The sequence below is a fragment of the Gordonia sp. CPCC 205515 genome, from assembly GCF_048537925.1.
Lineage (GTDB): Bacteria > Actinomycetota > Actinomycetes > Mycobacteriales > Mycobacteriaceae > Gordonia.
Window position 1 is genome coordinate 57672 of sequence record NZ_JBCLVJ010000015.1, and the last position, 57671, is coordinate 115342.

At 67.9% G+C, this 57671-nt stretch carries 52 protein-coding genes and 1 tRNA gene (2 of these 53 cut by a window edge); 25 read left to right on the forward strand and 28 right to left on the reverse strand.

The window, feature by feature from the left end:
* Nucleotides 1–3401, reverse strand: partial view of a fatty acid synthase subunit beta domain-containing protein gene (locus tag AAFP30_RS21875; protein ID WP_419232123.1) — the beginning only. It extends 5836 nt beyond the left edge of the window; only the first 3401 of its 9237 coding nucleotides appear in the window; its start codon is at nt 3399–3401; its stop codon lies off the left edge, out of view.
* 509 nt (nt 3402–3910) lie between these two features.
* Here AAFP30_RS21875 and AAFP30_RS21880 point away from each other — a divergent pair.
* Nucleotides 3911–4348, forward strand: coding sequence for an HIT family protein (locus AAFP30_RS21880; protein WP_419232124.1), 438 nt, complete (start codon nt 3911–3913; stop codon nt 4346–4348).
* Nucleotides 4345–5115: an SIR2 family NAD-dependent protein deacylase gene (locus AAFP30_RS21885; RefSeq protein ID WP_419232125.1), complete on the forward strand. Its 771-nt coding sequence runs from the start codon at nt 4345–4347 to the stop codon at nt 5113–5115. Before AAFP30_RS21880 ends, AAFP30_RS21885 begins: the two co-directional genes overlap by 4 nt.
* A 36-nt stretch (nt 5116–5151) precedes the next feature.
* Here AAFP30_RS21885 and AAFP30_RS21890 read toward each other — a convergent pair whose 3' ends face one another.
* The 3 genes from AAFP30_RS21890 to AAFP30_RS21900 form a co-directional block, all read right to left on the reverse strand.
* Nucleotides 5152–9330, reverse strand: a complete 4179-nt coding sequence (locus tag AAFP30_RS21890; protein ID WP_419232126.1) for an AAA domain-containing protein — start codon at nt 9328–9330, stop codon at nt 5152–5154.
* Nucleotides 9331–9372: 42 nt separating this feature from the next.
* Complete coding sequence (locus AAFP30_RS21895) at nt 9373–9705, reverse strand: rhodanese-like domain-containing protein (RefSeq protein ID WP_419232127.1); 333 nt, start codon at nt 9703–9705, stop codon at nt 9373–9375.
* 222 nt (nt 9706–9927) lie between these two features.
* Complete coding sequence (locus tag AAFP30_RS21900; protein WP_419232128.1) at nt 9928–11715, reverse strand: DEAD/DEAH box helicase; 1788 nt, start codon at nt 11713–11715, stop codon at nt 9928–9930.
* A 231-nt stretch (nt 11716–11946) separates the two neighbouring features.
* On the opposite strand from AAFP30_RS21900, the gene AAFP30_RS21905 reads away from it, so the two are divergent.
* The 5 genes from AAFP30_RS21905 to AAFP30_RS21925 all read left to right on the forward strand — a co-directional run bounded on the left by AAFP30_RS21905 (nt 11947) and on the right by AAFP30_RS21925 (nt 16415).
* A complete protein-coding gene (locus AAFP30_RS21905) occupies nt 11947–13731 on the forward strand; it encodes an AMP-dependent synthetase/ligase (RefSeq protein ID WP_419232129.1) in 1785 nt (594 codons plus the stop codon).
* Nucleotides 13732–13808: 77 nt separating this feature from the next.
* Nucleotides 13809–14954, forward strand: coding sequence for a trans-sulfuration enzyme family protein (locus AAFP30_RS21910; RefSeq protein WP_419232180.1), 1146 nt, complete (start codon nt 13809–13811; stop codon nt 14952–14954).
* 134 nt (nt 14955–15088) lie between these two features.
* Nucleotides 15089–15589, forward strand: coding sequence for a MarR family winged helix-turn-helix transcriptional regulator (locus AAFP30_RS21915; protein ID WP_419232130.1), 501 nt, complete (start codon nt 15089–15091; stop codon nt 15587–15589).
* Nucleotides 15586–16008 (forward strand): organic hydroperoxide resistance protein, encoded by a 423-nt coding sequence (locus AAFP30_RS21920; protein ID WP_419232131.1) that lies wholly within the window; start codon nt 15586–15588, stop codon nt 16006–16008. The genes AAFP30_RS21915 and AAFP30_RS21920 overlap by 4 nt, the downstream gene beginning before the upstream one ends.
* Nucleotides 16009–16028: 20 nt before the next feature.
* The gene (locus AAFP30_RS21925; protein WP_419232132.1) at nt 16029–16415 is read left to right on the forward strand and encodes a hypothetical protein; all 387 of its coding nucleotides are present in this window, start codon (nt 16029–16031) and stop codon (nt 16413–16415) included.
* Nucleotides 16416–16470: 55 nt separating this feature from the next.
* Here the strand turns inward: AAFP30_RS21925 and AAFP30_RS21930 are convergent, their stop codons facing one another.
* The 3 genes from AAFP30_RS21930 to AAFP30_RS21940 form a co-directional block, all read right to left on the reverse strand.
* Nucleotides 16471–18039: a DUF222 domain-containing protein gene (locus AAFP30_RS21930; protein ID WP_419232133.1), complete on the reverse strand. Its 1569-nt coding sequence runs from the start codon at nt 18037–18039 to the stop codon at nt 16471–16473.
* A gap of 104 nt (nt 18040–18143) precedes the next feature.
* Nucleotides 18144–19658 carry a DUF7059 domain-containing protein gene (locus tag AAFP30_RS21935; RefSeq protein WP_419232134.1) on the reverse strand — a complete coding sequence of 505 codons (1515 nt, stop codon included), beginning with the start codon at nt 19656–19658 and terminating at the stop codon, nt 18144–18146.
* A complete protein-coding gene (locus tag AAFP30_RS21940; protein WP_419232135.1) occupies nt 19655–19858 on the reverse strand; it encodes a hypothetical protein in 204 nt (67 codons plus the stop codon). The genes AAFP30_RS21935 and AAFP30_RS21940 overlap by 4 nt, the downstream gene beginning before the upstream one ends.
* A gap of 123 nt (nt 19859–19981) precedes the next feature.
* Here AAFP30_RS21940 and AAFP30_RS21945 point away from each other — a divergent pair, with 123 nt between their 5' ends.
* From AAFP30_RS21945 to AAFP30_RS21955, 3 genes are all read left to right on the forward strand, one after another.
* Nucleotides 19982–20572 (forward strand): thymidine kinase, encoded by a 591-nt coding sequence (locus tag AAFP30_RS21945; protein WP_419232136.1) that lies wholly within the window; start codon nt 19982–19984, stop codon nt 20570–20572.
* Between the two features lie 9 nt (nt 20573–20581).
* Complete coding sequence (locus tag AAFP30_RS21950; protein ID WP_419232137.1) at nt 20582–21055, forward strand: HAD domain-containing protein; 474 nt, start codon at nt 20582–20584, stop codon at nt 21053–21055.
* A gap of 122 nt (nt 21056–21177) precedes the next feature.
* Nucleotides 21178–21396 carry a hypothetical protein gene (locus AAFP30_RS21955; RefSeq protein ID WP_419232138.1) on the forward strand — a complete coding sequence of 73 codons (219 nt, stop codon included), beginning with the start codon at nt 21178–21180 and terminating at the stop codon, nt 21394–21396.
* Nucleotides 21397–21419: 23 nt separating this feature from the next.
* Here AAFP30_RS21955 and AAFP30_RS21960 read toward each other — a convergent pair whose 3' ends face one another.
* Together AAFP30_RS21960 and AAFP30_RS21965 are read right to left on the reverse strand one after the other, a co-directional pair.
* Complete coding sequence (locus AAFP30_RS21960; RefSeq protein WP_419232139.1) at nt 21420–21752, reverse strand: histone-like nucleoid-structuring protein Lsr2; 333 nt, start codon at nt 21750–21752, stop codon at nt 21420–21422.
* Nucleotides 21753–22037: 285 nt separating this feature from the next.
* Nucleotides 22038–22122: transfer RNA gene (locus tag AAFP30_RS21965), tRNA-Leu, on the reverse strand.
* A 78-nt stretch (nt 22123–22200) separates the two neighbouring features.
* On the opposite strand from AAFP30_RS21965, the gene AAFP30_RS21970 reads away from it, so the two are divergent.
* The 3 genes from AAFP30_RS21970 to AAFP30_RS21980 all read left to right on the forward strand — a co-directional run bounded on the left by AAFP30_RS21970 (nt 22201) and on the right by AAFP30_RS21980 (nt 24191).
* Entirely contained in the window at nt 22201–22644 is a 444-nt protein-coding gene (locus AAFP30_RS21970; RefSeq protein ID WP_419232140.1) for a transcriptional regulator, read from the forward strand.
* On the forward strand, nt 22641–22985 hold the full coding sequence (locus AAFP30_RS21975; protein ID WP_419232141.1) for a DUF3817 domain-containing protein: 345 nt from the start codon (nt 22641–22643) through the stop codon (nt 22983–22985). The genes AAFP30_RS21970 and AAFP30_RS21975 overlap by 4 nt, the downstream gene beginning before the upstream one ends.
* Before the next feature lie 81 nt (nt 22986–23066).
* Nucleotides 23067–24191, forward strand: a complete 1125-nt coding sequence (locus tag AAFP30_RS21980; RefSeq protein WP_419232142.1) for a glycosyltransferase — start codon at nt 23067–23069, stop codon at nt 24189–24191.
* A gap of 2 nt (nt 24192–24193) precedes the next feature.
* On the opposite strand, the gene AAFP30_RS21985 is transcribed toward AAFP30_RS21980, so the two are convergent.
* From AAFP30_RS21985 to clpS, 11 genes are all read right to left on the reverse strand, one after another.
* Nucleotides 24194–24811, reverse strand: a complete 618-nt coding sequence (locus tag AAFP30_RS21985; RefSeq protein WP_419232143.1) for a non-canonical purine NTP pyrophosphatase — start codon at nt 24809–24811, stop codon at nt 24194–24196.
* Complete coding sequence (gene rph, locus AAFP30_RS21990; protein ID WP_419232144.1) at nt 24811–25566, reverse strand: ribonuclease PH; 756 nt, start codon at nt 25564–25566, stop codon at nt 24811–24813. Before rph ends, AAFP30_RS21985 begins: the two co-directional genes overlap by 1 nt.
* A 35-nt stretch (nt 25567–25601) precedes the next feature.
* Entirely contained in the window at nt 25602–26369 is a 768-nt protein-coding gene (locus AAFP30_RS21995) for a cyclic nucleotide-degrading phosphodiesterase (protein ID WP_419232145.1), read from the reverse strand.
* A gap of 89 nt (nt 26370–26458) precedes the next feature.
* Complete coding sequence (gene murI, locus AAFP30_RS22000; protein WP_419232181.1) at nt 26459–27274, reverse strand: glutamate racemase; 816 nt, start codon at nt 27272–27274, stop codon at nt 26459–26461.
* Entirely contained in the window at nt 27271–27936 is a 666-nt protein-coding gene (locus tag AAFP30_RS22005; protein ID WP_419232146.1) for a rhomboid family intramembrane serine protease, read from the reverse strand. The genes murI and AAFP30_RS22005 overlap by 4 nt, the downstream gene beginning before the upstream one ends.
* 22 nt (nt 27937–27958) lie before the next feature.
* A complete protein-coding gene (locus AAFP30_RS22010) occupies nt 27959–28930 on the reverse strand; it encodes a PLP-dependent cysteine synthase family protein (RefSeq protein ID WP_419232147.1) in 972 nt (323 codons plus the stop codon).
* Between the two features lie 6 nt (nt 28931–28936).
* Nucleotides 28937–29209 (reverse strand): MoaD/ThiS family protein, encoded by a 273-nt coding sequence (locus AAFP30_RS22015; protein WP_419232148.1) that lies wholly within the window; start codon nt 29207–29209, stop codon nt 28937–28939.
* Nucleotides 29210–29214: 5 nt separating this feature from the next.
* Nucleotides 29215–29622, reverse strand: a complete 408-nt coding sequence (locus tag AAFP30_RS22020; protein ID WP_419232149.1) for a Mov34/MPN/PAD-1 family protein — start codon at nt 29620–29622, stop codon at nt 29215–29217.
* Nucleotides 29623–29673: 51 nt separating this feature from the next.
* Complete coding sequence (locus AAFP30_RS22025) at nt 29674–30771, reverse strand: P1 family peptidase (protein ID WP_419232150.1); 1098 nt, start codon at nt 30769–30771, stop codon at nt 29674–29676.
* A 15-nt stretch (nt 30772–30786) separates the two neighbouring features.
* A complete protein-coding gene (locus AAFP30_RS22030) occupies nt 30787–31362 on the reverse strand; it encodes a DUF2017 domain-containing protein (protein ID WP_419232151.1) in 576 nt (191 codons plus the stop codon).
* Nucleotides 31363–31399: 37 nt separating this feature from the next.
* Nucleotides 31400–31756, reverse strand: coding sequence for an ATP-dependent Clp protease adapter ClpS (clpS, locus tag AAFP30_RS22035; RefSeq protein ID WP_419232152.1), 357 nt, complete (start codon nt 31754–31756; stop codon nt 31400–31402).
* Nucleotides 31757–31776: 20 nt separating this feature from the next.
* Between clpS and AAFP30_RS22040 the strand changes: the two genes are divergently transcribed.
* From AAFP30_RS22040 to glgB, 5 genes are all read left to right on the forward strand, one after another.
* Entirely contained in the window at nt 31777–33081 is a 1305-nt protein-coding gene (locus AAFP30_RS22040) for a nicotinate phosphoribosyltransferase (protein WP_419232153.1), read from the forward strand.
* An 8-nt stretch (nt 33082–33089) separates the two neighbouring features.
* Entirely contained in the window at nt 33090–33701 is a 612-nt protein-coding gene (locus tag AAFP30_RS22045) for an isochorismatase family protein (RefSeq protein ID WP_419232154.1), read from the forward strand.
* Complete coding sequence (locus tag AAFP30_RS22050) at nt 33698–35776, forward strand: ATP-dependent DNA helicase (protein ID WP_419232155.1); 2079 nt, start codon at nt 33698–33700, stop codon at nt 35774–35776. Before AAFP30_RS22045 ends, AAFP30_RS22050 begins: the two co-directional genes overlap by 4 nt.
* Nucleotides 35777–35858: 82 nt before the next feature.
* The gene (locus tag AAFP30_RS22055; RefSeq protein WP_419232156.1) at nt 35859–37862 is read left to right on the forward strand and encodes a maltotransferase domain-containing protein; all 2004 of its coding nucleotides are present in this window, start codon (nt 35859–35861) and stop codon (nt 37860–37862) included.
* Between the two features lie 175 nt (nt 37863–38037).
* A complete protein-coding gene (gene glgB / locus AAFP30_RS22060) occupies nt 38038–40209 on the forward strand; it encodes a 1,4-alpha-glucan branching protein GlgB (protein ID WP_419232182.1) in 2172 nt (723 codons plus the stop codon).
* 9 nt (nt 40210–40218) lie between these two features.
* On the opposite strand, the gene AAFP30_RS22065 is transcribed toward glgB, so the two are convergent.
* From AAFP30_RS22065 to AAFP30_RS22085, 5 genes are read right to left on the reverse strand one after another with little or no spacing between them, the layout of a single operon-like run.
* Entirely contained in the window at nt 40219–41214 is a 996-nt protein-coding gene (locus AAFP30_RS22065; RefSeq protein ID WP_419232157.1) for a tetratricopeptide repeat protein, read from the reverse strand.
* Between the two features lie 25 nt (nt 41215–41239).
* Nucleotides 41240–42403 (reverse strand): MFS transporter, encoded by a 1164-nt coding sequence (locus tag AAFP30_RS22070; RefSeq protein WP_419232183.1) that lies wholly within the window; start codon nt 42401–42403, stop codon nt 41240–41242.
* A 16-nt stretch (nt 42404–42419) separates the two neighbouring features.
* The gene (locus AAFP30_RS22075; protein ID WP_419232158.1) at nt 42420–42725 is read right to left on the reverse strand and encodes a thiamine-binding protein; all 306 of its coding nucleotides are present in this window, start codon (nt 42723–42725) and stop codon (nt 42420–42422) included.
* Between the two features lie 30 nt (nt 42726–42755).
* Complete coding sequence (locus AAFP30_RS22080) at nt 42756–43115, reverse strand: DUF3817 domain-containing protein (RefSeq protein WP_419232159.1); 360 nt, start codon at nt 43113–43115, stop codon at nt 42756–42758.
* Between the two features lie 52 nt (nt 43116–43167).
* Complete coding sequence (locus AAFP30_RS22085; RefSeq protein WP_419232160.1) at nt 43168–44400, reverse strand: acetyl-CoA C-acetyltransferase; 1233 nt, start codon at nt 44398–44400, stop codon at nt 43168–43170.
* An 81-nt stretch (nt 44401–44481) separates the two neighbouring features.
* Between AAFP30_RS22085 and mce the strand changes: the two genes are divergently transcribed.
* Together mce and AAFP30_RS22095 are read left to right on the forward strand one after the other, a co-directional pair.
* Complete coding sequence (gene mce / locus AAFP30_RS22090) at nt 44482–44982, forward strand: methylmalonyl-CoA epimerase (protein ID WP_419232161.1); 501 nt, start codon at nt 44482–44484, stop codon at nt 44980–44982.
* Nucleotides 44983–45040: 58 nt separating this feature from the next.
* The gene (locus AAFP30_RS22095) at nt 45041–46012 is read left to right on the forward strand and encodes a hypothetical protein (protein WP_419232162.1); all 972 of its coding nucleotides are present in this window, start codon (nt 45041–45043) and stop codon (nt 46010–46012) included.
* A gap of 10 nt (nt 46013–46022) precedes the next feature.
* Here the strand turns inward: AAFP30_RS22095 and nucS are convergent, their stop codons facing one another.
* Nucleotides 46023–46706, reverse strand: a complete 684-nt coding sequence (gene nucS, locus AAFP30_RS22100) for an endonuclease NucS (RefSeq protein ID WP_419232163.1) — start codon at nt 46704–46706, stop codon at nt 46023–46025.
* Between the two features lie 17 nt (nt 46707–46723).
* Nucleotides 46724–48142, reverse strand: coding sequence for a glutaminase A (gene glsA, locus AAFP30_RS22105; protein WP_419232184.1), 1419 nt, complete (start codon nt 48140–48142; stop codon nt 46724–46726).
* Between the two features lie 174 nt (nt 48143–48316).
* On the opposite strand from glsA, the gene AAFP30_RS22110 reads away from it, so the two are divergent.
* A complete protein-coding gene (locus AAFP30_RS22110; RefSeq protein ID WP_419232164.1) occupies nt 48317–51448 on the forward strand; it encodes an NAD-glutamate dehydrogenase domain-containing protein in 3132 nt (1043 codons plus the stop codon).
* On the opposite strand, the gene AAFP30_RS22115 is transcribed toward AAFP30_RS22110, so the two are convergent.
* Nucleotides 51432–52946 carry a PucR family transcriptional regulator gene (locus AAFP30_RS22115; protein WP_419232165.1) on the reverse strand — a complete coding sequence of 505 codons (1515 nt, stop codon included), beginning with the start codon at nt 52944–52946 and terminating at the stop codon, nt 51432–51434. The genes AAFP30_RS22110 and AAFP30_RS22115 overlap by 17 nt on opposite strands.
* Nucleotides 52947–53084: 138 nt before the next feature.
* On the opposite strand from AAFP30_RS22115, the gene AAFP30_RS22120 reads away from it, so the two are divergent.
* From AAFP30_RS22120 to AAFP30_RS22135, 4 genes are all read left to right on the forward strand, one after another.
* Nucleotides 53085–53735, forward strand: coding sequence for a universal stress protein (locus tag AAFP30_RS22120; RefSeq protein ID WP_419232166.1), 651 nt, complete (start codon nt 53085–53087; stop codon nt 53733–53735).
* 136 nt (nt 53736–53871) lie between these two features.
* Entirely contained in the window at nt 53872–55218 is a 1347-nt protein-coding gene (gene gabT / locus AAFP30_RS22125; RefSeq protein ID WP_419232167.1) for a 4-aminobutyrate--2-oxoglutarate transaminase, read from the forward strand.
* 34 nt (nt 55219–55252) lie between these two features.
* Nucleotides 55253–56707, forward strand: a complete 1455-nt coding sequence (locus tag AAFP30_RS22130; RefSeq protein ID WP_419232168.1) for an NAD-dependent succinate-semialdehyde dehydrogenase — start codon at nt 55253–55255, stop codon at nt 56705–56707.
* Nucleotides 56708–56715: 8 nt separating this feature from the next.
* Nucleotides 56716–57671, forward strand: partial view of an APC family permease gene (locus AAFP30_RS22135; RefSeq protein ID WP_419232169.1) — the 5' portion only. 607 nt of this gene lie beyond the right edge of the window; the window shows 956 of its 1563 coding nt (coding positions 1–956); its start codon is at nt 56716–56718; its stop codon lies beyond the right edge, outside the window.

Below are 57671 nucleotides of genomic sequence, written 5' to 3' on the forward strand. Positions count from 1 at the left end.
GCCGTCGTGGGGATTTCGCCGACGATCTGAATCGCGTGATCGAGGTGGACCAGGTCGAGCAGACCTTCCACGACCGGGCTGCCGTCCTCGGTGCGGGCGGCACCGATGACACTGAAGACACTCGGCCAGGATGCGCCGACGAGGGTGTCGGGTACCGCGAAGCCGAACGGTTCGGTCGGCGTGGTGGGCTGCAGATGCGACGGCAGCGTGTAGCCGGTGACCGCGGCGTGATCGGCGACGCTGTCCGGGTCCCACGCCACCGTGGTGACCGAGACACCGTCGGTGACCTCGGCGAGGCTGCCGCCGGCCGCGACGGTGAGGATCTCCCGCATGGCGGTGCTGGCCTCGTCGAGACCGACGCGCGGGACGCCGCCGTCGACGAGGGTGGCGTCGGTATGCAGCGGGATGCGGACGGTGGCGCCGGAGATCGGCGTCACCAGGTCGAAGCGGTTGTCGGCGACCTTCTCCAGCACCGAGCCGGACGGCTCGTGCTCGGCCCGATTCTCCTCGACGAGCTGCCACTTGTCGCGATCACCCAGCAGCACAATGGGACTGCGGACGATACGGCCGACCCATTCGACGTCGTCGGCCTCGATGACCGAGACGAGCTCGCCGCTGCCGTCGATCAGATCGGTCTGCTTGCGGGTTGCCACGGCGACCGAGTCGGTGCCGGCGCCCTGCAGGTCGGTGACGACCTGCGCCTCGAAGCGATCGAGCAGTTCGCCGACCGGCTCGTCGACGCGGGTGATGCCGGCGACGGCCACGGTGCCCGGGATGATGCACACCGCGTCGGCGGGATAGCGCGCGTCGTGGGCCTGCCACAGCGAGTCACTGCGCCACCAGCGACGCACGTCCTTGTCGATGACCGGCACGAAGTTGACCGGCTTGCCCGGGGTGCGGCACAGCTCGAGGAAGAACGAGACGTCGGCGGGGTGCAGCACGTCGGTCTCGATCTCGGGGTAGACCGAGCCGATCGCGTCGATGGCCGCGTGCGGGTCCTCGATGCTGGCGAGGTCGGCGAACATCGTCGGGATCTCGCCCGAGTCGACCGGGCTCATACGGGCCTCGGTGCGCTGCAGCATGTCGACGAAGCGCTGCTTCCAGGTGATGTCGGCCCACGGGTACGCCTCACCGTCGGCGCTGCCGACCGCGAGGGTCGCATAGCGATCGAGCCAGGCGCGGTAGGTCATGTCGGCGACGTCGCCGAAGTACGGCTTGGCGGTGTCGGCCATCGCGGCGATGATCTCGTCGCGTCGTTCGGCGACCGCATCGCCGTCACCGGCGACCTCGTCGAGGATGCGGCCGCACCGCGAGGCGGTGTTGTCGATCTCGTGGATGTCGGCGCCGAGCTGGCTGCGCCCGGAGGCCATGCCGGCGGTGGCGTGACCCGCGCCGATCCATTCGTCGCACCCGACGGTGTCGACGAGCAGCTGCTTGACCGCGGGGGCGGTGGTGGCTTCCTTCGCGGCCATCGCGGCGGTGCCGACGAGGATGCCGTCGAGCGGCATCGCCGGGTAGCCGTACGCGGACGACCATGCGCCGGTGAGGTATTCGCTGGCACGCTCGGGCGTACCGATGCCACCACCGACCGCGATGACGACGTTCGGGCGGGCGCGGAGTTCGCCGTAGGTGGCGATCAGCAGGTCGTCGAGGTCCTCCCACGAGTGGTGGCCACCCGCGCGGCCGCCCTCGATCTGGACGATGACGGGATGGTGCGGGACCTCGGCGGCGATCCGGATCACGGCCCGGATCTGCTCGACGGTGCCCGGCTTGAACGCGACGTAACGCAGACCGGCTTCGACGAACTCGTCGACCAGTGCGACGGCGTCCTCGAGTTCGGGGATGCCGGCCGAGACGACGACGCCGTCGATCGGGGCGCCCTGCGCGCGGGCCTTCTGCACCAGGCGCTTACCGCCCAGCTGCAGCTTCCACAGGTACGGGTCGAGGAACAGCGAGTTGAACTGTGCCTGCCGGCCGTCATCAAGGAGGTCGGTGAGCTTGGCGACGTTGTCGGCGAAGATCGCCTCGGTGACCTGTCCGCCACCGGCGAGCTCGGCCCAGTGGCCGGCATTGGCGGCGGCGGCAACGATGGCCGGGTCGACGGTGGTCGGGGTCATGCCGGCGAGCAGCATGGGCGAACGGCCGGTCAGACGGGTGAACGGGGTGTCGACGACGGTGCGGCCGCCCGGCAGGGTGACCAGGCTCGGGGTGAACTCGGTCCACTTGCGGTCGACCTCGGGCACGCCGCCGGGGCTGAACAGGTTGCGCTGTCCGACGCGCAGTGCGGCCGGCACCAGGCCGACGCCCTGTCCGCGAACCAGCGAGGAGGTCAGACGGGTGGCGAGATCGCCGGGACCGAAGTCGAGGACCCACTTCGCGCCGGCCTCGACGACGCCGTCGACGGTGGCGACCCAGTCGACCGGATCGACGAGGATGTCGGTCGCGTGCTTGACGGCGACGTCACGGTCGATGCCGCATTCGGAGGCCCACTGCCCCACCAGTTCCACGCCCTCGACCATGCCGGGGTGATGGAAGGCGACGCTGACGTTGAGGTGATCGAACTTCGGCGCGAACGGTGCACCACCGGTGAGCTTGCGCTTGCGCTGATCGGCCTCGTCCGCGGCGATGCGCTCGCACAGGGCGACGAAGGCGGCCAGGTGGCGGGGAGCACCGGAGAGGGCGACCGAGCGGCGACCGTTGCGGATGGCGATGACCGGCGCGGTGACCTGCTCGGCCTCGCTCAGGCCGGCGCGGTACTCGGCGAGGATCTCCTCGATCCGTGCGGGGTTGGCGGTGATGGCGAGCATCGGGGTGCCCTCGGTGCTCGCCGCGAGACCGCGACGACGAGCGACCAGCGTGCCGGCGGCGCCGATGAGCTGCGCGATGGCCAGCAGCAGACCCTGACCGGCTTCGGCAGCGTCCTCGTCGATCCCGATGGCGTGGGTGGCGAGCGAGCCCTGCGAGTGACCGATGACTGCCGTCGGGGAGATCGCGGCGGTGTCGAGGCCCTGCTTCTTGAGTGCCTCGATCGCGGCGATCTGGGTGAGGAGCACGCCGGGACCCGAGCGGGTGAAGTCGGCGAGTTCGGTGTCGGACGGGACGGGTTCCCCGGCGTCGAGCTCACGGACCCAGCTCAGCGGATGGAACCCGTCGCCACCGGCGATGGTCAGCTGATCGGCGACCGGATCGATGGTGTGCTCGGCCGCGGCGACGACCTTCGCGATCCGATGCTCGAGATCGGCGTCGACCACCAATTCGGCCAGGGTGGGCAGCCACGGCGATCCCTGTCCGCCGAAGCTGATGGCGTAGGGCTCGCCGGCGGCGAGACGATCGATCAAGGTGGTGGTGGGGCGGTCCTTGCGGGCGCCCTGAGCTCCTGGACGGTATTGGTCGACGGTCACGGGGTCTCCTCTGATCTCGACGGGCCAAGCGGGGAGGTGGCCCATCGGGGTTGTGGGGCTTGCGGCACAGGCGCACGGAAGCGCCCGTTGGAGGTCTCTCGTACGGGGTTTTGCGTTGAGGGGTCGGCAGTGCGGCGTCAGGCTGGCACACTTGCTGAACACACCTGCCGCACAATGCTTTTGGCGACATGCGCACTCAACTTCGAGTACGGGCTCGGTGTGAACGTGCACCAATAATGGCATAGAGAAATGAGGTTTTCCTCATGTTTTGAACTGACTCGCGGGTATACCCGCCAGTAACCTTTGGAGTAGTACAAGTGTTCACTCAAACACCCCCACGACGAACCCTTAAACCCGCTGATGAGACGTCGTTTTCGGGCCCGAAAAATGGCCGAACGAGCGCTCGGGAAAACCGTTATGAAATTGTTATGTGATGCGGCACACTGTCGTGTCGGCGTCGGCATACCCGCTGCTCACGAACACCGGCGACCGTCCGTAGGGTGCAGGTCATGGACTCGTGCGTGTTCTGCGACATCGTCGAGCAAACGGCCCCATCGCGAACCCTGTATGCCGACGACGATGTGGTCGCCTTTCTCGACGTACGACCGATCACTCGCGGGCACACCCTGGTGGTACCGCGCACCCACTCGTCGGGGCTGGCCGATCTCCCGCCCGCCACCGGTGGTCTGCTCTTCGCCGCAGGTCAGCGACTTGCCGCAGCGATGAAGCGGAGTTCGCTGGCGGCCGACGGGGTCAACCTCGTCGTCAACGACGGCCGTGCCGCCTTCCAGACCGTCTTCCACACCCATCTGCACGTCGTACCGCGCCACGACGGCGACAAGTTGAGTTTCGCCAAGGGTCTCGTCGTGCGTCGCGACCCCAACCCCGACGAGACCGCAGCGATCCTCCGCTCGGCACTGGCCACCCCGACGAACGAGGAACGATGACCGCCGAAACGACCATCCCGGACGCTGCCGTGGCGGCGGTCCGCGACGCCGAGTGGGTGACGGTGTTCACCGGCGCCGGGATGTCCGCCGAGAGCGGCATCTCGACCTTCCGCGACGCCGACACCGGCCTCTGGGAGCGATTCGACCCGGCCGACCTGGCCACGCCGCAGGCCTGGGCGCGCGACCCGGCACTGGTGTGGGGCTGGTATCAGTGGCGGGCGCGGCTCGTCCGCGACGCCGAACCCAACGCCGGACATCACGCGCTGGCCGACCTCGCCTCCGACCGAACCGTCGGCGTGGTCACCCAGAACGTCGATGACCTGCACGAACGTGCGGGCAGTCACGTCGTGAGCCACCTGCACGGCAGTCTGTTCGCACCGCGGTGCAGCAATTGCGGAACGCCGTATCACGGGGTCGACGCCGACCCCGACCGCGCGGTCGAGGAACTCCGGGTGGAACCACCCGCCTGCCCGGTCTGCCTGTCCCCGGTCCGGCCGGGGGTGGTCTGGTTCGGTGAGGCCCTCCCCGAGCGGGAGTGGACCCGCGCGGAGAGCGCGGTCGCGGGCAGTGACCTGATGATCGTGGTCGGCACGAGCGGCATCGTCTACCCCGCCGCCGCGCTGCCCGAGCGCGCCGTCGGACGCGGCGTCCCGGTCATCGAGGTCAACCCCGAGCCGTCGGCGCTCAGCAGCACCGTGACCCATCGCATCGCCGCGCCCGCCGCCGTCGGCCTGCCCGCGCTGCTCCGCGCGGTCCGCGGTGCGTAGCCGTCGACTGGGCGCCGTGTCCAGCCCGGTGGGTGGCTACTCCCCCGCGCCCAGGTCGATCGGCTCCCAGTGTTCGCCCGTCCGGACCACCGCGCCCGCCACCGGCGGGGTGACCGATCCGGGTTTCACCCCGCGCCGTTCGAGCGCCTCCCAGAGGCCGTCGAGCGCGCGCTCGGAATCGAGTTCGAACTCGGATTCGCGCACCCGCCAGAACTGCCAGCCGCAGCGCCGTAATTCACGTTCGCGCTCCATGTCGGAGCGGGCCTGGGCGCCGGTGGTACGGAACGAGTCGCCGTCGCACTCCACCGCCAGTCGCGCATCCGAGCCGGTGACCACCAAATCGATGACACGGTTGTTGACGGTCACGGCGGGCACGACGTAGTAGCCACGTTCGACCAGCCGGTTGAACACCTGCTGCTCGAAGAGACTCGAAAATGGTTGCTGCCGAGTGGTGTTCGAAACGTCGGTGGGCATCGGCTGGATCGACGGCCCCTGGTTGGCCTCGAAGTAGCTGAGCAACGAGTACCGTAGATCGCTGGGCCGCAGGTCATCTCGGGAGATCGAACCGAAGAGCCACATCTGATCCATCGCGCGCGACGCCGCGACGTTGATCCGTCGTTGAGATTCGGCTCGGGTCAGCGGTGCGATGGACTCCGGGTCCGAGACGACCATCGACAGCAACATCACCTGTCGCTCGTCGCCCTGGAAGTCGGGCGGGGTGCCGACCCGGATGCGCCGCTCGCGCCAGTCGTCGTCGCCGACGACCTCTCGCAATCGTCGGGTGATCTCGTCGCACTGCTTGGCGCCGGACAGCGCGATGACGCCGAAATCCATTCCGTCATAAGCGGAATCGTTCAGACACGAGGAGATCGTGTCGACGATGGCCTCGGCCTCGGCGGTGTTCACCAGGCCCGCCCCCTGACCGGTAGCACTGCCGGAGACGGCGACCGTCCGCAGCGGTGGGAGTCGGTCGGCACCGAACTGCCGCACCGGGATCAACGGGGCTCCCGCATAGAACTGGCGGGAGGAGAACTCGATGATCTCCGGCATCGACCGGAAGTGTTCGCGCAGTCGGATCAGGTGGCCGAACCGGCTGCGCAGCAACGAGAACAGGCTCGACCGTGGCGTGAGGCCGTCGCGGAGATAGTGCGGTAGGTCCGGCAGGTGCGAGTCGAGCTTGGCGAAGGCGTCGTCGAGGGTGGTGCCCGACAGTCCGATTGGCGCGCACTGCTGATCGTCGCCGACGACGATGACCCGCGGCGCCAGCCACAGCAGGAAGGAACTGGTGATGTCGGCCTGGCTCGCCTCGTCGACGATGACCACGTCGAAGGCATGCCGAATCGGCGCGACGGTGTCGGCGACCTGGCTGATGGACATGATCCAGCACGGCACCGCCGCCTGCGCCTGCTCCATGGCCGAGCGCGCGGCGGCGCGGAATCGGCCGGCGTACTTGCCCGATCCCTTACCGAGGTTGATCATGTGATCGCGGTAGGACTGCAGCGCCTGCACCTGTGCGATGCTCATCCGCTCCAGGCAGGCTCGCCAGGCATGCAGCGCGGTGAGCCGCGTGGTGAATTGCGCGATGTCCGCGTCGTGCTCGTCGAGTTCTGCCTGCAAGCGCTGCTCCAGCCCGGGGTCGGACCGGTCGACCGCCCACGTGTACGCCCGGCGCCAGGACCAGGCGCCACCAACCTCTCGCAGCCGGACCGACCAGACAGGCTCCGAATGCGTCTCGCGCAGCATGGTGTACAGCTCGGGCGCCTTGCTTCGCAGCCGGAGGCTCAGCAGGTCGAGCGCGACCTGGTCGTCGCGTTCGGCACGCGCGGCATTCCACGCCCGCCGCGCAGCCTTGATGGCACCGGCGTCGGCGGTACCGAGCGCCGCCACCAGCGCATCGCCCTCCGACGAGGGTCCCTGCTCGACCTCCGAGGACAGGCGGTAGGCACACTCGGCGAGTTCATGTTCGGCAAGGACCGCGTCGTTGGTGGCGGCGATCGCACCCGCCTGCCGCGCGACCTCGGTCAATTCGGCGACGCTGCGTGGCCGCGGACCACCGGGACTGATCGCCTCGAGTTCGTGCACCAACCGGTCTCGCCCGGTGATCAGGTCCGAGATCCACGCCAGTTGGGCGTCGAGTTCCACGAGTCTGCTCAGCTGCGCCGACCGCGAACCCGAACTGTCCACCGGCACAGCAAGATCGGCCAGCACCCGACGAACCTGGGTGACGGCGTCGAGAACGGCGAGGTGATCGGCGACCAGCGCCAGCGACGCGCTGTCGGTCGGTGCTCGCCCGTCGACGGTCGCGCGGACCGTGGACTCCTCGACCGCACGCTGCTCGGCAGACCGCAGCAACCGCCCACGCCATCGCCCGCCACCTATCAGGTGGTCGGCGGCTCTCCGGAAGACGGCTTCGTCGCCAGGACCGGCACCCTCGACGTCGACCAGGTGCGCACCCAACGCCCGATCGCGCTCGGCGGCATCGCCGATGATCGACGGCAGCCCGGACACCCGCGACCAGAGATGTCCGGACTGTCCGTCGAGCAGCCGATCGGCGAGATCGACCATGACCGGCGGGAATCCGGCGACCTCGGAGGCCGCCCGACCGAGTTGCTCGCAGATCTCCCGGATACGGACGAGGCGTGCACTGTCGACGTCGTCGAGGATCGACAGCAGCGAGCCGCTGCCGACCATGGGTTCGTGCGGGCGGGCGGCGATGCGGGCGCAGACACGGTCGAGTTCCCCCGGATCGGGCAGGAACTCGGCGAGGTCGGGCAGACGTTGTCCCATCCGCGTCGTGGATCCGCCCGTGGTGCCGACCAATTCGCGCAGCCGCTCGAACTCGTCCGCGGACAGTGGCGGCGCCACGCCGTCGAGCGGTCCGGGCAGCCAGTCGTAGCCTGGCGCGTCGGTTGTGCACTGTCGTACCACTTCGGCCGCGGTACCCCGGTAGTCGCCGGCGACCCACTCATGCACCTCGGTCTCGGATTCACGTGCCGTCCAGAGTTCGCGCAGCACCCGCTCTCGCTTCCCCAGCGCCTGTTCACGTTTGGCGCTCAGATCGGCGATCTCCGCGGCGACGACCCGGGGCTGATAGGTCGCTTTTCGTTCCGCGATGGCCTCGACACCGGCCGCGGTGACATCGAAGTCGTCACGCCCCACGTCGGCGATGGAGACGGTCAGATCCCGCAATTCGGCGGGCAGCATGTCGCGCAGCACCCGCAACGCCTGGGCCTTCTCGCTGGTGACCAACACCCGCTGCCCCTTGGCCAGTAACGCGGCAACGACATTGGCGATGGTATGGGTCTTGCCGGTGCCGGGTGGTCCCTCGACCACGACGCCGCTGTCGACCCCGAGCTGGGTCAGCACGTCCCGTTGCTCGACGTTCGACGACAACGGATACAGCGCGTCGGCGACCAACTCGTCGGCCGGCAGCGCGCCGGCCCGGGCGAGTGCCGCCAGCCGTTCGGGTGCCTCGATCGGAGCCACCAGTTGCGCCAGCCCGACCGGCGGTTCCTCATCGGACGAACGCAGGTCGGCGAGGATCGCATCGTAGAACGCGAGCGCGGCCGCGACCCCGCGTCGCCGCAGGACCAGCGCCGGCCGCAACTCGGTCGAGACGCGCACCACCGAGTCGTCGACACTGACCTCGCGCAGCCAGCTGTCGAGCTGGCCGGCGACCGGGCTGCCGAGCGGACTCGGGAGTTCGGTGAGCTTGCGCCGCACCTTCACCGCGCCGGACAGGTCGATCCCGTCGACCGGCGCGAGGAGATGGATGTCGTGGACCATGGGCCGGGCGCCGGTGGCCAACAGCACGCGCACCGCACCGGTCTCGACGTCCCGTTCGGCGACGACCTGCTGGGTGATCAGATGGTCACGCACGAGCGGGGTGTCGACGTCGGCCTGGGTGACCGTGACCAACGCGTTGGCCAGGACGAGTTCCAGCGACTCCGGCTCGTCCTGCAGGTCATCGACCAGCGCGGACACCGCGTCGAATCCATCGGCGTCGGGTTCGGCCTCGAGAATCAGCTGACCGGGCGCGGCGCCGGTGCGCACCGGCAGGGCTGTCGACTTGCCCACCCACACGACACCCGGATGTTGTTCGACGTCGGTGACGATCTCGGACCGCGCGCGCACGATCTCACGGAGGTATCCGAGGAGTCGAAGGACGCGATCATCGGCGAGATCGTCACCTGATGTCGAGGACTCGTCGGCCATGCATGAAAACGCTACCAATGCCGGCAGCGATTTGCGTGCGCGCTACTGCTGCGTCGCGGTACGCATCGCGGAGTAACCACCATCGACGTAGTGGACGTTGGTGTACCCGAGATCGGCGATCTCCTCGGCGATGACCGATGCCTGCGATCGCACGGAGACCACGGCGATCTCGGTGTCGCGATCCCGGACCATCGGAAATGTCCCCGACGGGGTGGGCGTGAACCGCGAGCGGACCTCGGTCGGGTCGACGACGACTGCACCGGGCACACTGCCCTGATGCCGCATGACCTGCGGGCGCGCGTCGACGATCACCGCGTGATCGTGTGCGCAATGCTGCATGGCGTCGGTTGCTGTGATCGAATTCACCACTGACACTGGTGACTCACCTGATTTCCCTGTTGCGATGTATATGAAAAACCCTCTGCCGCACAATCTTTCCGCGCAGAACGAAGGGACGTTCGCAGAACGCTGGTTGCGTCCCGTGAGGTCTATCGGACCCCCGGGAACCAATGTTACGGATTCATATCACTGGGGCAAGCTCGTCACCTGCAGCCCCCTGAATTAACAGGAACACCACAGGGTCAGGAAGCTCTGGTCTCAGCCTCGGCCGCGGCCGGCAACCCGCGGGGTACCGCGTTTGCCCCAGCTGTCGCCGCGTTTGCCGCCGTCTCGGCCATGTCCGCCGCCGCGCTGGCCGTGGCCACCGCCGCCACGATTGGCTCCGCCTCGCTGCCGCGGTGCCCCTTGATCGCGTCGGATGTCGATCGCGTTCTTCCCGATCCGCGTGTGCCGCAGCGCGGAGAGCGTCTCGTTGTCGAGATTCTCGGGCAGTTCGACGAGCGAGAAGTCATCGCGGATGCTGATGTTGCCGAAGTCGCCGCGAGTGAGCCCACCCTCGTTGGCGATTGCACCGACGATGGCACCCGGCGAGACCTTGTGCTTGCGACCCACCGCGATCCGGTAGGTGGCGAACTGACCGCCGCTCGACCCGCGCGGGGCGCGTTCGCGACGCTCGCGCCGCTCTCCTTCCGGCGGATCCGGCGTCATCAGGAAACCGCCGTCACGGGTCTCGAGGGCGAGCGCCGCGGCGATGTCGGCCATGGCCACATCTTTGTCGCGCGCGTAATCCTCGATGAGCTTGCGGAACAGGTCGAGGTTGTCCGAACCGAGGTTCTCGGTGATGGAGTCGGCGAACTTCGCGACACGCTGCGCGTTGACGTCATCGACGCTGGGCAGCCCGATCTCGGTGAGCGTGGACCGGGTGGCCCGCTCGATCGACCGCAGCAGGTGCCGTTCGCGCGGTGACACGAACAGCAGGGCGTTGCCCGACCGTCCGGCCCGTCCGGTGCGACCGATGCGGTGCACGTACGACTCGGTGTCGTGCGGGATGTCGTAGTTGACGACGTGCGAGATCCGGTCGACATCGAGGCCGCGGGCGGCCACGTCGGTGGCCACCAGGATGTCGATCTGCCCGTTCTTGAGTTGATTGATGGTGCGCTCGCGCTGTGCCTGTGCCATGTCGCCGTTGATCGCGACCGCGGAGAATCCGCGGGCCCGAAGTTTCTCGGCAAGTTCTTCGGTGGCCGACTTGGTGCGGACGAACACGATCATCGCATCGAAGGTCTCGACCTCGAGGAATCGGGTCAGCGCATCGAGTTTGCGCTGATGCGACACCTGCAGATAGCGCTGGGTGATGTTCTGGGCGGTCGCGGTCTTGGCCTTGACCGTGATCTCCTGCGGATCATTGAGATACTTCTGCGCCAGTCGACGGATCGCGCTGGGCATGGTGGCGGAGAAGAGCGCGACCTGCTTGTTGTCGGGGGTCTCGGCCAGAATCCGTTCGACGTCTTCGGCGAAGCCCATGGTGAGCATCTCGTCGGCCTCGTCGAGCACCAGGAAGTCGAGCTCGGAGATGTTGAGGGTGCCCTTGTCGAGGTGGTCGATGACCCGGCCCGGTGTGCCGACGATGACCTGCGCGCCTCGCTTGAGACCGGCGAGCTGCACACCGTAACTCTGGCCGCCGTAGATCGGCAGCACACGCACCTGCGGCAGGTGGGAACTGTAACTGCCGAAGGCCTCGGCAACCTGGATCGCCAGTTCGCGGGTCGGCGCGAGGACCAGGGCCTGCGGCCGCCGCTCCGCCGGGTCGAGCCGCGAGAGGATCGGCAGCGCGAAAGCCGCCGTCTTGCCGGTACCGGTCTGCGCCAGGCCGACCACGTCACGCCCGGCCATCAACGGCGGAATGGTCGCCGCCTGGATTGGGGACGGCGACTCGTAGCCGATGTCGGCGATGGCCTGCCGAACATGCTCGTCGAGCCCCAGGTCGTCGAAGCTGCCGACAGTGTCTTCGGCCTCGTCGGGCCGCCCGTCGCTGGATGCGCTCATGCTCGATCAGTCTCGTTCATCATCGACAACTGTAATCGGCAGACGCCGTCTTCGAGGAATCTCGCGCGGGTTGCCCATACCCGCGCCGCGCGAACAGTGCGAAGTGTGAATCAGGCCACTCCCGTGCTGGTAGCCTCGATCCCACTCAGCGGACGTTGGTCGGTGTCGATACAGGCGCGGTGATGTCCGTTATGTCCGTTTGGCTGGCTAACGTTTTGAGGGAGCGCACCCGTGGAGCAGTACTCAACCCCGGCGAATTTCACCATCGAGGACAAGGCGACGACGGTCGATGCCATCCTGCGCTATCGATCGCAGCGGCCGACGATGCCGCTGTTCAAAAAGCGGTCGGGGGGCACGTGGGTCAATGTGACCGCCAAGCAGTTCGCCGACGAGGTCGATGCGGTGGCCAAGGGACTCATCGCCTCCGGGGTCGCACCCGGTGACCGTGTCGCGATCTTGTCGTCGACCCGCTACGAGTGGTCGGTGCTCGACTACGCGATCTGGCGGGCCGGGGGCACGACGGTGGCGATCTACGAGACCTCGGCGCCCGATCAGGTCGAATGGATCCTGACCGACTCCGGCACCTCGATGCTCGTCGTCGAACTCGCCGACCATCGCAAACAGCACCGGTCGGTGATCGACGCGGCACCCGACCTGCGCGAGACCCTCATCATCGAGGACGGCGCCATCGCGGCGCTGACCAAGCGCGGGGCGCAGGTCGACGACGCCGAACTCGAGTCGCGACACGCCAACGCGGTCTCCTCGGACCCGGCGACCCTGATCTACACCTCGGGCACCACCGGCCGCCCCAAGGGCGTCGTACTCACCCACGCGAACTTCCTGGCCGAGGCCGTGTCGGTGCGGGAAGCGGTCGGGACACTGCTCGAAGAGGGCAAGTCGACGCTGCTGTTCCTGCCGCTGGCACACGTGTTCGCCCGGGTCGTCGCGGTGTCGTGCGTGGAGACCGGCGTGATCCTTGGCCACACCAACGACGTCCCGAATCTCGTCGCCGACCTGGCCGTGTTCAAACCCGACTATGTGCTGTCGGTGCCGCGCGTGTTCGAGAAGGTCTACAACTCCGCCAAGCAGAAGGCCTACGACGGCGGTAAGGGCAAGATCTTCGATCGCGCTGCCGACACCGCCATCGCCTACAGCAAGGCCCAGGAGGCCGGCGGGCCCGGTCTCGTGCTGAAACTGCAGCATGCCCTGTTCGACCGGCTCGTCTACGGCAAGCTGCGCGACGCACTCGGCGGCAAGTGCGAGGGCGCACTCTCCGGCGGCGCACCGCTCGGTGCGCGTCTTGGTCACTTCTTCCGCGGCGTCGGCGTGCCCGTGTACGAGGGCTACGGCCTCTCCGAGACGACGGCGGCGGTCACGGTCAACAGCGAAGACCAGCAGCGGGTCGGCTCGGTCGGACGACCCGTCCCCGGCGTGTCGGTGGCCATCGCTGACGACGGCGAGGTGCTGCTCAAGGGACCCGTCGTCTTCAACGGGTACTGGCACAACGAGAAGGCCACCAACGAGGCGATCGTGGACGGCTGGTTCCACACCGGCGACGTCGGCAAACTCGAGGACGGATTCCTGTTCATCACCGGACGCAAGAAGGAGCTGATCGTCACCGCCGGCGGTAAGAACGTATCGCCGGCGCAACTCGAGGACACCATCCGCGCCCATCCGATGATCAGCCAGTGCCTCGTCGTCGGCGACAACAAGCCGTTCATCGCCGCACTGATCACCTTGGATCCCGAATCCGTCCCGGGGTGGCTGGAGCGCCACAACCTCCCGGCCGGCACCACACTCACCGACCTCGCGCAGAACAAGGACCTGCTCGCCGAACTCGACGCTGCGGTGAAGGACGCGAACTCCAAGGTGTCCAACGCGGAGGCGATCAAGAAGTTCTCGGTGCTCGACACCGACTTCACCATCGACTCCGGGGAACTGACGCCCACATTGAAGTTGAAGCGCAACGTGATTCACGACGGGCACAAGAAGGCGATCGCCGATCTCTATACCTGAGATGTCCTACTGTCGGTGAGGTGACCCCCACCCCCGATCGTCATCGACCGGAGTCGCTCGGCGACCACTCACTGTGCGTGCACGGCGGAAACGCGCCCGCGGACACGGGCGCGATCCGTACCCCCATCACGATGGCGAACTCGTATGAGTTGCCGGAGGACCCGTCGACGATCGATTGGTCGGGTACCGACCGGCTGTTCTACACCCGCAACACGGGCGCCAACCAGCTTGCGCTCCAAGAGAAGTTGGCGGCGCTCGAGCATGGTGAGGACGCCGTGGTGCTCGCGTCGGGGGTGGCGGCGCTGCACGCGGTGTTCTTCACCCACGTGCGCGCGGGCGACCACGTCGTCGTCTCCGACAGCACCTACGAGGCGACGTGGAAGCTGTGGTCGTCGCTGCTGCCGCGCAAGTACGGCATCGAGGCGACCTTCGTCGACGTCACCGACCTCGACGCGGTCCGGGCGGCGCTGCGGCCGACGACCCGACTGGTGATCACCGAGACGATCGCCAACCCCACGACCAAGGTGGCCGATATCAGCGCCCTTGCCGAGATCGCCCACGCAGGGGGCGCGCTGCTTCTCGTGGACTCGACCTTCACCCCGCCGCCCCTGTACCGGCCGCTCGTCGATGGAGCCGACCTGGTGGCCCATTCGCTGACCAAATACATCAACGGTCACGGCGACGCGATGGGCGGCGCGGTGATCGGCCGCCGCGAACTCATCGACCCGATCAAGGCCGAGGCCATGGTTGATGTGGGCGGTGTGATCTCGCCGTTCAACGCGTGGTTGATCGCCCGCGGATCGATCACCCTCCCGCTGCGGCTGGCCCAGCACCAGTCGACCGCAATCCACCTGGCGCAGCTACTCGAGAATGACGAGCGCATCGCCTACGTCGCCTACCCGGGACTGCAGTCCCATCCCCAACACGGTTTGGCGGCGGGGCAATTCGGTGGACGTGGATTCGGCGCGATGATGGCGTTCGCCGTCGACGGCGACCCGGACACGCAGAACCGCTTCGTCTCCCACCTCAAGGTGATCACCTCCGCGGTGTCCCTCGGACACGACGAGTCGCTGATCGTGCACGTCGGCACCGACGGTCCGCGCGTCGCCGCCTACCCCGCAGAGTTCCGGCGCTGGGGTCATCTGCGCTTCTCGGTCGGCCTGGAAGATCCTGCCGACCTCGCCGCCGACCTCCGAGCCGCCCTCGACGCCACCTTCGCCTGACCCGCCGACAGCAACCACTTCCGCGCCCACAGCAACCACTTCTCCGCCCACAGCAACCACTTCCGCGCCCACAGCAACGGACTCTGCTCCCCACAACAATGTTGTGCACAACATAATTGCGCTACACTCAACCCATGAGCGTTGCCCCACTCGATGAACAACTCTGCTTCGCCCTGTACACGGCGTCGCGGGCGGTCATCGCCGCGCAACGCCCCGGGCTGAAGGAGTTGGGCCTCACCTACCCGCAGTACCTGGCCATGCTCGCCTTGTGGGAAGAGGACGAACTGACCATCGGTCAGCTGTGTCGCCGACTTCATCTCGACTCCGGCACGGTATCCCCGCTGATCCGCCGCCTCGAAGGCCTCGGCTACCTCGTTCGACGCCGATCGGTCGACGACGAGCGGTCCGTCACCGTCGCGCTCACGCCGGAGGGAATCGCCCTGGGCGCGCGTGCCGACTGCGTCTACGACTCCCTCGTCGACGCGATTTCCGACGCCACCCAAGAGGATTCCGGCCACGACGGAGCCGTCGACGTGGACGGCCTCATCCAACTTCGGTCCGCACTGCACACCCTCACCGAGGAACTGCGCCGGCACATGGACGCAGCCGAACCAACGAAAGGAAACGCATCATGAAGGCCATCTACACCGCTGAGGCACTCGCCACCGGAGACGGACGCAATGGGCACGCTCGCACGTCCGACGGAAAGCTCGACGTCGACCTGGACATGCCCAAGGAACTCGGCGGCTCCGGCGTCGGTACCAACCCGGAGCAACTGTTCGCCGCTGGCTACGCAGCATGCTTCCACAGCGCACTCCGTCTCGTGGCCGGACAGGCCGGCGCCGATGTCAGCGATTCGGCTGTCGGAGCACGGGTTTCACTCGGCAGCACCGATGCCGGCGGATTCGGGCTCGCCGTCGAACTCGAGGTCAGCCTGCCGAACGTCGATGACGCCACCGCCCAGTCACTCGTCGAGAAGGCCCACGAAGTCTGCCCGTACTCAAATGCCACGCGCGGCAACATCGACGTCGCGCTGTCGCTGGCCGACGACTGAGCACCGAGAGGATGACCTCGATGGCAACCCCTGAACCACGTTCGCGGCGGATCGCCCGCCTCACCCTCGGCGCAATCCTCACCACCGCAGGCGTCGGACATATGACGTTTCAGCGCAAGGAGTTCCAGGCCCAGGTGCCTGACTTCGTGCCGCTCGACCCAGACGTCACCGTCATCGCCTCCGGCGTTGCCGAGGTCGGTCTCGGAGCCGGGCTCATCGCCCTGCCGAAGTATCGGCGCCTCCTCGGCACCACCGCGGCAGCATTCTTCGTCGCCGTGTTCCCCGGCAATATTCACCAGTACCGCAACAAGATCGACGCGTTCGGACTCGACACCGATGGCAAGCGCCTGGGCCGCCTCTTCGGGCAACCGGCCCTCGTGGCCGCGGCGTTGTACGCACGCGGCTGAGAACCGCAACACGTTGCGCATCCCTGCTCCCCTCCTCCGCGGGGAGCAGGGATTGCTACAGGTCGAGGGTGTTGACCACCCATCCCGACGCGACGAGTCGCGGCACCCGGCGTCGCTCTTCGGGTTTGCCCGGTGGTCCGGTACTGGGCGCGGATTCGACTGTCCGCGAGTTCTTCTCCTTATCCGGTGGGCGGTCCCGTTCCCGCAATCGGCGGGCCAGTTCCGCCCCGACGATCCCGTTGCGGTTGACCTGTGGCTTCCCGCGGCGTCCGTCGCGCCCGGTGCGCACCCACGCGGGACGCCCGGCATCGGGTCCCTCTTTGATGATGTGGGTCGACCACTGACCTGGCTTGTCACCGACCATCCGGTTGTGTTTGCCGCACGCTCCTGCCAGGTCGATGACATCGGTGAACCCGCCCTGCGCCCAATCCTTTTCCGCATGATGAGCTTCGAGATGAGTGAACGGCTGCGTGCAGTTCGGGCAGGTACACACCGCGCCGTCCCGGGCGAACAGCATGAACCGTTGTGCCTGGTTGGCAAACCTGTGGGCCTGACCCAAATACAACGGCTCGGCACTGTGATCTTTGAAGACTGCGAGGTGTTGTTGTGCGTCGGCGGCCAACTCGATCACCTGCGAGATCGGCAGCAGCGCACCGCTGGCGGTGGTGGCCACCCCGGCCTGTGCCCGCAGGGCGGTGTCGGTGATGGAGATGATCAGATGCGGCGGCAGGCCTCGATGACTTTTCCCGAGGACTCCGCCGTTGACGACCGCATCCAACAGTGCGTGCAGCGCATCGTGATTGCGTTGGGCGGGGGTGCGGTAGTCCCGCTCGGCCGCCTTCTTCAGCACCTCCAGGTCGACGTCGTCGCTGCCGCCTTTCGGCGAGTCGGGATCTCCGGGCATGTTCATTCCGGGAGCCGCCCACGCGGCCAGGACGACGTCGAGCAGCGCGCGGGTGACCGGGTCGAGGCGTCCTTCCAGACTGCTCATCAAATCGGCGTCCTGCTTCGAGAGTTCCAGGCTGCGCCGTCGGGCTCGGTCCTTGTCATCGGCGAGTGTGCCGTCGGGGTCGAGGTGTGCCAACAACTCCGCACCCAGGACAATGAGTTCTTTGGGTTCGTGGTCGCGGGCGTAACCGGCCATCACCTCTTCGGCTTTGTCCCGCAACTCGGGTTCCACCGCGGCGGGGATCTTGTCGAGAATCTTGATCACCGTCAACGCATGCTCGGGACCGATCGCCCCCTCGGCGAACGCCGCCGCAAGATTCGGGAACTTCGGGTCCAGGACGTCCCCGGTCAACGAGTACATCGACAACAACGCCGCCATCAACTTGCGGCGTCGACCCGGATCGGTGATCCGCAGGTGCAGCACCATGAAATCGGTGAGCCGGCTGTAACCCTCGCGCTCCACTACCCCGCGGTCCGAGCAATCCATCACCCGCCGCAACCCGACATAGGCCAACCGCCGCGCCGAACGTTCATGGGACTCGGCGACCGCCAGCACCTCATCAGAGCCGGCAGACGTCGTCGATGAGGCCGCGATCCGATCCAGCACGTCGTCGAGTTCCCGGTAGAGCCCGACAATCTCCGCGCCGGAGTCGCCACTCTCATTGCTGCTGGTCATCGAGCCTCACCCCTCAAATCGCTCGAACTGATGTTCGATACTTTACCTCGCTCAAACGTTCGAGGCAAGGGGTTTCGGGAGGCGAGTGCCACACAGAGTGACGATCACCGCACCTCGTACAGGATCCCCCGTTCGATGGCCTCCCGAACCACTGGCAGTGCCGCCTGCGCGAGCGCCTCCGCGTCCACGCCATGGAAGTCGGCGAGAAGTTCGATCAGCGCCCCCAGCGGGACCGTGCCGCGGCATCCGGCGAGCAACGCGGTGGACACCTCGTCGACACCGAGGACCGCGCCGGGTCCTCCCGGGCGACGAACCGCGGACGAAATCTGTTGCCACCCCTCATCTCCTGGCAAGGATTGCGAGTCCAGGAAGACCGGCGATGTGGTCAATCGCGCGGCCAACAAGTGCGCGTCGGCGGTGGTGCGCAGGTAAGTTCGGCGAGCGAGGAATGCCTGGGCCTCAGGCCCGGTGACCTCCTCACCGGCTGCGGTGATCTCCTCGAGGACCCGATCGGGCTCCCCGGCGTCGCCGTCGGCACGCTTGCGCAGCGTGATCACCCCCATGCCGATGCCGACGATGCCCTGTTCGGTGAACCAATCCAGCCATGCGGCACCGCGTTCGGCAATCGCTTCGGTGGATTCGCCTGCGTCAGAGAGCCATAGCGAGATGTAGCTGACCGGGTCGGCGAGTTCGCGCTGCACCACCCACGCGTCGAGTCCGGTGGGCTCGAGCCACGCACGGACCCGGTCGCGCCAGTCGGCATCGTCGTGCACGATCCAGTTCGCCAGAAGTTGGGCGGTGCCACCGGGATTCAGATGATCGGGGAGCTGCCGGATCAGCTCCGCGCACAACGCGTCGCCGATCATTCCGGAATCCCGATAGATGTAGTCCTGCGCCCCGGCACCGACGACGAACGGTGGATTGGACACGATCAGGTCGAACCGCTCCCCCGCCACCGGCTCGAACAGACTCCCCGCACGGAGATCCCACGTCATACCGTTGAGCCGCGCGGTTGCCGCGGCCAGCGCGAGCGCGCGCTCGTTGGTGTCGGTGGCGACGATCTCGTCGCAGTGCGCATCGAGATGTAGCGCCTGGATGCCACAACCGGTCCCGATATCCAGTGCGCGCCGAGCCGGCTCGCGAATCACCGCGCGCGCCAACGACACCGACGCGCCGCCGATGCCGAGCACGTGATCGTGGCGCACCGGCGCCGAGCGCATCACCGCGTCCTGATCGGACACGACGAGGTAGTCGCGGACATCGTCGGCGTGCGGTCGGATGTCCAGAGCTGCGCGCAGGGTGCCGTCGTCGTTTCGTTCGAGCACTCCCGCGGCGACCAGCCGCCTGTTGCCGGTCGTCGGAAATGCTTGCGAAACAGCCTCTTCCGGCTCGTCCGAACCGAGGAGAAAGAGCCGGACGATGGTTGCGAGCGTGGCGACCTCGGCGGCCGCCTGCCGGGTGGCACGCAGCGCCGGCCACCAGATCCCACGGCCGAGTGCCTCGTTGGCCTGCTCCCCCAACAGGTTTCCGACACCGTCCGAGTCGTAGCCGGCAGCGCGGAGATCCGCACCGAGCGCATCGATGACCTCGACGTCGTGCAGCGGCTGAATGGTACTCACCCGACCTTCCGGTACTTCTTGTGCATCGCCTGTTTGGACACACCGAGAAGCAGTCCGATCTCCGCCCACGAGAGCCCGGCCTGCCGGGCTCGACGCACCGCGACCTCTTCTTCCCGCGAGATGTCGCGTCGCAACGCCGCGATGCGCGTCAATTGTTCGATGGGCGTCTCGTCGTCGCCCCGGTTCACTGCAGTCCGCATGGACTCCATCGTGCCGACCCAGACGACAATCGTCAACTTAGGTTGACTTGGGCACGGGTTCGATCTACTTGCAGGGCGCGATGTGACCGAGCACACCGGTCCGCAATACGCGATGATCAGGCCATGTCCGGTCTGATCTTCTACTACGGCCCGATGGGCGCCGGGAAGTCCACCTTCGCCCTGCAGACGCAGTTCAATCAGCGCCAACAGGGCCGAGCGGGCCTACTCGTGACCAACCGCGACCGGTCGGGCAACGCGCAGGTCACCAGCCGAATCGGCCTGGAGTCCGAGGCCGAGCTGATCGACGACGACACCGATCTCTATACGCTCGTCTCGAGCCGCCACGAGACCGACGCGCTCGACTTCGTCATCTGCGACGAGGCGCAGTTCCTCACTCCGGCGCAGGTCGAACACCTCGCCCGGCTCGTCGACGTCGAGCACATCGACGTCTTCGCGTTCGGACTCCTCACCGATTTTCGGTCGAGATTGTTTCCCGGCGCCGCTCGACTGGTGGAGATCGCCGACGAGGTACACCGCATGCAGGCGATCGTGCTGTGCTGGTGTGGCGCCCCTGCAATCCTCAACGCCCGCATCGTCGATGATCGGATGGTGCGTTCGGGGGAGGTCATCGCTGTCGGCGACACCGCGTCGGGTCCGGTCAGTTATCGGGCGTTGTGCCGCAAGCACTATGTGGACGGCCGGATCGGACGGTGAAATGGAGCGATGAAGGCCCTGTTCCTCGACATCGACGGCGTGGTCAACAGCCGGCGATCCAGTGTGCGCCACGGCCACCTCGTCGGGATCGATCCGACGCTCGCGGGTCGGGTGCGTCGCGTCATCGCCGAGACCGGCTGCGCAGTTGTGCTGTCCTCGACGTGGCGCCTGTGGGAAGAGAACGTCGCCGAGGTCCGAGCGGGCGTCACATCGGAGCTCTATGGCATGACCCCGTCGATTCCCGGTAGCCGGCGCGGCACAGAGGTCGCGAGCTGGCTGGCCGACCATCCCGAGGTGACGCGCTACGCCATTGTCGACGACAACGCCGACTTCGCCCGAGACCAGCCGCTGTTCCAGACCTCGTGGGAGATCGGGATCACCGACGAGGTCGCGGACGCGCTCATCGCGTACCTGAACGACGAGGACGCGGCTATGCCGGCGCCGCGTCGACGCGGATGGTGGAGACGATTCCTCGGGCGGTAGCGGCGCCCCACCGACCGGATCAGCACCGCGAATACCCCGATTGAGTCGGCCAACCGAGAAATACGGCAATATGGTAGTTCTCAGATCGACGAGTTTGACTACCATGCCCCGAGGAGCCTTGGGTGAGAACCTTTGTTCTGCAGCGAGATAGCGACGTCACCGGGATCTCCGGAACCGGAATCGTCGCCGAGGGAATCGAGTTCACCGACGGCCGCGTCGCGATGCGATGGATTGTCGGCGAGCATCAGTCCACGGTCGTCTGGGACTCGATCGACGCCGTCCACGCCATTCACGGACACGATTACGCAACACAAATCGTCTGGGTGGACACCGGAATCTGACCCCGCCCCATTCGACGCCGCGGTCAATGCGCGGCGTCGAATGCCTCCGCGATCTCCAACGGAATACGTCCACGATCACTCACGTCGTAACCGTTTTGCCGGGCCCAGTCCCGAATCGCTTGTGTCTGTTCCTTGGGACGCTTGCCACCGGCCATACTCGCATGGCCTTTGTTGCGTCCCGCGCGCCGCGATGCCGCAATGTACTTCTCGAGACTCTTGCGAAACTCCTTGGCGTGCACCGAGGATGTGTCGAATTCGTAAGATTTGCCATCGACGCCGAACTCGATGGTCACCGCTTCTTTCAGGTCTTTGCCGTCAATGTCGTCAATAAACTGCACTACAGTCTGCTTCGCCATACTCGAGAACTCCCCTTTCGAGATCGCGCCCCACTGACGCGCGCACAACCATAGCAGGGGTATTTACTGCGAAATAACACACAAAAGTTGTTAAACAACAAAAGGGATGCATTCTGTTGATCGCGAATTCACATCACTGGACGAATTACCGACTTCGACGTCGGTGACCTGCCCGAACCACCTGCATCGCCGTCGGTGACAAATGCGGCCGATTCCGACCTGACTATTCACGATTCACGGGATGATTTCGTGACCGATGCACCGATCCACATACCGCAGATTCCCTGGTGCGCGAGGGGGGACTTGAACCCCCACGTCCTAAGACACTGGAACCTAAATCCAGCGCGTCTGCCAATTCCGCCACTCGCGCGTGGCGCCGGACACATCCGGCGCGGACCCAGCGTACCGCCCGCTCATCGATCGATGCTGGCCAGGTACCGTCGAGGGTATGCAATCCGGTTCGACCAAGCCCCGGCGACGGCATCGTCCGGCGCTCATCGCGCTGGTCGTCGTCGCCGCCGTCGCCTGCCTCGTGTTGGCATGGTGGCAGTGGAGCCGCTACGAGTCGGACTCCGGAACCGCCCAGAATCTCGGGTACGCGTTGCAGTGGCCGGCGTTCGCAGCCGCATTCGTCTACGCCTACCGGCGATTCGTCGTCCTGGAGAGTGACCCCGAGGAGCAGCGCAAGATCGCTCCCGACGCGAAGGGCGCCACCGAGATCCCCGCGGGCATCCTCCCCGACCGCCCGACCACCCCCAGCGCCTCGTCCCTGTCCTCGGAGCCCGACGCCACCGAGGATTCCACGTTGGCGCAGTACAACTCGTATCTGGCCGATCTGGCCGGACAGCAGCCGACCGCCACCACCCCCAGCAGTGAGGAACAGCCCCGGTGACCGAAATCTCCACTCCGGCCTCGACCACCCCCGTCGACAAGGTCCGCAGTGCGCTCCTGCGCTACCGCGTCCTCGCCTGGATCACCGGTCTGTGGTTGCTGTTGCTGGTCGCGGAACTGATCCTCAAGTACGGGTTCGGCAACGACTCCCTCGACTTCGTGCCGATCGTGCACGGCTGGGTCTATTTCGTCTACCTCATCTGCGCCGTCGACCTGGCGATCAAGGTGCGTTGGCCGCTCGGCAAGATCATCGTCACCGCCATCGCGGGCACCATCCCGTTCCTGTCGTTCTACGTCGAGCACATCCGCACCAAAGAGGTCAAAGCCCAGTACCACCTCTGACGCACGCTGTTCACGAGCTGCTCGACAGCTCGTGACCGCACGATCAGCGTCGGTTCACGCCCACCCGACCACTATGGCCGGGTGCGTATCGTGCAGCTCGCCAACTTCTACGGCGCCCGGTCCGGCGGTCTGCGGACCGCGGTCGATCGGTGGGGCGCCGGCTATGTCGCCGCCGGTCACGAGGTCATTCTCGTGGTGCCCGGCATTCGGGACTCGGCGCAGACGCTGGCCAGTGGCGTCGAGCGACTCACCGTCCACGCCGCCCGACTCCCCTGCTCCGGCGGTTACCGGGTGGCCTCCGCGCGCCGGGTCGCCGACGTGCTCGAGCACCTGCGGCCGGACGCGATCGAGGTCTCGGATCGCTTGACGCTGCGCGGCTTCGGACGGTGGGCCCGCGTCCGCGACGTCCACGCGACGATGGTCTCCCACGAACGTCTGGATCGACTGCTCGGCATGGCGCTGCCCCTACCCGCCGCCCGGACGCTCGCCGACGAGGCGAATCGCCGTACCGCGCACTCGTTCGACGCGATTGTCTGCACCACCGACTTCGCGGCCGCCGAGTTCCACCGGATCGGCGCCCGCAACATCCACCGCGCGCCGCTGGGCGTCGACCTCGAAATGTTCGCGCCCCGGCACGCCGACCCGGCACTGCAATCGCGATTCACCAACGGATCGACGACGCTGATCACCCACTGCGGTCGGTTGTCGCCGGAGAAGCGCGCCGATCGCAGCATCGCCGCCATCGCCCGGCTGCACGCCGCGCGGCGGCCGGTGCATCTGGTGGTGGCCGGCGACGGTCCCCGACGACCCGCCCTGGAACGCGCGGCGCATGGGCTACCGGTCACCTTTCTCGGGCATGTGACCGATCGCCGCCAGGTCGCTGCGCTGCTGGCCACCACCGAGATCTCGCTGGCGCCGGGTCCGCATGAGACGTTCTGTCTGTCGGCACTGGAGTCGCTGGCATCGGGCACGCCCGTGGTGGCGTCGCAGTCGTCGGCGGTGGCCGGACTCGTGGACCGCACATGCGGCGCGCTGGCCGACGATTCCGGCGACGGATTCGCCGCCGCGATCGACCGCATCCTCACGGTTCCGCGACCGGTGCGCGAGCGTGCGGCCCGCATGCGCGCCGAGCAGTTCCGGTGGCCGGACTCGGTCGACACCATGCTGGCCATCCATCGCGGTGAGCCAACCCAGGCCGGCTCGTGAGTTCAGCCCTGCGACAACTCCCGCAACGCCGGCACCAACTGCGCCAACGCCTTTCCGCGATGACTGAGTGCATCCTTCTCCGCACCTGACAGCTCGGCCGACGAACGACCTTGGGCCACTTCGTCGTCGGGGACGAACAGCGGGTCGTAGCCAAAACCGTTGGCACCCCGCGGCTCCGGCAGGATGGTTCCCCGCCATTCGCCGCGGACCACCGTCTCCGATCCCGTCGGCAGCACCAGCGCGCAGGCCGAGACGAATGCTCCCCCGCGTCGTTCGGCCGGCACATCGGCGATCTGCGCGAGCAGCAGGTCGTTGTTGGCCGTGTCGTCGCCGTGTCGGCCGCTCCACCGCGCCGACAGCACCCCTGGCATCCCGTTCAGGGCATCCACCGAAATCCCGGAATCGTCTGCCAGACAAGCCAATCCGGTCGCCGCAGCACCCGAACGCGCCTTGATCAGGGCGTTCTCCTCGAAGGTGGCGCCGGTCTCGGGTTCCTCCGGATACTCGGGCACGTCATCGAGTCCGACGACGTCGAGCCCGGTGATCCCCGCCGCCGCGACCACCCGTCGGAGCTCGGCGAGCTTCTTGGCGTTGCGACTCGCCAGCAGCACCGTCGTCATCAGGACTTGCCGGGCAAGCGGCCCGGGTAGTCGGCGGCGAGCGCGGTGCGCTGCGCGTCGAACAACTTGTCGGTACCGATCATCGCCATGTCGAGGAGTTTGTCGAGGGTGGCGCGCGGGAAGGTGGCGCCCTCGCCGGTGCCCTGCACCTCGACGAGCGTACCGGCGTCGGTGGCGACGACGTTCATGTCGACCTCGGCGCGGGAATCCTCCTCATACGGAAGATCAAGGCGCACACGGCCATCCACGACACCGACACTCACCGCGGCGATCATGCAGGACAGCGGCTGCGGATCCTTGAGCCGCCCCGCGGCACCCAGCCAGGTGACCGCGTCGGCGAGTGCCACGTAGGCGCCGGTGATCGCGGCGGTCCGGGTGCCACCGTCGGCCTGTAGCACGTCGCAGTCGAGTGCGATGGTGTTCTCGCCGAGTGCGGCGAGGTCGATGCAGGCGCGCAGCGACCGGCCGATGAGGCGGCTGATCTCGTGGGTCCGTCCGCCGACGCGGCCCTTCACCGATTCGCGCGACGACCGCTCATGGGTCGCCGACGGCAGCATCGCGTATTCGGCGGTCAGCCAGCCCAGCCCCGATCCGCGACGCCACGGCGGTACTCCCTCGGTCACGCTCGCGGTGCACATCACGCGTGTCTGACCGAATTCCACCAGCACCGAACCCGCGGGATGAGTGGTGAACCCCCGGGTGATCGTGATCGGTCGAAGCTCGTCGTCGGTCCTGCCATCTGCTCGTGTCGTCACGGCCTCAACTCTAACGACCGCACGAGAAACCCCGATCAGGGGACGAGGTCGAACACCTGTCCCTGGCGGACCAGGTCGACCGGGCCGGAGAACGTGCTGCGTGCCTCGGCGAGGATCGCCTCGGGGTCCGACCAGGGCGCGACGTGGGTCAACGCCAGCGCCCGCACCCCGGCCTTCGTCGCGATCTGCCCGGCCTCGTAGCCCGACAGATGCAGGTTCGGCGGCCGGTCGTCGGGCGCGTGGGTCCACGACGCCTCGCACAGGAAGATGTCCGCGCCGGCGGCCACGTCGACGACCTCGTCGCACATCCCGGTGTCCCCGCTGTAGGCGATGACCTGTCCGTGCGGGCCGGCGATCCGCAGTCCGAACGTGTCCGGCGGATGGTTCACCTCGATCGGGGTGATCGTCAGGCCGTCCAACTCCACCGGCACACCGTGCTGCCACTCGGTGACGTGAAATGTGTCGGAGATGTCGTCGACCTCGCCGGGGACCTCCGACGACGCCGCCCCCAGACGCAGGTCGACGTCCCGCGGGCCGTAAAGGCGGGCGCGCGAGGTGGCCGGTGTCGGTGCATAACGCCGCCACACCAGCATCGCCGGCAGATCCAGACAGTGATCGGCATGCAGGTGACTGAGGATGACGTCGACATCGATGGGATCGGCGCGCCGCTGCAGTTCCCCGAAGACCCCGGGCCCGCAGTCCATCAGGACCGGCTGCTCACCGTCGACCTCGAGCAGGTATCCGGAGCAGGCGGCGCCGGGTCCACCCACACTTCCGGAACATCCGAGGACGGTCAGCCGCATAGGCCTACTGTGCCATGTCGCTTGAGCGACCGTGACCGGGATGGGTCACAAGTCGTCAACGAAGGCGCACCGTGGCTCACGGGCGGGAGTCACAGGTGCTGGACCTGACCGATTGCGGGCCCGAGGAACCGGGAGGACAGCCGGGCGAAGAACTCCGGATCGCCGGTCGACTGGAACAGCCGTGAGGCCACCCGGTCACTGTGCGGATGCAGCAGGTCGGCCTCGGTCAGCACCTTGAAGACGTCCTTCGCGGTCTCCTCCGCACTCGAGACCAGCGTTACCTGCTCGCCCATCGCGAGTTGGATGACGCCGGACAGCAGGGGGTAGTGCGTGCAACCGAGGACGACGGTGTCGACGTCGGCCTCCTGCAGGGGTTCGAGGTAGCCCTGGGCGAGACCGAGGATCTGCCGTCCGCTGGTGATGCCGCGTTCGACGAAGTCGACGAACCGCGGACAAGCGACCGCGGTGATCTCGACGTCCCGCGCCGCCGCGAACGAATCCTGGTAGGCGCGTGAGGAAATCGTCGCGGCGGTACCGATCACCCCGATGCGCCCGGTCTTGGTGGCCACCACCGCGCGGCGCACCGCGGGCAGGATCACCTCGATCACCGGGATCGGCGCATAGCGCTCCCGCGCGTCACGCAGACATGCGGCGGACGCGGTATTACAGGCAATGACAATCACTTTCACGCCACGCGCGGCGAGGTCGTCGCCGATGGCCAGCGCGTGACGGCGCACCTCGGGGATGGTCAACGGACCGTACGGCCCATTGCCGGTGTCGCCGATGTAGATGACGTCCTCGTCGGGCAGCAGGTCGATGATGGCGCGCGCGACGGTGAGGCCGCCCACGCCGGAGTCGAAGATGCCGATCGGCGCGTCCGCCCGGCGTGCTGGTGCGGTGTCTATGACCGCACCCCCGGATACTGCGGGCCGGACAGACCGGGACCGGGGAACTGCGTCGCGGCCTTCGCCTTTCGACGACGATCCCGGTCGGCGAGATACCACGCGGCGAGCACACCGCCGAACGCACCGAACAAGTGCGCCTGCCACGAGATGGTGGGATTGCCGGGCAGCACACCCCAGAGGATCGACCCGTAGATGATGAACAACACGACCCCGCCGAGCACCTGCCAGAAGTCGCGGTTGAACAGCCCGCGCACCAGCAGATAGGTGAGCCAGCCGAAGATGATGCCGGACGCGCCGACGGTGACGGTGTACGGCGGGGCGAACAGCCATACGCCGAGTCCGGACACCAGCCACACGATCGCGGTCACGACGATGAAGTGGCGGGTCATCAGGACCAGGAAGCCGAGCACGAGTCCGGGCAGCAGGTTCCCGATCAGGTGCGCCCAGTCGGCGTGCAGCAGCGGCGCCCAGAGGATGCCGTCGAGTCCATCGAGTTGGCGCGGTTCGATGCCGTTGTCGTCGAGCCGGTAGTTGGTCGCAGCGTCGATGGCCTCGATGACGAACAGCAGCACCGTGATGGCGGCCATGATGATCACCGACCGGAGCCAGAGTGGTTGTGGCCGAGTGGCGCCCGGGCTGGTCGGCGCGGGGTTGGCTGTCATGGGTTTCCTGTTCGCTACGGCGTCATGCCCAGAGCTGGCCGTCGAGGGCCTGCTCTGCCTGCTCCAGGCTACCTTCGTACGCTCCCGTGCTCAGATACTTCCATCCGGCGTCGGGGATGACGAGCCCGATGTCGGCGCGCTGGCCCTTCTTCATCGCACCCCGGCCGACCCCACGGGCCGCCTGCAGGATCGCCCCGGTGGAGATGCCGGCGAAGATGCCCTCGGAGTCGATCAGCTCCCGTACCCGGGCGACCGCGTCGACGCCCTGCACGGAGAACCGGCGGGTCAGGACGGAGTCGTCGTAGAGTTCCGGCACGAAGCCCTCGTCGATGTTGCGCAGGCCGTAGACCTCGTCGCCGTAGCGCGGTTCGGCCGCGACGATCTCGATCTCGGGGTTCTGTTCGCGCAGATACCGTCCGACGCCCATCAGGGTGCCGGTGGTGCCGAGGCCGGCGACGAAGTGCGTGATCTCGGGCAGATCGGCGTAGAGCTCGGGACCGGTGCCCTCGTAGTGGGCGAGCATGTTGGCCTCGTTGCCGTACTGGTAGAGCATCACCCAGTCGGGGTTTTCCGCGGCCAGCTTCTTCGCGACCGCGACCGCCGTATTCGAGCCGCCCGCCGCCGGCGACGAGATGACCTCGGCGCCAAACATTTTCAGCAGCGATCGACGCTCTTCCGAGGTGTTCTCGGGCATCACGCAGATCAGCTTGTAGCCCTTGAGCTTGGCGGCCATCGCCAGCGAGATGCCGGTGTTGCCGCTCGTGGGTTCCAGGATCGTCGAGCCCGGCCGTACGAGTCCGTCACGTTCGGCCTGCTCGATCATGCGCAGCGCGGGCCGGTCCTTGATGGAGCCGGTCGGATTGCGGTCCTCGAGCTTGGCCCAGAGCCGCACGTGCGGTCCGTCGTCGGTGTCGTCCCAGCGTGGCGACAGTCGTTGCAGGCCGATCAGCGGGGTGTGCCCGACCGATTCGATCAGCGAGGTGTAGCGCGCCACCGGCGACTATCCGCCCGCGACGGCGGGCAGGATGGTGACGTCGTCGCCGTCGTCGATGGTGGTGTCGAGGCCGCCGGAGAAGCGCACGTCCTCGTCGTTGACGTAGATGTTGACGAAGCGGTGCAGCTTCCCGTCCGCGACCAGCCTCTCCTTGATCCCGGGGTTGCCCGATTCCAGGCTGTCGATCACCTCGGACAGGGTGGCGCCACTGGCCTCGACGCGCTTCTCGCCGCCGGTGTGGGGTCGCAGAATGGTCGGGATGGACACGGTTACCGGCATGGTTTTCAGCTCCTGATCTCGATGGGTTCTTCGGTCACCACGCCGTCGACGATCCGGTAGCTGCGGATCTCGGTGGCGTCGGTGTCGCGGGTGGACACCAGCACGTAGTGGGCGTTCGGTTCGCTCGCGTAGGAGATGTCGGTGCGGCTCGGGTAGGCCTCGGTCGCGGTGTGCGAGTGATAGATCACCACGGGTTCCTCGTCGAGACGGTCCATCTCGCGCCATACCTTGAGCTGCTCGGTGGAATCGAACCGGTAGAACGTGGGCGAGCGTTCGGCGTTGGTCATCGCGACAAACCGTTCGGGCCGATCCGACCCTTCCGGTCCGGCGATGATGCCGCACGCCTCGTCGGGATGGTCGGCACGCGCGTGCGCGATCATCTCGTCGACCAACTCTTGGCTGATCGTCAGCACCTGAACTCCTCCTGAAGACATCAGCCTTGCCCAACGCTGCCGACGTCCACGCTATTCCGCGCGCGAGGTGAACGCCGACGGCACCACGTCGCGGTACGCGGGGATCCCGGCCACCGACGTCGCCGCGAGCACCGCACCCACGATCGCCCGTGCGACGACCACCGCCGCCACTCGACCCACCTCGGCCACCACTGCGACGTCCGGATTCATCCCGCGTGGGACCAATGGAGGTGGTTCGGGATGCAGGCGCCCGGTGGCCACGGCGAAGATGGTGTCGCCGTCGAGGGGGGAATGGGCGGGCACGATCGCCCGGGCGAGTCCGTCGTGGGCGGCCATCGCGACGCGTTTCGTCGACGCCGGATCGAGCGTGGCGTCGGTGGCGACCACCCCGATGGTGGTGTTGAGCACCGTCTGTTTGGCAACGAGATCGGCGAACCCGGCCACGTCGCCGGGCGAGGGCTGCTGTAGTCCGTGATAGCCAAGCTCGGAAGCGCCTGCACCCCATGGTAATCCGGTGGCCGGATCGATGACCGAGCCGACCGGGTTGGCGACCATGAGTGCCCCGACGGTGATGCCCGCGGCCGGACCGTCGGCGATCGTGCGCGACGCGGTGCCGACCCCGCCCTTGACCGCGCCCGCCCGCGCGCCCGCACCGGCCCCCACCGAACCGATCGCAACCTCGCCCGACGACCCGGCCAGCGCACGCCGGCCGAAGTCGGCGTCGGGCCGGGACGTCCAGTCCCCCACCGGCAGGTCGAAGATCACCGCGGCAGGGACGATCGGCACGACGTGCCCGCGCTCGTCCATCGGCAGTCCTACACCCGCCGCCTCCAGGCCGCCCATGACGCCGTCGGCGGCGGCCAATCCGTAGGCGCTGCCGCCGGTGAGCACGATCGCGTGCGCCGTCTGGACGGTGTTCGACGGATCGAGCAGATCGGTCTCGCGGGTGCCCGGTCCGCCGCCGCGGACATCGACGGCGCAGACGGCGTTCGGCGCGGTGATCCGCACGATCGTGGTGCCGGTCGCCCAGCCGGCACCGTCGACGTCGACGGTCGCGACCTTTGCGTCGGCGTCGATGAAGTGATGCTGCCCGACCTCGATCCCGGCGACCTCGGTGATCCGATCCCCGGCACGCGCGGACTCGCCCATCAGATCAGGGCCTCATCACATCAAGGCCTCGACGAGCAGTTCCTGCATCACCGTCAGCCAGTGATAGACGTCGAGATGAGCGGCGTGCGGATGATCCGGCGGCAACTGGTCGGGCGTGTCCTCGGTGATGCCGAGCATCGCGCCGAGCGCCAATCGCACGTCGTTGAGCGCGGTCAGCCACTCCATCGCCTGCGCCTCGGTCAGCGCGAGATCCCCGCCGCCGGCCGGCAGGGTATCCAGAACACACTGCGCCGCCGCCATCTTCGCGGCGATGATGTGCGGCTCGTGCACGCTGCGCAATGCGCCGTTGAAGTCGCCGTTGACCACGTCCGCCGACAGGGTGTGGTCCTGGTCCGGCCGGTGAAAGTCCGGCAGCAGCCGTCCCAAGGTCGCATCGGTGGGGGTACTGGCGTGGCCGACCGGGATACCGGTGAGCTCCGACAGTTCATCTTTCGGTGCGGTCGACTCACGTTCGGTGAGCAGTTCGGCCATCGACGTCACCATCGACGCCAGCAACTCCACCTCGTGCACATCGAGATTCGAGCAGATGCGCACCGACGCGCCACGTCCTTTGCGTTTCCAGGTACGCACGGGGTATCTCGGATTCCTTATCGACTCGAACGCGCGATCAGGTGTCGCGCTGCATCGTCGCCCACAGGCCGGCCGCTTGCAACTTACGGACGTCGCCCTCGACCTTGTCGCGCTCCCCCGCCGACACCACCGCCTTGCCCTCGGTGTGGACCTGCATCATCAGTTCGTTGGCGCGCGACTCGGAGTAACCGAAGATCTTCTGGAACACGAACGTCACGTAACGCATCAGATTGACCGGGTCGTCCCACACGATCGTGACCCAGGGCCGGTCGAGTGCGGTCGCGCCATCGGCGACGCCGGGCTCGGCCACCGCGGTACCGGTGCCCTCGCGCCGCTCCTCGGCTCGCTCGGCCCGAGTAGTAGCCTCATGCGCACGAGTTTCGTCAAGCGCCATGAGGACAAGGGTAAGCGATTGTGACCATCGACAACACCGCGTTGCTCACCGATCAGTACGAACTGACCATGATCTCGGCCGCGTTGCGCAAGCCGATGGCGCATCGGCCGTGCGTCTTCGAGGTGTTCGCGCGGCGCCTGCCCGACGGCCGTCGCTACGGCGTCGTCGCCGGGACCGGCCGACTACTCGACGAACTCACCAAGTTCCGTTTCGGGCCCGACGAATTGGCGGTGGTCAGTGAGTTCCTCGACGCCGACACCGTCGACTGGCTGCGCGACTATCGCTTCTCCGGCGACATCGACGGCTACCGGGAAGGGGAACTCTATTTCCCCGGCTCACCCATCTTGACGGTGCGGACGAGCTTCGCCGAGGGCGTACTGCTCGAGACCCTGTTCCTGTCGATCCTCAACCACGACAGCGCAATCGCGTCCGCCGCGGCCCGCATGGTCAGCGCCGCCGGCTCCCGACCGATCATCGAGATGGGGTCGCGGCGCACCCACGAACGCGCCGCGGTCGCCAGCGCACGCGCCGCCTACCTGGCCGGGGTGTCGACCACGTCCAACCTGGAGGCCCGCCGCACCTACGGCGTGCCCAGCGCCGGTACCGCGGCGCACGCCTTCACCCTGGGTTTCGCCGGCCCCGACGGCCCGGACGAGAAGGCCGCCTTCGCCGCGCAGATCGAGGCGCTCGGCGTCGGCACTACCCTGCTGGTGGACACCTACGACATCACCCAGGGCGTCAAGAACGCGATCGAGGTCGCCGGACCCGACCTCGGCGGGGTCCGGATCGATTCCGGCGACCTGGGCGTGCTGGCCCGACAGGTGCGTGAGCAACTCGACTCGCTCGGCGCCACCACGACCAAGATCGTCGTCTCCGGCGACCTCGACGAGTACGCCATCGCATCGCTGCGGGCCGAACCCGTCGATCTCTACGGCGTCGGCACCTCCCTGGTCACCGGCAGCGGCGCCCCCACCGCCGGCATGGTGTACAAACTCGTCGAGGTCGACGGCATTCCGGTGGCGAAACGGTCGAGCCACAAAGAGTCCAAGGGCGGCGCCAAGGCCGCCGCCCGCGCGGCCCGATCCACCGGCACGATCGTCGAGGAGATCGTCTACCCGGCCACCGGCGAACCACCGGCCGTGGACGGTCTCACGGTGCGTCCCTTGCAGATTCCCCTCGTCCGAGACGGCAAGACCGTCGACGATCTGCCCAGCCTGGCCGACGGACGGGCCCACCTGGCCGACGCGCTTGTCAGTCTCCCGTGGGAAGGTCTTGGTCTGTCCCACGGCGATCCGGCGGTACCCACCCGGTACCACCTCGGTTAGGAGCACCGATGCCCGACCACAGCGGCGAGAAGGCCGCACGCGATCAAGCGCTCGTCGTCGTCGACGTGCAGAACGACTTCTGCGAAGGCGGCGCTCTCGGCGTCAACGGTGGTGCCGCGGTCGCGCGCGCCGTCGACTCGATCCTCGGCGAGTACCAGACCGTGGTCGCCACCCGCGACTATCACGTCGATCCCGGCGATCACTTCTCCGATCACCCCGACTATGTCGACACCTGGCCGCCGCACTGCCGCGTGGGCACTGACGGCGTGTGGTTCCACCCATCCTTCGACGCCACCAAGGCGCAGGCGGTGTTCTCCAAAGGCGAGTACGCCGCGGCCTACTCCGGCTTCGAAGGCGTCGACGACGACGGCACCACTCTCGCTGATTGGCTACGCGCACATGGCATTTCCCGCGTCGACGTGGTCGGCATCGCCACCGACCACTGCGTCCGGGCCACCGCCCTGGATGCCGCCGCGAACGGCTTCACCACCCGGGTGCTGCTGAACTTCACCGCCGCCGTCGCGTCGGCGACCACCACGAAGGCATTGCGGGAGATGCGCGGCGCCGGCGTCGAACTCGTCGGCGACCTCCTCTACGACGGATCGTCGCGCGCCGAATGAGTTCTGCCCCACCGGTGACCGCACTGCTCGACGCCGCGGTCACCGCTCTCGGCGGTAGTCGCCGTGACGGCCAGGTCCGGATGGCCTCGGCCGTCGCACATGCCATCGACACCGGCGAACACCTCGCCGTGCAGGCCGGCACCGGCACCGGAAAGTCGTTGGCCTACCTGGTACCCGCCATCCGGCACGCCATGGAGTCCGGTCGGACGGTCGTCGTGTCGACAGCGACGATCGCGCTGCAACGCCAGCTCATCGAACGCGACCTGCCGCGGCTGGCCGGGGCCCTGGCCGGACCGATGGATCGCGAACCCACTTTCGCGATCCTCAAGGGTCGTGGAAACTATTTGTGCCTCAACAAAATCCACAACGGCACCGCCGAGGAACCGGCCACCGAACTGTTCGACGCGTTCGAGTTGTCACGCACCGGCCGCGAGGTCACCCGACTGCGGGAGTGGACCTCGGACACCGAGACCGGCGACCGCGACGATCTGACCCCGGGTGTGTCCGACAGGTCGTGGCGGCAGGTGAGCGTGAGCGCGCGGGAGTGCCTCGGCGCCGCGAACTGCAGCTATTCCGAGGACTGTTTCGCCGAACGCTCCCGGCGCGCGGCGGGCAAGGTGGACGTCGTGGTCACCAACCACGCGATGCTGGCGATCGACGCGATGAGCCCGGCGAACATCCTGCCCGAGCACGACGTGGTGGTGATCGACGAAGCCCACGAGCTCGTCGACCGCATCACCTCGGTGTCCACCGAGGAGATCTCCGGCGCCGGTATCACGCTCGTCGCCCGGCGCTGCGGCAAGCTCCTCGACGAGGAGATCGCCGATGCCCTCGAGGGCGCGGGCGAACAGCTCGGCGAACTCCTCGCCGACGCCCCGGTCCGCGAATGGACCCGACTGCCCGGCGGCATGCCGGAGGCGTTGGCGTCCCTGCGCGATCGGCTCTGGCAGGCGCGCAGTGCGATCGGTCCGGTGCGAGTGCCCGGCATGGGGTCCGACGATTCGTCCGCCGCCCGATCGGCCGCCCTCACCTCGCTGGAGGACACACACGACACCGTCGTACGCATCCTCACCGCCTTCGACATTCCCGACGAGACCAAGAAACGCGACGTCGTCTGGCTCGCCCAGGACCGCTTCGCCGGCGAGATCCGGCCGGTGCTGCGGATCGCCCCGCTGTCGGTGGGCGGTCTGCTGCGGGCCTCGCTGTTCGCCCAGTCCACGGTCATCCTCACCTCGGCAACCCTGACCATCGGCGGCAACTTCGACGCCCTGGCCGCCACCTGGGGACTGCCCGCCGCCGGACGCCGCGACACCGACGGCACCGAACCGGGTGACGATCCCGGCACCAACGCGAACGTCACGGCCACCGGGCGCAGCGCGCCGGCCGATGACGCCCCGCTGCGCTGGTCGGGCCTGGACGCCGGTTCCCCCTTCGACTACCCGCGCTCGGCGATCCTCTACGTCGCCCGGCATCTCCCGCGCCCCGGCCGCGACGCCATCGCGTCGGCGACGATGGACGAGCTCGCCGGGCTGATCGACGCCGCGGGCGGACGCACGCTGGGGCTGTTCTCCTCGATGCGGGCGGCCAAGGAGGCCGCCGAGGCGATCCGCGAACGCAGCACCCGCCCGGTGCTCTGCCAAGGCGATGACACCACCTCCACGCTCGTCCGGCGCTTCGCCGAGGACCCCGACACCTGCCTGTTCGGCACGCTCTCGCTGTGGCAGGGCGTGGACGTGCCCGGCCCGTCGTGCACGCTGGTGGTGATCGACCGAATCCCGTTCCCCCGACCCGACGATCCGCTGCTCACCGCACGTCAGCGTGCGGTGGAGGCCCGTGGCGGCAACGGATTCCTGACGGTCGCCGCCAACCATGCCGCCCTCCTGCTCGCCCAGGGCGCCGGGCGGCTGCTGCGGGCGACCGACGATCGGGGCGTCGTCGCCGTTCTCGACTCCCGACTGGCCTCGGCCGGATACGGTGGGTACCTGCTCGCGTCGCTGCCTCCGTTCTGGCGGACGACCGATGGTGATCTGGTTCGGTCTGCGCTGCGCAGACTGGCTGCGATCCCCTACGGTTGAGTGCAACGGCGACAGCAGGCAACGGTGCAGCCGGATCGGCACCCGCCGACGGGTCGCGCAATGCGACGAGAGGAGACGTGCAGTGATCGGGCGGATGGGGATCGAAGAAATCCAACCCCTGGTGTCGGCGGGCCAGTTTCCAGCGAAAGGCGTTGTCGGTGAACTGATTCCGGTCAGCACCAGCGCGTGGCGGGAGGGCCACGACGCGCTCGGCGTCACCCTCCACGTCGACGGCCCCGGTCAGCGGAGCTTCGACCTCCGAATGCACCCGGCACCGGATACCCCCGACGCGTTCAACGCCGCGTTCGTGCCGGACAGCATCGGTTTCTGGGTCTTCCGGATCGAGGCGTGGAGCGATCCGTACACCACCTGGCGGTCGGCGGTTCGCAAGAAGGTCGACGCCGGCCAGGGGGCCGCGGACCTCGCCAACGACCTGGAGACCGGCGCGCGCCTCCTCGAAGGCGCACGCGAACAATTCCCGGTCGAGGCCTACGACGCGGTCGACGACGCCATTGCCTCGCTGCGGTCGCAGCGCCGCCGTGTCGAGAACCGGGTCAACCTCGCCATCTCCGCGGAGATCGCCGAACTGTTCGAGACCCATCCGGTCCGCGAACTGGTGACCAAATCGCGATCGTATCGGGTCTGGGTGGATCGGCGTCGGGCGCTGTTCGGCTCCTGGTACGAGTTCTTCCCGCGCTCCACCGGCGGCTGGGACAACGACGGCAACCCGGTCCACGGCACCTTCCTCACCTCCGTCGACGACCTCCCGCGGATCGCCGGGATGGGCTTCGACGTGGTCTACCTGCCGCCGATCCATCCGATCGGCAAGGTGAACCGCAAGGGCCGCAACAACACTCTCGTCGCCGGACCCGACGACGTCGGATCCCCGTGGGCCATCGGCTCCGACGAGGGCGGCCACGACGCCATCCATCCGCAACTCGGCACTGTCGAGGACTTCACCTACTTTGTCTCGCGCGCCCGCGAACTCGACCTCGAGGTGGCCATCGACCTGGCGCTGCAGTGCGCCCCGGACCATCCGTGGGCAGCCGCGCACCCTGAGTGGTTCACCGTGCTGCCCGACGGCACCATCGCGTATGCGGAGAACCCTCCGAAGAAATACCAGGACATCTACCCGCTCAACTTCGACAACGATCGCAACGGCATCTACCGGGCCGTTCTGAAGGTGGTACTCGACTGGGTTTCTTTGGGCATCAAGATCTTTCGGGTCGACAATCCGCACACCAAACCCCCGAACTTCTGGGAATGGCTGATCGGCGAGGTGAAGAAACGCGACCCCGACGTGCTTTTTCTGTCCGAGTCGTTCACCCGGCCCGCACGCCTGTACGGGCTGGCGCGCGCCGGATTCACCCAGTCCTACACGTATTTCACCTGGAAAACCGAGAAGTGGGAGCTCGAGGCGTTCGGTCGGGAACTGGCCGAGCACGCCGACGAGGCGCGGCCGAATCTGTTCGTCAACACCCCGGACATCCTGCACGCCAGCCTGCAGTACGGTGGCCCGGGCATGTTCGCGTTGCGCGCCGCGCTGGCCGCCACCCTGGCACCCACCTGGGGCGTCTACAGCGGTTACGAACTCTACGAACACATCGCGGTGGCCGACGGCAGCGAGGAGTACCTGCATTCGGAGAAGTACGAACTGCGTCCGCGGGACTACAAGGCGGCCGCGAGTCGCGGTGAGTCGCTGGAACCGTGGATCACCTCACTCAACGCGATCCGACGCCGCCATCCGGCGCTGCAGCAGTTGCGCAACATCCACTTTCACCACATCGACAATCCGGCACTGATCGCCTACTCCAAGATCGATCCGGTGTCCGGCGACCGCGTCATCGTGGTGGTCAACCTCAATCCCTACGGCACCGAATCGTCCACCGTCTGGCTCGATCTGCCCGCCCTCGGCTACGAGTGGCATGACCGGTTCCCCGTCCGCGATGAGGTCACCGGCCACGAATACCAGTGGGGCCAGGCCAATTACATCCAGCTCGAACCCTGGCACCAGGTCGCGCACATTTTCGCGCTGCCACCCCTCGATCCGTCCGCCGCCCGTCGACTCGCCTACCGGATTCAGTGAGGTTCCCGTGACCAAGTCCCCGGATGATTCACGACCGAGCAACGTACGCAAGGCCACCAAACCGGCCACCGCCACACCGGCCGCGAAGTCGGCAGCGAAACCGGCCAAATCGGCCACCGGAAAGGCGTCCACAGCCAAACCCGCGACGCCGCAACCCTTTGCCTCCGACCATGATCTGCGCCGGATCTTCAGCCTGACCCACCCCGATCCGCACGCGTTCCTCGGTGCACACGAGGCGCCGGACGGCTACACCATCCTGCGTACCCTGCGACCCGACGCCACCGAGGTCACCGCGGTGATCGGCGGTGTCGATCACCCGATGCTGCACCAGAGTGACGATCTGTGGGTGGTCGCGGTGCCGATCACCGACCTGATCGACTACCGCTACCGCGTGGCCTACCCGAACGCCGACGGCGGCACCGACGAGTACGTCGTCGCCGACGGCTATCGCTTCCTGCCGAGCTTCGGCGAGGTGGATCAGCATCTGTTCTCCGAGGGCCGACACGAGCGGCTGTGGGACATCCTCGGCGCGCGCCTCGTCTCCTACACCACGCCCGATGGCGAGGTGTCCGGCGTCGCGTTTTCGGTGTGGGCGCCCAACGCCCATGGCGTCGCGGTGATCGGCGACTTCGACGCGTGGCAGGGCAGGCTCGCGCCGATGCGACAGATCGGCAGCAGCGGCATCTGGGAGGTGTTCGTCCCGGACCTCGGTGCCGGCGAGCAGTACAAGTTCCGGGTACATTGCTCCGACGGCGTGGTCCGCGACAAGGCCGACCCGATGGCCCGCGAGACCCGCACCCCACCCTCGACCGTGTCGGTCATCAGTTCGACGGCGCATGTCTGGACCGACGACGACTGGATCGCCAAGCGTGCGACCGGCGACGCACTGACCGAACCGATGAGTTGCTACGAGGTGCATCTGGCGTCCTGGCGGCAGGGACTGTCCTACCGCGAGGTCGCCGACGAACTCGGTGCGTACCTCGTCGAAAAGGGTTTCACCCATGTGGAATTCCTACCGGTGGCCGAGCATCCGTTCGGCGGTTCCTGGGGTTACCAGGTGACGTCGTACTACGCGCCGACGGCCCGCTTCGGCTCCCCCGACGACTTCCGCTACCTCGTCGACCACCTGCACTCGCTGGGCATCGGGGTCATCGTCGATTGGGTGCCCGCACACTTCCCCAAGGACGACTGGGCCCTCGCCCGCTTCGACGGCACCCCGCTCTACGAAGATGGCGACCCCATGCGCGGCGAGCAGTTGGATTGGGGTACTTACGTTTTCAACTTCGGACGCCGCGAGGTCCGCAATTTCCTGGTGGCCAACGCGCTGTTCTGGTTCGACGAGTTCCACATCGACGGACTGCGCGTGGACGCCGTCGCGTCGATGCTCTACCTCGACTATTCACGGCCCGAGGGCGGGTGGCGGCCGAACATCTACGGCGGCCGCGAGAACCTGGAGGCGGTGCAGTTCCTCCAGGAGACCAATGCCACGGTGCACAAACTCTTTCCGGGCGTCGTGACCATCGCCGAGGAGTCCACCGCGTGGCCCGGGGTCACCCAGGACACCACCCTCGGCGGGCTCGGCTTCAGCTTCAAATGGAACATGGGCTGGATGCACGACACCCTCGGGTACCTCGGCCGCGACCAGGTACATCGCAGTTTCCACCATCACGAGGTCACCTTCTCGCTGATGTATGCGTGGAGTGAGCATTTCGTGCTCCCCATCTCGCACGACGAGGTGGTGCACGGCAAGGGCACGCTGTGGTCGCGGATGCCGGGCGACTCGTGGAACAAGGCCGCGGGTGTGCGTGTCCTGCTCGCCTACATGTGGTCGCATCCCGGTAAGCAGTTGCTGTTCATGGGCCAGGAGTTCGGGCAGACCGGCGAATGGTCGGAGAGCCGCAGCCTCGACTGGCACCAGTTGCAGGGCTGGGAAGGCGAATTGCACTCCGGCATCTCGGCTCTGGTCACCGACCTGAACGCCACCTACCGGGCGTGCCCGGCCCTCTACAGCCAGGACGGCACGCCGCTGGGCTACGAGTGGATCGACGCCAACGACACCGCCAACAACGTGATCTCGTTCCTGCGGTGGGGATCCGACGGCTCGGTGGTGGCCTGCCTGTTCAACTTCTCCGGCTCGGACCGCGAGAACTACCGAGTGGGCCTGCCCATCGCCGGGACCTGGGAGGAGATCCTCAACACCGACTCGTCCGCCTACGAGGGTGCCGGCAAGGGCAACCTCGGCAGCGTCGTCGCCGACGGTCCCGCCTGGCATGGACGGGACTCCTCGGCGTCGGTGGTCATCCCCGCGAACTCGGCGATCTGGTTGGCGCCCAAGCCCGAGAAGTAGACCGGGGCGTCAGTACAGCGCGGTCGCCAGCCGACGTCGCGCCGACACCACGAACGGCTCGGCCGGATCGAACAGCTCGAACAATTCGAGCAGCCGGGTCCGGGCGCGGGTGCGGTCGTCGCCGGCGGTCACCTTGACGACGTTGATGATCCGGTCGAAGGCGGCGTCGGGTTGCTGCGCGAGCAGTAGCACATCGGCGGCCGCGAGTTGCGCGTCGACATCGGCCGGCGCGGCGCTCTCCACGATCGACGGATCGTGTGCCTGCGCGCGCAGCACGAACTCGAGATTTCGTGCGGCCGAAGCTGCTTCGGTGTTCGACGGTTCGGCCTCGGCGATCGTCCGGTACGCCGCGAGCGCGCCCTCGAAATCACCGGAGTTCAGCGCCTGCTCCGCGGCAACCATCCGCGGGTCCTCCGGTTCGGGCGCCGCATCGGCCGGCACTCCGCCGGGTAGCACGTCGCCGAGTTGGCCGAGGATCTCCCCCACCCACGCCGAGATCTCCGCCTCGGACTTGACGCCGTTGAACGCCGATACCGGCTGACCCTGCGCGATGGCCACCACCATCGGAATGGACTGCACCCGGAAGGCCTGGGCGACACGCTGATTGGCGTCGACATCGATCTTGGCGAGCACCCACGCGCCTTGCGCGCGGGCGGCCAGCGATTCGAGCACCGGCGAGAGCTGCTTGCACGGCTCACACCATTCCGCCCACAGGTCGACGAGCACCAGCTGCTGCTGCGAGCGCGCCAGCACCTCGGTTTCGAAGGTCGCATCGGTGACGTCGATGACGGCACCCCCCGCCGGAGCAGCCGACGGACCCCCGCCGGCACCGGGTGGCGGCCCGGTCGGCGCGCTCGGTGCGGATCGTTGGGCCGCGGCCCGCTGCTGGGCCTCGGCACGTTCTTTGAGTCCGGACAGGTCGACGGCGCCGGCCATCGCCGCCGCCGCGGAAGCAGCCTGCTGGCGGGCTGCGGCCGCCTGCTGCCGATTGGTTGGTCGTGTCACCCCAACAGTGTGTCACGCTCGGGTTTCAGCGACTCACGGTCCGCTCCGGACGCACCACGCCGGCTGCGGCGATGGCGATGATCAAGGCCACGACGGCCACCCCGAGCGCGGTCGCCAACGAGGTGCGGCTGCTGATGAAGCCGACGATCGCCGGGCCCGCCAGCATGCCGAGGTACCCGCATCCGACCACGAGCGAAATGCTGCGCCCGCTGGCATTGGTGGTGAGGTTGCCGGCGGCGGTGAAGATCTGCGGGATCAGTCCGGCCAACCCGACCCCGAACACCGTCCAGCCGACGATCGCCCACACCGTCGTCGGCGCGACGATCGCGGTGAGCATGCCGACGAGGCCGATCAGCGAACCGGCCCGCACCACCGTCACCGGCCCGAGGACCGCCGCGATCCGGTCCACCCCGAAGCGGGCGATGGTCATCGCCGCACTGAACGCGCCGAAGGTGATCGCGCCGATCGCGTCCCGCACGCCGTAGGTCTCCACCACGTGCAGTGCACTCCAGTCGTAGGCGGTGCCCTCGGCGAGCATGAGCGCGAACGCCACGACGGCCAGCAGCACGAGCCGACGGAGGTCGACACCGCGCCACCACGGGCCCGACGGCTCGTCGACAGACTCCGAATCACCCGCCGCGACCGGTCGACCGGTCAGACTCCGCGCAACGACCGCGGTGAGCAGCAGACCGAGCACCGTCGCGCCGATGACCGTGCGCACCACCCCGACGTCGGCCCACAGCGTGATGGCAACAATGGCGGAGCCGATGAGACTACCGACGGAGAAGTAGCCGTGGAAGGCCGACATGATGGGCCGGGCATAGGCCTGCTCGACGACGACGGCCTGCGCGTTCATCGAGACATCGAGCGACCCGTTGGCGAAGCCGAACACGGCCAGCGCCGCGGCCAGGCTCACCGGTCCGGTGGCCGTGACCGGACCGAGCACCGCCACACTGAGCAGCGCGGCCGCACCGACCGTGGTCGGACGGGATCCCCAGCGGTCGATGAGCGGACCGCACAGCTGCATGCCGACGAATGCCGATGCACCCAGCAGGAGCAGCAGACCACCGAGCTGATCGTGCGAGACGCCGGTGCGCGTCGAGATCACCGGGATGTGCGCCACCCACATGGCGGCGAGAAACCCGTTGAGCGCGAACACAACCGCCACCCCAACCCGGGACTGCCGCATGGTCACGGGCAATCGATCACCGGAGATGCTGATCGATCCGTTCCACCTTGCCGGTCAGTTCACCGGTGTGGCCGGGCCGGATATCGGCCTTGAGGACCAGTCCGACGCGCGGGGCATGTTCGGCGACGGCGTCGGCGGCCTGCTTGACCACGGCCATCACCTCGTCCCAGTCGCCCTCGAGATAGGTGAACATCGCGGTGGTCTGATGCGGCAGGCCCGACTCGCGGACCACCCGGACCGCGGCGGCCACGGCTGCGCTCATGCCGCCGTCGGCATCAACGGCAGCGCCGCCCGACGGCGACAGACTGAACGCGACGATCACCGGGTTCTCCCCTCGAGTCGAGACTCAGGTTCAGGCGGCCAGCTGCTGCGCCGCGTACTCCTCGGACAGCTCGGCGAGATGTCCGTTGCGCTGTGCCCACCACTCGAAGACGATCGTGCCGAACGGCGGGATGCTCGAGATCAGGGCCAGCCCGGTCACCGACAACGACCACCGCAACTGACGCGCGGTGAGCAGCGAGACCAGCACGAACACGACGAAGACAATGCCGTGCACCATACCCGGCACGGCCACCGCCTCGGTATGCCCGAGCACCCATTTGAAGAACATCGCGATGAGCAGCGCGAGCCAGGTGATCGCCTCCGCGATGGCGACGAGGCGGAAGCGTTTGGCAGGCGTGCTCAGATCAAAGAGTTGCGACATGGTCCCCATTGTGCAGAAAAATCGGACAACCTACGACCAGGTGTAGTAGAGATCTCCCGAATCACTTCTTGGGAACGCGGATCAGCAGCGCATCACCCTGGCCGCCGGCGCCGCACAGTGCGGCCGCGCCCACGCCGCCCCCACGACGCTGCAATTCCAGCGCGAGGTGCAGCGTGATGCGCGCGCCGGAGGTGCCGATCGGGTGGCCGACGGCGATCGCGCCGCCGTTGATGTTGACGATCTCCGGATCGACACCGAGTTGCTTCGTCGATGCCAGGCCGACCGCGGCGAAGGCCTCGTTGATCTCGATGACGTCGAGATCTGCCGGCTTGATGCCGGCGCGGTCGCAGGCCTTCTCGATGGCGTTGGCCGGCTGCGCCTGCAGCGACGAGTCCGGTCCGGCGACGACGCCGTGGGGACCGATCTCGGCGAGCCAGGTCACGCCGAGCTCTTCGGCCCTGGCCTTGCTCATCACGATGACCGCGGCCGCGCCGTCGGAGATCTGCGAGGAGTTGCCTGCGGTGATGGTGCCGTCCTTGCGGAAGGCCGGACGCAGACCCGCGAGCGACTCGGCAGAGGTGTCGGCGCGCACGCCCTCGTCTTCGGCGAAGGAGATCGGGTCGCCCTTGCGCTGCGGGATCTCGACGGGCACGACCTCGTCGGCGAAGACGCCGTTCTTCCACGCGATGGCGGCACGCTGGTGGCTGGTCGCGGCGAACTCGTCCTGCTCGGCGCGGGTGAAACCGCGCGTCACATCTCCCGTCGCTCCGCTCGCTTGGTCGTTGCCCTGCTCGGTCAGCGCACCCATCGGCTGATCGGTGAAGGCGTCCCACAAGCCGTCGTAGGCCAGGTGGTCGACGAGCTCGGTGTTGCCGTATTTGAAGCCGTTGCGGCTGCCCGGCAGCAGATGCGGCGCCTGGGTCATCGACTCCTGCCCACCGGCGACGACGCACTCGAACTCGCCGGCACGGATCAGCTGGTCGGCCAGCGCGATGGCGTCGATGCCCGACAGGCACATCTTGTTGATGGTCAGGGTCGCGACGTCCCAGCCGATGCCGGCCTTGATCGCGGTCTGCCGTGCGGGCATCTGGCCTGCTCCGGCGGTGAGCACCTGGCCCATGATCACGTAGTCGACAGCGGCAGCGGGCACTCCGCTGCGCTCGAGTGCCCCCTTGATGGCGACCGCGCCCAGGTCCACCGCGCTGAAGTCCTTCAGCGACCCCATGAGTCGGCCGAACGGCGTGCGGGCGCCGCCGACGATAACCGTCGAGAACTGGTCGTTGTTCGTGGACATGGGAACCTCCAACGGGTTGGTGAAACGGACAGACCGAGCGCCCGTTCTGTGCGCATGTACCACCAACGCTACCGTTAGGACATGAGCATCTCAGCAACAGACCCCGCGGCAGCCTCGGCCGCCCCCACCACCCTCATCTCCGACCTCGTCGTGGCCATCGACCACGCCGGTGTCGCAGTCCCCGATCTCGAGGCCGCGAAGAAGTGGTACCTCGACCATCTCGGTTTCGAAACCCTGCACGAGGAGGTCAACGAGGGCCAGGGTGTTCGCGAGGCGATGGTCGGGCCGCGCGCGGCCGCTGACGCCGGTGGCGCCGTGGTCCAGCTCCTCGCCCCGCTCGACGAGACCTCCACCATCGCGAAGTTCCTCGACCGCAACGGCCCGGGCCTGCAGCAGCTCGCCGTGCGGGTGACCGACGTCGACGAGGTCGTCCGCCGACTGTCCGACGCCGGCATCCGGGTGCTCTACCCCGAGGCCCGACGCGGCACCGCGGACTCGCGCATCAACTTCGTCCACCCGAAGGACGCCGGCGGTGTGCTGCTCGAACTCGTCGAGCCCGCAAAGGATTCCGCAGGTCACTGACCCTGCCGGGACCAAAGTCCGCCGCGGTCTGTCGGGACCATGCCCTAGACTGTGCCCCATGGCAGCACCCGCACCACGGCCGTTACCGTTCGCCACCGTGATGCGCGGTTTCGACCGCGATCAGGTGGCCGAACACCTCCGACGCATCGACGCCGAGATGCGTGTCCTCGCGGCTGATCGCGACGCCGCAACCGCCAACGCCCACGAGCTCGCAGCGCACCTCGAGGATGCGCGCGACGAGATCGAGGAACTGCACCGCGAGGTCGACAAGCTCTCGGTGCCGCCGACCACCGCGCAGGGTATGAGCGAGCGACTGTCCCGCATGCTCCAGCTCGCCTCCGACGAGGCGTCGGAGATGCGGGCCGAAGCCGCGGCCGAGGTCGCCGAGACCACCTCCATCGCCCGGCAGGAGGCCGACGGCATGCGCGCCGACGCCGAGGCCGACGCGCAACGGATTCGCGACGAGGCGAACGCCAAGGCGCAGCAGATCATCGCCGAGGCCGAGACGTGGGCGCGGGAATCGCGGGAGCGCTCCGACGAGCTGACCGCGACGTCGGAGCAGGAGGCGGCCGACGCGCGCCGCGCCATCACCGAGCGCACCGCGGCCATGGAGGCCGAGCACACCGAGACGATGACCGCGGCCCGCGCCGAGGCCGAGCGGATCGTCGCACGTGCCACCGACGAGGCCACTCAACTCGAACAGCAGAGCGCGCGGGACCGGCAGGCCGAGCGCGAGCAGGCACAGACCGATGCGCAGCAGATCAAGGACGCCGCGGCCGCGGTCGCCACGGAACGGCTGGCGCGCTCGCGGGAGTTGGCCGCGATGGCCGACCGCGCGCGCAAGGATGTCGTCGCCCAACTCGACGGGGTGCGCGAGCAACTGACAAAACTCCCGGCCGCGCTGACCGCCAAGCACGACGATCTGGCCGCGCTCACCGCCGACGACGACCTCGAATTGCTGAACGGAAAGTTGTCCGGGACGGCCAAGGTCAACCGATCGGCCTCGAACAATGTCCAGGCGGCATCCTGAGCGACGCGGGTCAGAACAGCCGGAACTCGTCGCTCTCCGCGCCGCGTAGCGCGTCGTAATCCAGTACGACACAACGGATTCCGCGGTCAGTGGCCAGGGTTCGCGCCTGCGGTTTGATCTGCTGGGCGGCGAACACCCCGGACACCGGCGCGAGCAGCGGGTCGCGGTTCAGCAGTTCGAGATAGCGGGTCAGCTGTTCGACGCCGTCGATCTCTCCCCGCCGTTTGATCTCCACGGCGACGGTCGCACCGACCGAGTCGCGGCACAACAGATCCACCGGACCGATCGCGGTCATGTACTCCCGCCGGATGAGGGTGTGCCCCGGACCGAGTGTTTCCACGTGCTCGGCGAGCAGCTCCTGCAGGTGTGCCTCCACGCCGTCCTTGACCAGGCCCGGATCGACGCCGAGCTCATGGACCGAATCATGGTCGATCGAGGCGATGGTGATCCGCAGTTCCTCGCCGGTCTTGTTGGTGACGACCCAGTACGCCTGGGCCTCGACGCCCTCGGGCACCGGCGACTCGGTCAGCCAGCACGGCGGACTCATCCAGTTCAGCGGCTTGTAGGCGCGGTCGTCGGCGTGCACGCTCACCGATCCGTCGGACTTGATCAACAACAGCCGCTTCGCCATCGGCAGGTGTGCCGTCAACCGACCCACATAGTCCACTTGGCATTCCGCAATGACCAGACGCACGTCGGCCAGCTTAGTGCTCAGTCCCGGCCGTCGACCATGTCCCCCGCGTAGCGTCGCTTCAGCTGCAGCGCCTCGGCGTCGTACACCGCCTCCTCCATCGTGGAGTGAACGTGCGGCAGCGTCGGGTCGAATCCCTGAAGCGATTCCGGCGCAACCAGATCCGGCGAGAAATGATCGTCCCGATGGCGTTCCACACTGGCCCGCAGCACAGTGTCCGGATCGACGATGACGCCGCGCTGCCCGCGCTCCTCGAGGGAGTGTTTGAAGCTGAGGACCATGGTGCGGGCGACCGGATCGATGACCCCGATCCGGGAGATGTCGACGATGGCGATGTCGAAGTCGTCGACGTCCTGCTCGAGGCGACGCATCGCGGCCTCCGCGCCGGAGAAGGTCAGATCGCCCTGGAGTTCGTAGACGCGGACGCGATCGCGGCAGGTCCGCAGGAAACTGCGTTCCCGCTGACTCCAGTCGGCGCCGACCTCAAACTCGCCGATGTCGTAGACCGAGCGGATGATCACCCGGCTCTCGCGGGTGAGGTTGAACATGTGCAGCCCGAGGTCGGTCGACAGGTGCCGGCAGGCGAGGATGCCGCGCACACTGTTGCCGTGCCGGTCCAGCCGCGGCGAGTACACCCCGATCCCCAGCTGTCCCGGCAGGATCGCCAGAATACCGCCGCCCACACCGCTTTTCGCGGGCAGGCCGACCGAGGTCACCCAGTCCCCGGCGCCGTCGTACATGCCGCAGGTCGTCATCACCGACAGCACCCGCTGCGCGATCTCCCCTTTGAGCACCTGCCGCCCGGTCCGCGGATTGATCCCACCGTTGGCGATGGTGGCACCGATCGCGGCGAGGTCATCGGTGGTCACCTGCAGCGAGCACTGGCGGTAGTAGATGTCGAGAGCCGCTTCCGGATCGGTGTCGACGACACCGAAGCTGTCGAGCATGTAGGCGATCGCGCGATTACGCGCGCCGGTGGCCGCCTCCGACGAGTAGACGTCGGAGTCGAGGGACAACTTGCGGCCGGCGCAGGCCGAATAGAACTCGACGAGGTCGGCGAAGACGGCGTCGACGACATCACGCTCGACGGTCCGGACCGGCGGCAGCAACAGCGACGACGCAAGGATCGCGCCGGCGTTGATCATCGGGTTCTTGGGCCGACGCTGGTCGTCGACGCTGATCTGGTTGAACGCCTCACCCGAGGGCTCCACCCCGATCTTGTCGTCGGTGGCCGCAAAACCGAGACGGGTCAGCACCATCGCGTAGGTCAGCGGCTTGGACACCGACTGGATGGTGAACGCGACACCACTGTCGCCCTCGGAGTACACATGCCCGTCGTGCATGCACAGCGACAGGCCGAAACCCTCCGCATCGACCTGGGTCAGTTCCGGGATGTAATCGGCCAGCGCACCGGACCGATCGGCCGCGCAGACCTGCATGATGTGGCTCAGATAGCCATCGACGTGTGAGAGCACAGCCGCGAATCTACCGGCTTCAATCACCGAAGTGGTGTGAGTGAACCGATCCGGCACACCACTGTGTCGGTGGTGGTCGACTCGCGACAACGGCACGGTGGAACCCGACAGTCACACCGACGACAAAGGAGTCCTCCGGTGACCGATGCCACCACCATGTCCCATCCGATCAACACGCCCCGCCTGAGCTTCGACGCGAGCGCGCCGAATGCCGCGCGGCTGCATGCCGATCTGCACTGGCCGCAGGACGCGCCGACGATGACCGGCCTGGTCGCGACCTTCGGTCACTTCGGCCTCGAGGTGATCAGCCATGCGGGCACTGTCGACGACACCGGCACCGCCACCGGTCGGCTCACGCTCCGGACACCGGAGATGGCGTCGTGGAATCCGGCTGCCGCCGAGCGTATCTCGGCCGCCTTCGGGTTGCTGCGACATGACCGGTTCGAGGTCGATGGCTTCCTGCGGCTGACCGCGACAGCGTTGCTGCGCACCGACGAGGTCGTGCTGATCCGGGCATTGTGCCGATACGTCGCGCAGTGCGGGCTGTCCATCGCATCCGAAACCGTGGTCTCGCTGCTGTCCACCCATCCCGACGTGGTCCGCGGATTGCTCGACCTGTTCACCGCGCGCCTGGATCCGGCCGTGTCCGACCGGGGTCCGGCGATCGAGGACGCCGAGCAGCGACTCGACACGGCCATCGCGACCGCGACCACCCTCGACGCCGACCGGTTGTTCCGCGCGCTGCGCTCGGCGGTGCGGGCCACCCTGCGCACCAACTGGTTTCAGCACGGTGTGCCACTGACGCGGGCGATGGTCCTCAAGCTCGACCCGTCGCTGGTGGAACTCCCGGCCGCGGTCACTCCGTACCGCGAACTGTTCGTACACTCGGCCACCGTCGAGGGCAGCCATGTGCGGGGCGGCCCCATCGCCCGCGGTGGGCTGCGGCATTCGGAACGTCCGAGCGACTTCCGCACCGAGGTCCTCGGGTTGATGCGCACCCAGGTCGTGAAGAACTCGCTGATCGTGCCGGTCGGCGCGAAGGGTGCCTTCGTCGTGCGCGGCGGCGACCTGACCCCGACACGGGTGCGGGCGGCCTACACCGAGTTCATCGAAGCCATGCTCGACGTCACCGACAACCGCAGCGGCGAGGAGATCATCCATCCCGCCGACACGGTGGTGACCGACGGTCCCGACCCGTATCTCGTCGTCGCCGCCGACAAGGGCACCGCACGATTCTCCGACACCGCCAACGCGATCGCCGTGCGCCGCGGATTCTGGCTCGGGGACGCGTTCGCGTCCGGCGGGAGCACCGGCTACGACCACAAGGCCATGGGAATCACCGCCCGTGGCGCCTGGCTGGGCGTGCGCCGCCACCTGTCTGAGACCGGAATCGAGTTCGACACAACCGAATTCACCGTGGCCGGGATCGGCGACATGTCCGGTGACGTCTTCGGCAACGGCATGCTGTCCACCCCGACGATCCGCCTGGTCGCAGCCTTCGATCACCGCCACATCTTTCTCGACCCGACCCCGGATGCCCGCACGTCCTTCTTCGAGCGGCAACGACTGCTCCACCTGCCGTCGAGCAGTTGGGACGACTACGACCGCTCCCTCATCTCCGCCGGCGGCGGTGTGTGGCCGCGGACCGCGAAATCCATTGCACTGTCCCCCGCGGCTCGCCGCGCACTCGATGTCGAGGCCACCGAGCTGCCGCCGCACGAGCTCATTTCGGCCATCCTGCGGGCCCCGGTCGACCTGCTGTTCAACGGCGGCGTCGGCACCTATGTGAAAGCGTCAACCGAATCTGCCTCGGCCGCAGGTGATCCCGCCAACGACATGCTGCGGGTGGACGCGGACACGGTGCGGGCCACCGTGATCGGTGAGGGCGGCAACCTCGGCCTGACCCAGCGGGCACGGGTCGAGTACGCACTCGCCGGCGGCCGGATCAACGGCGACTTCATCGACAACGCTGCCGGGGTTGCGACCTCGGATCGGGAGGTCAACCTCAAGATCGCCCTCGACGACGCCGTGCGGTCCGGCGCGCTCGCCGGACCCGACCGCGACGACCTGCTCGCCACGCTCACCGACGACGTGGCCGCCGCGGTACTCGCCGACTGCGACCGGCAGACACTGGCTCTGTCACTGGCGGAATCGAATTCGTCGTTCCTGCTGGGCCGGCACGCCCGGCTCATCGAGAATCTCGAGGCGACCACCGGGATGGACCGCTCCGCGGAGGTGTTGCCCACCAGCGGTCAACTCGCGGTCCGGATGCGGGACGGCAGTGGCCTGGTGCGCCCGGAAATCGCGGTGTTGCTGGCGATGTCGAAGAATGTGGTGCGTGCCGAACTGCTCGCATCGACGGTGCCCGACGATCCGGGTTTCGCGCACATCCTGACCGAGTACTTCCCCTCCCAGATCCGAGACCTGCTCGGCGACAACCTCTCCGGGCATCGGGTCGCACGGGAGATCGTGGCGGTGCGGCTGGCCAACGACATCATCGATCACGTCGGACCCGGCTTCGTCTATCGGGCGGAGGAACGCTTCGGCACGTCCACGCCGGAGATCGTCTCCGCCTACGCCCTGGTGTCGGCGACGCTGGGTGTCGGCGACCGATGGGACGCGGTGCTCGAGCGGACCGACCTCGACCACGAATCCCGGTTGGCCCTGCTCACCGAGTTGCAGACGGTGATCGAGGAGGCCACCGGATGGGTGCTGCGGCAGCGCCGGGTCCTGCGCGCCGATCCCGCGGGCTGGGCGGCCCGCATCCGCGCCTACGCGCCGATGATCGCCCAACTCGGCACGGCACCGTCCACCGGCGACGACAACGACGCAACGGTGCCGGCCGGGTTGGCGACGGCCCTGCCGATCGCCGACGACGCAGGCGTCCTCGACCTGCCGGTCGAGCGGGTGGCACAGGTCCATCGGTTGGTCGCCGAGCGGTTCGGACTCGACCGGTTGCGGGTGGCCGCGCGCGACACCGCGACCGGCGACTACTGGGAGGCGATGTCGGCAGCCATCGTGGCCGAGGAGATCGGTGAGGCCCACCACGACCTCGTTCGGCTGATCCTCACCGACACGGCGGCCGATGCGACACCTGCCGTCGCACTCGAGGACTGGACGGGGCGCCACGACATCGCGGTCGCACGCCTCGACGATGTGCTCCGTCGTCTGGTTCCCGAGGCGCTGACCGGTGCGCAGGCCCGTGTGGCCGCCGCCGAGGTCCGCCTGCTTGCCGACCGAAGCCGGCCGGAGCTCACGCCCGCGCGATGATGGCGAGCAGCAGTTCGGCCCGCACCCGGGCCACCGAGAGATCGCAGCCCAGCACCTCCTCGGCGCGAGCGATGCGCCCCCGCAGGGTGTGGCGGTGCACGCCGAGCACCGCGGCCGCGGCCTCCCACTGGCCGTTGGCCTCCAGGTAGGCGCGCAGCGACGCGAGCAGCTCCGTGTTGTGGGTGGCGTCGTAGTCGACCAGCGGCGCCACCAGGATGTCGGCCAGTCCGTCGAGCACCCGGCGCGACTCCGGGAACGAGAGCAGGGCCCGCCCGGCGAGCGACGTGGATTCCTCCGGAACTCCGCGCCGTTCGGCCGAGGCGGCGGCCATCCGCGACTGCTCGACGGCGGTGTCGAGGTCGTCGAGGCGATGCGGGGAGCTGACGCCGATCCGCAATCCCCGGCGCTGCGCCGGCGTCAACCCCTCGAAGAGCCGACCGGCGAACTCGAGGGTGTCGGTGCCGCGCAACAGCACCACCAGCGCATCGGCATCCTCCATCAGGAACACCGGTCGGGCCGCCGCCGCGAGCGCGTCGTCGACCGCGGACACGACCACCGCGCTGCGTTGCGGCAGATCCAGCACGGTCAGGACCCGCACCTCGTCGCGCGCGTCACCGGCCGCCATCACGACATCGCGAGCGGTGCTCACATCGGCCTTGCCGGACAACAGGATACGCAGCGCAGCGGCATTGATCCGAGTCTGCTGCAGGTGCAGACGACGGGGCTTCTCGAAGTCGAGGGCGAGCAGCGAGTTCGCGTGTCCGATGAGGATCTGGTCGGTCGGGCGCGGATCGGCGCCGAACACCACGCCGAGATGTCCGTGTACTCGCTTGTCGACCCGAATCGATTGGGTGACCACGATGCCGACGTCGGTCGCCGACACCCCGCTGGCCACACCGCCGCTGTCCCGACCGATCAGCTCGGCCACCGCGCCGACCACGTCGGTCGACAGATCCGCCGGATACGTGTCGATCACCCGTTCGGCCGCGTCGAGCAGCACCACCGCCGCCGCGCAGGCCACCGACAGCTCCTTGATCATCGCCGTCGGACCCCCGCTGACCGCGGCTCTGGTCATCCGCGGTTGGGTGCGCGACGCCGACAGCACCGCCTCGTACTGCAGCTCGGCGAGACGATCGGCAACCGTCTTGGTCACCGCGACAAACGGCGTCGGCAGCGGCACGGTGAACAGCATCAATCCGTGCTCGTCGGCGGCCCCGATCAGATCCCCCGGCACCTCGTCGTGGCTGAGTCCGATACCCACGCCCAGTGCGGCGGCACCGCTCTCGACGAGTTCGGCCACATAGCGGCGGAGGCCGTCGGCGGTGCGAGGCAGGCCTATTCCGGTGGTCAGCACGGCCTCCCCGCCCGACAGCCACTCGCCGGGATGCTCGAGTTCGGAGGTCACCACAAAGCTGATCTCGGCGTCGTCGCCGCTGCTCGAGACCCGACGCAGCCCCAGTTCACGACGACCGAGCAGCCACCGCACCGGCACACCCACAACCACTCCAATCTGTCGTCTCGACATCGAAATCCAGCGCCGATCTGGCACGTGCGTTGCACCCTGCAGCAGAGCACAGTTGTAGCTGCCGGGCAAGCCCCGGCAGTCACCACATCCCAGCCGAACCGGAGGATCGACATGCGCGTGCTCGTTGCCTACCTCGCGACATCCGGCGGTGCCGACGCCGTCGCCGTCGGGGTACGGCTGGCCCGGACACTGCACGCCGACCTCGACATCGCCATGGTCGTGCCGCAGGATCGCGCCGCTCACCTGCTGCCGTCGACGAGTTTCGACGATGTCCTCGTCGAGCAGACCGAGCAGTGGCTCGCCGAGGCCGCCGAGTTCGTGCCCGCCGACGTCCCGGTGAGTACGCATGTGGTCCTGCATGATTCGGTGGCCGGCGGACTCATCGCCGAGGCCCAGCGCCTCGACGCGGCCGCGCTGGTCGTGGGCGGGGCCGGCGGCGGGCTGATCGGCGGTCACACCCTGGGCTCCGTCGTCAACGAACTCCTGCACTCATCCCCGGTACCGATCCTGTTGTCGCCCCGCGGGATTCGCACCTCACTGCGCAACAGTGACGGATCGGTCCACGGAACTGCCAGGCTCGCCGAGGCGATATCGGTCGAGACCGCGATCGCCACCCTCGAGTGGCACGCCGACCAGCTGATCACGGCCGGCTCGAGCCGACCGGTGCAGCCACGCCGATTGACCCTCGGATCGACGGCCGCCAAGAAGCTTCGCACGCTCGACGTGCCGATGCTGGTCATCCCGCCCGTCGACGCCGCGTGATCACCTGAACCCGTCGTCAATACGACAATCTGGTGCGCGCAGTGCCGCAGCACGCACCGAAATGGATATATCGCGGATCCCCCGTCAACCGAAACACTCAGTGCAAGAGATGCACGCAGAACCTCAGGAGCCAGACATGACCGACCTCACCTACCGCCTGCCCCAGAAGCGCCACCTCGTCACGCCGCTCCCCGGCCCGCGCTCGCAGGAGCTCACCACGCGCCGCCGGGCGACGGTGGCGGCCGGGGTCGGCTCCTCGGTCCCCGTCTACACCGCCGACGCCGACGGTGGCGTGATCGTCGACGTCGACGGCAACTCCCTCATCGACCTCGGTTCCGGCATCGCCGTCACCAGTGTCGGTGCCTCCAACTCCGCTGTCGCCGAAGCGGTCCGCGAGCAGGTCGGGCATTTCACGCACACCTGCTTCATGGTGACCCCGTACGAGGGCTACGTCCGCGTCGCCGAGGAACTCGCCGCACTCACCCCCGGCGACCACGAGAAGCGCACCGTGCTGTTCAACTCGGGCGCCGAGGCCGTGGAGAACGCCGTCAAGGTCGCGCGCCTGGCGACCGGACGCAACGCCGTCGTCGCGTTCGATCACGCCTACCACGGACGCACCAACCTGACGATGGCGCTGACCGCCAAGAACATGCCCTACAAGCACAACTTCGGCCCGTTCGCCCCGGAGATCTACCGGATGCCGATGAGCTATCCGTTCCGCGACGCCGACGGTCTGACCGGCGAGCAGGCCGCACAGCGGACGATCTCGCAGATCGAGAAGCAGATCGGCGGCGACGCGGTGGCCGCGATCATCATCGAACCGATCCAGGGCGAGGGCGGCTTCATCGTCCCGGCCCGCGGCTTCCTGCCGACATTGCAGGCCTGGGCCAACGAGAACGGCGTGGTCTTCATCGCCGACGAGGTGCAGACCGGCTTCGCCCGCACCGGTGACTGGTTCGCCTGCAACGACGAGGACATCGTCCCGGACATCATCACCATGGCCAAGGGCATCGCCGGTGGCATGCCGCTGGCCGCCATCACCGGTCGCGCCGACCTGCTCGACAAGGTGCACGCCGGCGGACTCGGCGGCACCTACGGCGGCAACCCGGTCGCCTGCGCCGCCGCGGTCGCCACCCTCGAGGAGATGCGCGCCCACGATATGCCGGCCCGCGCCCGTCACATCGGAGACCTCGCCACCACGGCCCTGCAGACCCTGGCCGACGAGGTCGACGTGATCGGCGACATCCGCGGCCGCGGTGGCATGCTGGCCATCGAACTGGTCCGCCCCGGCACCACCGAGCCCGACCCGGAACTCACCAAAAAGGTTGCGGCACAGTGCCTCGCCGAGGGGGTCATCATCCTGACCTGCGGCACCTACGGCAACGTCATCCGTCTGCTCCCCCCGCTGGTCATCGACGACGACCTGCTCACCGACGGCCTCGACGTGCTCGCCGCCGCCATCCGTTCCGCCGCGCAGGCCTGAGGCCGCCAACCCCACCGTCAGGAGCCCACCCCCGATGACCACCCCCGCACTCCCGTCCCTCCCCACCGGCCTCTGGCTGGGCGGACAATCGGTTCCCGCGAGCAACGGCACCGAGTTCGAGGTGTTCGCCCCGGCGACCGGTGAACTGCTGGCCACCGTGGCCGACGCAGGCGTTGACGACGCACGCGCCGCGCTCGACACCGCGGTCGCCACCCAGGCCTCGTGGGCCGCCACCCCGGCCCGCACGCGCTCGGAGATCCTGTACCGCGCGTGGGAACTCGTCCTCGAGCACACCGAGGATCTGGCCCTGGTGATGACCCTGGAGATGGGTAAGCCGCTGGCCGAGGCTCGCGGTGAAGTCGCCTACGGCGCGGAGTTCCTGCGCTGGTTCGCCGAGGAGGCCGTCCGCATCGGCGGTCGCACCGCCCCCGCACCGTCGGGCAACGGCCGCATCCTGGTCACCAAGGAGCCGGTCGGGCCGGTGCTCGCGGTCACCCCGTGGAACTTCCCGCTGGCCATGGGCACCCGCAAGATCGGCCCGGCGCTCGCCGCCGGCTGCACCGTGATCGTCAAGCCCGCCGAGGACACCCCGCTGACGATGCTGCTGCTCGCGCAGCTCTTCGCCGAGGCCGGACTGCCCGCCGGCGTGCTGTCGGTGCTGCCCACCCGCGACGCCATCGGCGTGGTCGCCGCCCTCACCGACGACCCGCGCCTGCGCAAGATCTCCTTCACCGGCTCCACCCAGGTCGGCCGAAAGTTGTTGGCCCAGGCCGCCGATCAGGTGCTCCGGACGTCGATGGAACTCGGCGGCAACGCCCCGTTCATCGTCTTCGACGACGCCGACCTCGACGCCGCCCTCGACGGCGCGATGGCCGCCAAGATGCGCAACGGTGGCGAGGCCTGCACCTCGGCGAACCGCTTCCTGGTGCACAACTCGGTCCGCGAACGGTTCACCGCGGCACTGGCCGAACGCATCGGCACACTGCGTGTCGGCCCCGGCTGGTCAGACGGCGTCGACGTCGGCCCGATCATCAACGAACGTCAGCGGGACCGCATCGCCGCGCTCGTCGACGACGCGGTCACCAAGGGCGCGACCGTGCGCACCGGCGGCAAGGTGATCGAGGGCGACGGCTGGTTCTACGCCCCGACCGTGCTCGACGACCTACCCGCCGACGCCGCGATCCGCGCCGACGAGATCTTCGGTCCGGTCGCCGCGATCACCGGCTTCGACACCGAGGCCGAGGCCGTCGCCGCGGCCAACGCCACCGACTACGGCCTGGCAGCCTACTTCTACACGCGCGATCTGGATCGCGCGCTGCGGGTGTCGGCTGCCCTGGAGTCGGGGATGGTCGGCGTCAACCGCGGCGTCATCTCCGATCCCGCTGCCCCGTTCGGCGGGGTCAAGCAGTCCGGGCTCGGCAGCGAGGGCGGCAGCGAGGGTATCGAGGAATACCTCAACACCAAGTACATCGCGCTCACCACCGGATAGGGATCACCATGACCGCCGACCTGTCCGCCCGCGCGGATCCATCACCGTCGATCGATGATCTGTCCGGAAAAGGGCTGGCCGCAGGGAAACTCGGTGTGTTGTCCGGAGCGATCCTCGGCATCTCCACCGTCGCACCGGGATACACCCTCACCGCGTCGATCGGACTGATCGTCGCGGCCGTCGGACTCAAGATGCCGGCCATCCTGATCGCCGGCTTCATCCCGATGTTCTTGACCGCCTACGGGTATCGGGAGCTCAACTCCGACAACCCCGATTGCGGTGCGTCGTTCACCTGGTCCACCAAGGCCTTCGGGCCCTACGTCGGCTGGATGTGCGGCTGGGGCATGGTCATCGCGACGATCATCGTCCTGTCGAATCTGGCCGCGGTCGGGGTGGAGTTCTTCTACCTCATCCTCGGCCAGATCTTCGACTCGACGTGGCTGGGCGGGCTCGGCGACGACAAGACCGTCAACATCGTGACGACGCTGATCCTGCTGGCCGCGGCCACCTGGGTGTCCATGCGCGGCATCACCACCAGTGAACGCCTCCAGTACGTGCTGGTCGCGTTCCAGATGATCGTGCTGATCGCGTTCGCGGTGATCGCCTTCGTCAAGGTCGCCGACGGTCAGGCACCCGCCCACCTGTCCTTCGACATCGACTGGTTCAACCCGTTCACCGGCCTGACCATCGCCTCGTTCGCGGTCGGCCTGACCGGCTCGATCTTCGCCTTCTGGGGCTGGGACACCTGCCTGACCCTCGGCGAGGAATGCAAGGACCCCAAACGCACGCCCGGTCGCGCCGGCCTGCTGTGCGTCATATCCATCCTGGCCACCTATCTCCTGGTGGCGCTGGCGACCATGATGTACGCCGGCGTCGGCGACGAGGGTGTGGGCCTGGGCAACCCGGAGAACTCGGAGAACGTGTTCGGCGCCCTGGCCGAACCGATCCTCGGCCGGTGGGGCGG

Excerpts from the sequence above, each read along its gene's own strand:
- AAFP30_RS21900 (WP_419232128.1), bottom strand. The coding sequence starts at position 11,715 with ATGAGCGCATCCAGCGACGGGCGGCCCGACGAGGCCGAAGACACTGTC.
- AAFP30_RS22025 (WP_419232150.1), bottom strand. The coding sequence starts at position 30,771 with ATGGGCGAGTCCGCGCGTGCCGGGGATCGGATCACCGAGGTCGCCGGG.
- AAFP30_RS21960 (WP_419232139.1), bottom strand. The coding sequence starts at position 21,752 with ATGGCGAAGCAGACTGTAGTGCAGTTTATTGACGACATTGACGGCAAA.
- AAFP30_RS21995 (WP_419232145.1), bottom strand. The coding sequence starts at position 26,369 with ATGCGGCTGACCGTCCTCGGATGTTCCGGAAGTGTGGGTGGACCCGGC.
- AAFP30_RS21945 (WP_419232136.1), top strand. The coding sequence starts at position 19,982 with ATGTCCGGTCTGATCTTCTACTACGGCCCGATGGGCGCCGGGAAGTCC.
- AAFP30_RS22120 (WP_419232166.1), top strand. The coding sequence starts at position 53,085 with ATGCGCGTGCTCGTTGCCTACCTCGCGACATCCGGCGGTGCCGACGCC.
- AAFP30_RS21930 (WP_419232133.1), bottom strand. The coding sequence starts at position 18,039 with ATGACCAGCAGCAATGAGAGTGGCGACTCCGGCGCGGAGATTGTCGGG.
- AAFP30_RS21885 (WP_419232125.1), top strand. The coding sequence starts at position 4,345 with ATGACCGCCGAAACGACCATCCCGGACGCTGCCGTGGCGGCGGTCCGC.
- AAFP30_RS22085 (WP_419232160.1), bottom strand. The coding sequence starts at position 44,400 with ATGTCCACGAACAACGACCAGTTCTCGACGGTTATCGTCGGCGGCGCC.
- AAFP30_RS21970 (WP_419232140.1), top strand. The coding sequence starts at position 22,201 with ATGCAATCCGGTTCGACCAAGCCCCGGCGACGGCATCGTCCGGCGCTC.
- AAFP30_RS21915 (WP_419232130.1), top strand. The coding sequence starts at position 15,089 with ATGAGCGTTGCCCCACTCGATGAACAACTCTGCTTCGCCCTGTACACG.
- AAFP30_RS22130 (WP_419232168.1), top strand. The coding sequence starts at position 55,253 with ATGACCACCCCCGCACTCCCGTCCCTCCCCACCGGCCTCTGGCTGGGC.
- AAFP30_RS21925 (WP_419232132.1), top strand. The coding sequence starts at position 16,029 with ATGGCAACCCCTGAACCACGTTCGCGGCGGATCGCCCGCCTCACCCTC.
- AAFP30_RS22050 (WP_419232155.1), top strand. The coding sequence starts at position 33,698 with ATGAGTTCTGCCCCACCGGTGACCGCACTGCTCGACGCCGCGGTCACC.
- AAFP30_RS22045 (WP_419232154.1), top strand. The coding sequence starts at position 33,090 with ATGCCCGACCACAGCGGCGAGAAGGCCGCACGCGATCAAGCGCTCGTC.
- clpS (WP_419232152.1), bottom strand. The coding sequence starts at position 31,756 with ATGGCGCTTGACGAAACTCGTGCGCATGAGGCTACTACTCGGGCCGAG.
- AAFP30_RS21890 (WP_419232126.1), bottom strand. The coding sequence starts at position 9,330 with ATGGCCGACGAGTCCTCGACATCAGGTGACGATCTCGCCGATGATCGC.
- AAFP30_RS22095 (WP_419232162.1), top strand. The coding sequence starts at position 45,041 with ATGGCAGCACCCGCACCACGGCCGTTACCGTTCGCCACCGTGATGCGC.
- AAFP30_RS21985 (WP_419232143.1), bottom strand. The coding sequence starts at position 24,811 with ATGACGACGGTGCTGCTGGCGAGTCGCAACGCCAAGAAGCTCGCCGAG.
- AAFP30_RS22080 (WP_419232159.1), bottom strand. The coding sequence starts at position 43,115 with ATGGGGACCATGTCGCAACTCTTTGATCTGAGCACGCCTGCCAAACGC.
- AAFP30_RS21950 (WP_419232137.1), top strand. The coding sequence starts at position 20,582 with ATGAAGGCCCTGTTCCTCGACATCGACGGCGTGGTCAACAGCCGGCGA.
- AAFP30_RS22070 (WP_419232183.1), bottom strand. The coding sequence starts at position 42,403 with ATGCGGCAGTCCCGGGTTGGGGTGGCGGTTGTGTTCGCGCTCAACGGG.
- AAFP30_RS22015 (WP_419232148.1), bottom strand. The coding sequence starts at position 29,209 with ATGCCGGTAACCGTGTCCATCCCGACCATTCTGCGACCCCACACCGGC.
- AAFP30_RS21940 (WP_419232135.1), bottom strand. The coding sequence starts at position 19,858 with ATGCGGACTGCAGTGAACCGGGGCGACGACGAGACGCCCATCGAACAA.
- AAFP30_RS21880 (WP_419232124.1), top strand. The coding sequence starts at position 3,911 with ATGGACTCGTGCGTGTTCTGCGACATCGTCGAGCAAACGGCCCCATCG.
- mce (WP_419232161.1), top strand. The coding sequence starts at position 44,482 with ATGAGCATCTCAGCAACAGACCCCGCGGCAGCCTCGGCCGCCCCCACC.
- gabT (WP_419232167.1), top strand. The coding sequence starts at position 53,872 with ATGACCGACCTCACCTACCGCCTGCCCCAGAAGCGCCACCTCGTCACG.
- AAFP30_RS22005 (WP_419232146.1), bottom strand. The coding sequence starts at position 27,936 with ATGACAGCCAACCCCGCGCCGACCAGCCCGGGCGCCACTCGGCCACAA.
- glsA (WP_419232184.1), bottom strand. The coding sequence starts at position 48,142 with ATGCAGGTCTGCGCGGCCGATCGGTCCGGTGCGCTGGCCGATTACATC.
- AAFP30_RS21920 (WP_419232131.1), top strand. The coding sequence starts at position 15,586 with ATGAAGGCCATCTACACCGCTGAGGCACTCGCCACCGGAGACGGACGC.